The organism is Pseudomonas sp. RT6P73 (assembly GCF_054897715.1).
The window spans coordinates 2,848,840-2,905,369 of record NZ_JBUBUV010000002.1 but is presented as its reverse complement, the minus strand read 5'-3'; the positions used below and the strand labels follow the sequence as shown (position 1 = coordinate 2,905,369).

49 protein-coding genes and 2 pseudogenes (2 of these 51 running past the window's edge) are annotated in these 56,530 nt (G+C 60.3%); 20 read left to right on the top strand and 31 right to left on the bottom strand.

The window, feature by feature from the left end; genetic code table 11:
• Window positions 1-533, top strand: partial view of an efflux RND transporter permease subunit gene (locus tag ACYZT6_RS13805; protein WP_131062059.1) — the 3' portion only. The gene continues 1,852 nt to the left of window position 1, outside the view; 533 of the gene's 2,385 nt are visible here — the last part of the coding sequence; its start codon lies beyond the left edge, outside the window; it ends in the stop codon at window positions 531-533.
• A gap of 178 nt (window positions 534-711) precedes the next feature.
• Here ACYZT6_RS13805 and ACYZT6_RS13800 read toward each other — a convergent pair whose 3' ends face one another.
• Together ACYZT6_RS13800 and ACYZT6_RS13795 are read right to left on the bottom strand one after the other, a co-directional pair.
• A complete protein-coding gene (locus ACYZT6_RS13800; RefSeq protein ID WP_094467649.1) occupies window positions 712-1,431 on the bottom strand; it encodes a FadR/GntR family transcriptional regulator in 720 nt (239 codons plus the stop codon).
• Between the two features lie 202 nt (window positions 1,432-1,633).
• Window positions 1,634-3,370 carry an IlvD/Edd family dehydratase gene (locus ACYZT6_RS13795; RefSeq protein ID WP_462027372.1) on the bottom strand — a complete coding sequence of 579 codons (1,737 nt, stop codon included), beginning with the start codon at window positions 3,368-3,370 and terminating at the stop codon, window positions 1,634-1,636.
• A gap of 192 nt (window positions 3,371-3,562) precedes the next feature.
• Between ACYZT6_RS13795 and ACYZT6_RS13790 the strand changes: the two genes are divergently transcribed.
• The 9 genes and pseudogenes from ACYZT6_RS13790 to ACYZT6_RS13750 all read left to right on the top strand — a co-directional run bounded on the left by ACYZT6_RS13790 (window position 3,563) and on the right by ACYZT6_RS13750 (window position 10,536).
• Window positions 3,563-4,885 (top strand): MFS transporter, encoded by a 1,323-nt coding sequence (locus tag ACYZT6_RS13790; protein ID WP_462027371.1) that lies wholly within the window; start codon window positions 3,563-3,565, stop codon window positions 4,883-4,885.
• A 153-nt stretch (window positions 4,886-5,038) separates the two neighbouring features.
• Window positions 5,039-6,031 (top strand): AraD1 family protein, encoded by a 993-nt coding sequence (gene araD1, locus ACYZT6_RS13785; protein ID WP_462027370.1) that lies wholly within the window; start codon window positions 5,039-5,041, stop codon window positions 6,029-6,031.
• Window positions 6,032-6,041: 10 nt separating this feature from the next.
• A pseudogene (locus ACYZT6_RS13780) lies at window positions 6,042-7,621 on the top strand (aldehyde dehydrogenase (NADP(+))).
• A gap of 200 nt (window positions 7,622-7,821) precedes the next feature.
• Window positions 7,822-8,121, top strand: a complete 300-nt coding sequence (locus ACYZT6_RS13775) for a DUF5629 family protein (RefSeq protein WP_462027369.1) — start codon at window positions 7,822-7,824, stop codon at window positions 8,119-8,121.
• Window positions 8,114-9,283, top strand: coding sequence for a lactonase family protein (locus ACYZT6_RS13770; protein WP_462027368.1), 1,170 nt, complete (start codon window positions 8,114-8,116; stop codon window positions 9,281-9,283). The genes ACYZT6_RS13775 and ACYZT6_RS13770 overlap by 8 nt, the downstream gene beginning before the upstream one ends.
• Window positions 9,284-9,438: 155 nt before the next feature.
• A complete protein-coding gene (locus ACYZT6_RS13765) occupies window positions 9,439-9,618 on the top strand; it encodes a hypothetical protein (protein ID WP_010459844.1) in 180 nt (59 codons plus the stop codon).
• 210 nt (window positions 9,619-9,828) lie between these two features.
• Window positions 9,829-9,954: a hypothetical protein gene (locus ACYZT6_RS13760; protein ID WP_462027367.1), complete on the top strand. Its 126-nt coding sequence runs from the start codon at window positions 9,829-9,831 to the stop codon at window positions 9,952-9,954.
• A 115-nt stretch (window positions 9,955-10,069) separates the two neighbouring features.
• A complete protein-coding gene (locus ACYZT6_RS13755) occupies window positions 10,070-10,282 on the top strand; it encodes a hypothetical protein (protein WP_462027366.1) in 213 nt (70 codons plus the stop codon).
• Complete coding sequence (locus tag ACYZT6_RS13750; RefSeq protein ID WP_461959129.1) at window positions 10,279-10,536, top strand: hypothetical protein; 258 nt, start codon at window positions 10,279-10,281, stop codon at window positions 10,534-10,536. The genes ACYZT6_RS13755 and ACYZT6_RS13750 overlap by 4 nt, the downstream gene beginning before the upstream one ends.
• Window positions 10,537-10,703: 167 nt before the next feature.
• On the opposite strand, the gene ACYZT6_RS13745 is transcribed toward ACYZT6_RS13750, so the two are convergent.
• From ACYZT6_RS13745 to ACYZT6_RS13700, 10 genes are all read right to left on the bottom strand, one after another.
• Window positions 10,704-11,300: a glutathione S-transferase gene (locus ACYZT6_RS13745; RefSeq protein ID WP_462027365.1), complete on the bottom strand. Its 597-nt coding sequence runs from the start codon at window positions 11,298-11,300 to the stop codon at window positions 10,704-10,706.
• A complete protein-coding gene (locus ACYZT6_RS13740; RefSeq protein ID WP_462027364.1) occupies window positions 11,297-14,938 on the bottom strand; it encodes an AAA family ATPase in 3,642 nt (1,213 codons plus the stop codon). Before ACYZT6_RS13740 ends, ACYZT6_RS13745 begins: the two co-directional genes overlap by 4 nt.
• Entirely contained in the window at window positions 14,935-16,179 is a 1,245-nt protein-coding gene (locus tag ACYZT6_RS13735) for an exonuclease SbcCD subunit D C-terminal domain-containing protein (RefSeq protein WP_462027363.1), read from the bottom strand. The genes ACYZT6_RS13740 and ACYZT6_RS13735 overlap by 4 nt, the downstream gene beginning before the upstream one ends.
• A 257-nt stretch (window positions 16,180-16,436) precedes the next feature.
• The gene (locus ACYZT6_RS13730; RefSeq protein WP_462027362.1) at window positions 16,437-18,077 is read right to left on the bottom strand and encodes a BatD family protein; all 1,641 of its coding nucleotides are present in this window, start codon (window positions 18,075-18,077) and stop codon (window positions 16,437-16,439) included.
• Window positions 18,074-19,810, bottom strand: a complete 1,737-nt coding sequence (locus tag ACYZT6_RS13725; protein ID WP_462027361.1) for a tetratricopeptide repeat protein — start codon at window positions 19,808-19,810, stop codon at window positions 18,074-18,076. The genes ACYZT6_RS13730 and ACYZT6_RS13725 overlap by 4 nt, the downstream gene beginning before the upstream one ends.
• Window positions 19,807-20,886 (bottom strand): vWA domain-containing protein, encoded by a 1,080-nt coding sequence (locus ACYZT6_RS13720; RefSeq protein WP_462027360.1) that lies wholly within the window; start codon window positions 20,884-20,886, stop codon window positions 19,807-19,809. Before ACYZT6_RS13720 ends, ACYZT6_RS13725 begins: the two co-directional genes overlap by 4 nt.
• Window positions 20,879-21,373: a DUF4381 domain-containing protein gene (locus ACYZT6_RS13715; protein ID WP_462027359.1), complete on the bottom strand. Its 495-nt coding sequence runs from the start codon at window positions 21,371-21,373 to the stop codon at window positions 20,879-20,881. The genes ACYZT6_RS13720 and ACYZT6_RS13715 overlap by 8 nt, the downstream gene beginning before the upstream one ends.
• Window positions 21,370-22,314, bottom strand: coding sequence for a DUF58 domain-containing protein (locus ACYZT6_RS13710; protein WP_462027358.1), 945 nt, complete (start codon window positions 22,312-22,314; stop codon window positions 21,370-21,372). The genes ACYZT6_RS13715 and ACYZT6_RS13710 overlap by 4 nt, the downstream gene beginning before the upstream one ends.
• A gap of 5 nt (window positions 22,315-22,319) precedes the next feature.
• Window positions 22,320-23,279 carry an AAA family ATPase gene (locus tag ACYZT6_RS13705; protein WP_008150800.1) on the bottom strand — a complete coding sequence of 320 codons (960 nt, stop codon included), beginning with the start codon at window positions 23,277-23,279 and terminating at the stop codon, window positions 22,320-22,322.
• A gap of 290 nt (window positions 23,280-23,569) precedes the next feature.
• On the bottom strand, window positions 23,570-23,923 hold the full coding sequence (locus ACYZT6_RS13700; protein WP_462027357.1) for a hypothetical protein: 354 nt from the start codon (window positions 23,921-23,923) through the stop codon (window positions 23,570-23,572).
• A 503-nt stretch (window positions 23,924-24,426) separates the two neighbouring features.
• Between ACYZT6_RS13700 and ACYZT6_RS13695 the strand changes: the two genes are divergently transcribed.
• A complete protein-coding gene (locus ACYZT6_RS13695) occupies window positions 24,427-29,328 on the top strand; it encodes an NAD-glutamate dehydrogenase (RefSeq protein WP_462027356.1) in 4,902 nt (1,633 codons plus the stop codon).
• Window positions 29,329-29,496: 168 nt separating this feature from the next.
• Here the strand turns inward: ACYZT6_RS13695 and ACYZT6_RS13690 are convergent, their stop codons facing one another.
• From ACYZT6_RS13690 to pdxR, 4 genes are all read right to left on the bottom strand, one after another.
• On the bottom strand, window positions 29,497-30,207 hold the full coding sequence (locus tag ACYZT6_RS13690; RefSeq protein ID WP_462027355.1) for an ATPase: 711 nt from the start codon (window positions 30,205-30,207) through the stop codon (window positions 29,497-29,499).
• A gap of 226 nt (window positions 30,208-30,433) precedes the next feature.
• Window positions 30,434-30,847 (bottom strand): cupin domain-containing protein, encoded by a 414-nt coding sequence (locus ACYZT6_RS13685; RefSeq protein ID WP_462027354.1) that lies wholly within the window; start codon window positions 30,845-30,847, stop codon window positions 30,434-30,436.
• A 409-nt stretch (window positions 30,848-31,256) separates the two neighbouring features.
• On the bottom strand, window positions 31,257-31,550 hold the full coding sequence (locus ACYZT6_RS13680; protein ID WP_462027353.1) for an antibiotic biosynthesis monooxygenase family protein: 294 nt from the start codon (window positions 31,548-31,550) through the stop codon (window positions 31,257-31,259).
• 123 nt (window positions 31,551-31,673) lie between these two features.
• Entirely contained in the window at window positions 31,674-33,107 is a 1,434-nt protein-coding gene (gene pdxR / locus ACYZT6_RS13675; protein WP_462027352.1) for a MocR-like pyridoxine biosynthesis transcription factor PdxR, read from the bottom strand.
• Between the two features lie 206 nt (window positions 33,108-33,313).
• Here pdxR and ACYZT6_RS13670 point away from each other — a divergent pair, with 206 nt between their 5' ends.
• The 3 genes from ACYZT6_RS13670 to ACYZT6_RS13660 all read left to right on the top strand — a co-directional run bounded on the left by ACYZT6_RS13670 (window position 33,314) and on the right by ACYZT6_RS13660 (window position 35,473).
• On the top strand, window positions 33,314-33,754 hold the full coding sequence (locus ACYZT6_RS13670) for a carboxymuconolactone decarboxylase family protein (RefSeq protein WP_462027351.1): 441 nt from the start codon (window positions 33,314-33,316) through the stop codon (window positions 33,752-33,754).
• An 87-nt stretch (window positions 33,755-33,841) separates the two neighbouring features.
• Entirely contained in the window at window positions 33,842-34,762 is a 921-nt protein-coding gene (locus tag ACYZT6_RS13665) for a LysR family transcriptional regulator (protein WP_462027350.1), read from the top strand.
• A gap of 189 nt (window positions 34,763-34,951) precedes the next feature.
• Complete coding sequence (locus tag ACYZT6_RS13660; RefSeq protein WP_462027349.1) at window positions 34,952-35,473, top strand: GNAT family N-acetyltransferase; 522 nt, start codon at window positions 34,952-34,954, stop codon at window positions 35,471-35,473.
• A 1-nt stretch (window position 35,474) separates the two neighbouring features.
• On the opposite strand, the pseudogene ACYZT6_RS13655 reads toward ACYZT6_RS13660, so the two are convergent.
• Window positions 35,475-35,659, bottom strand: a pseudogene (locus tag ACYZT6_RS13655) (aspartate/glutamate racemase); the annotation flags it as partial.
• 269 nt (window positions 35,660-35,928) lie between these two features.
• Between ACYZT6_RS13655 and ACYZT6_RS13650 the strand changes: the two are divergent.
• Window positions 35,929-36,360 carry a hypothetical protein gene (locus ACYZT6_RS13650; protein ID WP_462027348.1) on the top strand — a complete coding sequence of 144 codons (432 nt, stop codon included), beginning with the start codon at window positions 35,929-35,931 and terminating at the stop codon, window positions 36,358-36,360.
• A 195-nt stretch (window positions 36,361-36,555) separates the two neighbouring features.
• Here the strand turns inward: ACYZT6_RS13650 and ACYZT6_RS13645 are convergent, their stop codons facing one another.
• Together ACYZT6_RS13645 and ACYZT6_RS13640 are read right to left on the bottom strand one after the other, a co-directional pair.
• The gene (locus tag ACYZT6_RS13645; RefSeq protein WP_462027347.1) at window positions 36,556-37,248 is read right to left on the bottom strand and encodes an aspartate/glutamate racemase family protein; all 693 of its coding nucleotides are present in this window, start codon (window positions 37,246-37,248) and stop codon (window positions 36,556-36,558) included.
• Window positions 37,249-37,282: 34 nt separating this feature from the next.
• A complete protein-coding gene (locus ACYZT6_RS13640; protein ID WP_462027346.1) occupies window positions 37,283-37,486 on the bottom strand; it encodes a hypothetical protein in 204 nt (67 codons plus the stop codon).
• A gap of 42 nt (window positions 37,487-37,528) precedes the next feature.
• Between ACYZT6_RS13640 and ACYZT6_RS13635 the strand changes: the two genes are divergently transcribed.
• The gene (locus ACYZT6_RS13635) at window positions 37,529-38,023 is read left to right on the top strand and encodes a hypothetical protein (protein WP_462027345.1); all 495 of its coding nucleotides are present in this window, start codon (window positions 37,529-37,531) and stop codon (window positions 38,021-38,023) included.
• A gap of 129 nt (window positions 38,024-38,152) precedes the next feature.
• Here ACYZT6_RS13635 and ACYZT6_RS13630 read toward each other — a convergent pair whose 3' ends face one another.
• Window positions 38,153-38,374, bottom strand: a complete 222-nt coding sequence (locus ACYZT6_RS13630) for a cbb3-type cytochrome c oxidase subunit 3 (protein WP_462027344.1) — start codon at window positions 38,372-38,374, stop codon at window positions 38,153-38,155.
• Between the two features lie 8 nt (window positions 38,375-38,382).
• Window positions 38,383-39,810, bottom strand: a complete 1,428-nt coding sequence (ccoN, locus tag ACYZT6_RS13625; RefSeq protein ID WP_462027343.1) for a cytochrome-c oxidase, cbb3-type subunit I — start codon at window positions 39,808-39,810, stop codon at window positions 38,383-38,385.
• 423 nt (window positions 39,811-40,233) lie between these two features.
• Here ccoN and ACYZT6_RS13620 point away from each other — a divergent pair, with 423 nt between their 5' ends.
• The 3 genes from ACYZT6_RS13620 to ACYZT6_RS13610 all read left to right on the top strand — a co-directional run bounded on the left by ACYZT6_RS13620 (window position 40,234) and on the right by ACYZT6_RS13610 (window position 43,608).
• The gene (locus ACYZT6_RS13620; protein ID WP_462027342.1) at window positions 40,234-41,907 is read left to right on the top strand and encodes a nitrite/sulfite reductase; all 1,674 of its coding nucleotides are present in this window, start codon (window positions 40,234-40,236) and stop codon (window positions 41,905-41,907) included.
• A complete protein-coding gene (locus ACYZT6_RS13615; RefSeq protein ID WP_462027341.1) occupies window positions 41,904-42,383 on the top strand; it encodes a DUF934 domain-containing protein in 480 nt (159 codons plus the stop codon). The genes ACYZT6_RS13620 and ACYZT6_RS13615 overlap by 4 nt, the downstream gene beginning before the upstream one ends.
• A gap of 256 nt (window positions 42,384-42,639) precedes the next feature.
• Window positions 42,640-43,608, top strand: coding sequence for a hypothetical protein (locus ACYZT6_RS13610; RefSeq protein ID WP_462027340.1), 969 nt, complete (start codon window positions 42,640-42,642; stop codon window positions 43,606-43,608).
• Here ACYZT6_RS13610 and ACYZT6_RS13605 read toward each other — a convergent pair.
• Complete coding sequence (locus ACYZT6_RS13605) at window positions 43,586-43,720, bottom strand: hypothetical protein (protein ID WP_462027339.1); 135 nt, start codon at window positions 43,718-43,720, stop codon at window positions 43,586-43,588. The genes ACYZT6_RS13610 and ACYZT6_RS13605 overlap by 23 nt on opposite strands.
• Window positions 43,721-43,774: 54 nt before the next feature.
• Entirely contained in the window at window positions 43,775-46,129 is a 2,355-nt protein-coding gene (locus ACYZT6_RS13600; RefSeq protein ID WP_462027338.1) for a tetratricopeptide repeat protein, read from the bottom strand.
• A gap of 214 nt (window positions 46,130-46,343) precedes the next feature.
• Between ACYZT6_RS13600 and ACYZT6_RS13595 the strand changes: the two genes are divergently transcribed.
• Entirely contained in the window at window positions 46,344-47,015 is a 672-nt protein-coding gene (locus ACYZT6_RS13595; RefSeq protein WP_462027337.1) for a DUF3313 domain-containing protein, read from the top strand.
• A gap of 135 nt (window positions 47,016-47,150) precedes the next feature.
• Here the strand turns inward: ACYZT6_RS13595 and ACYZT6_RS13590 are convergent, their stop codons facing one another.
• The 8 genes from ACYZT6_RS13590 to ACYZT6_RS13555 form a co-directional block, all read right to left on the bottom strand.
• On the bottom strand, window positions 47,151-47,780 hold the full coding sequence (locus ACYZT6_RS13590; protein ID WP_462027336.1) for a DUF3829 domain-containing protein: 630 nt from the start codon (window positions 47,778-47,780) through the stop codon (window positions 47,151-47,153).
• Window positions 47,781-47,797: 17 nt separating this feature from the next.
• Window positions 47,798-48,145, bottom strand: coding sequence for a hypothetical protein (locus ACYZT6_RS13585; protein ID WP_462027335.1), 348 nt, complete (start codon window positions 48,143-48,145; stop codon window positions 47,798-47,800).
• The gene (locus tag ACYZT6_RS13580; protein ID WP_462027334.1) at window positions 48,142-49,515 is read right to left on the bottom strand and encodes a J domain-containing protein; all 1,374 of its coding nucleotides are present in this window, start codon (window positions 49,513-49,515) and stop codon (window positions 48,142-48,144) included. Before ACYZT6_RS13580 ends, ACYZT6_RS13585 begins: the two co-directional genes overlap by 4 nt.
• Window positions 49,516-49,630: 115 nt before the next feature.
• Entirely contained in the window at window positions 49,631-52,153 is a 2,523-nt protein-coding gene (locus tag ACYZT6_RS13575) for a spermidine synthase (protein WP_462027333.1), read from the bottom strand.
• 251 nt (window positions 52,154-52,404) lie between these two features.
• The gene (locus ACYZT6_RS13570) at window positions 52,405-53,991 is read right to left on the bottom strand and encodes an arylsulfatase (RefSeq protein WP_461959073.1); all 1,587 of its coding nucleotides are present in this window, start codon (window positions 53,989-53,991) and stop codon (window positions 52,405-52,407) included.
• A 74-nt stretch (window positions 53,992-54,065) separates the two neighbouring features.
• Window positions 54,066-55,094, bottom strand: a complete 1,029-nt coding sequence (locus tag ACYZT6_RS13565) for an HAD family hydrolase (RefSeq protein WP_462027332.1) — start codon at window positions 55,092-55,094, stop codon at window positions 54,066-54,068.
• Complete coding sequence (locus tag ACYZT6_RS13560; protein ID WP_462027331.1) at window positions 55,091-56,506, bottom strand: hypothetical protein; 1,416 nt, start codon at window positions 56,504-56,506, stop codon at window positions 55,091-55,093. Before ACYZT6_RS13560 ends, ACYZT6_RS13565 begins: the two co-directional genes overlap by 4 nt.
• On the bottom strand, window positions 56,503-56,530 hold the final stretch of the coding sequence (locus ACYZT6_RS13555; RefSeq protein WP_462027330.1) for a VWA domain-containing protein. 1,553 nt of this gene lie beyond the right edge of the window; the window shows 28 of its 1,581 coding nt (coding positions 1,554-1,581); its start codon lies off the right edge, out of view; the stop codon is at window positions 56,503-56,505. Before ACYZT6_RS13555 ends, ACYZT6_RS13560 begins: the two co-directional genes overlap by 4 nt.

Sequence of the window (56,530 nt, the reverse complement as noted above, 5' to 3'; positions counted from 1 at the left end):
ACGAGGTGATCAAGGAGTCCGAGCTGACCATCCTGATCCTCGTCTACATCTGTGTTGCGACCATGTGCATGATCACCTTCCGTTCCTGGGCGGCGACCTTGTGCATCGTGCTGCCGCTGGTGCTGACCTCGGTACTCGGCAACGCCCTGATGGCCTTCATGGGCATCGGCGTGAAAGTAGCGACCCTGCCGGTGGTGGCGCTCGGGGTGGGGATTGGCGTGGACTACGGCATCTACATCTATAGCCGCCTGGAAAGCTTCCTGCGTGCAGGCCTGCCGTTGCAAGAGGCGTACTACCAGACGCTGAAGTCCACCGGTAAAGCCGTGCTGTTCACCGGCCTGTGCCTGGCGATCGGCGTGTGCACCTGGATCTTCTCGGCCATCAAGTTCCAGGCCGACATGGGCTTGATGCTGACCTTCATGCTGCTCTGGAACATGTTCGGCGCATTGTGGCTGTTGCCAGCGCTGGCACGGTTCCTGATCAAGCCGGAGAAACTGGCGGGGCAGAAGGGCAACTCGTTGTTCGCTCACTGATCCCTGGCTGAAACAGAAAAGCCGCAACCCAGGTTGCGGCTTTTTTACATCCCGAATTTCACACCAAACCCCCTGTAGGAGCGAGGCTTGCCCGCGAAGGGGGTATGTCAGCCAATACAGGTGTCGACTGGCCCATCGCCTTCGCGGGCAAGCCTCGCTCCTACAGGGATTTGTGGTGTTAAGAGGGATCGGTGCCAAGCACTACGTTCAACGCACTACGCGCATCGTCGAGCTGTACGAGGGTGGCATGCCGCGCACCCAGCGCATCACGATTCTCGATCGCCGTTAGAATCGCCTTGTGCCGAGGCAACGCCAGCTCATGCAGGTTCGGCCGCTGGTTGGAATGCTTCAGCGCTTCAGCAATCGCCACCGACAGCATGTTGCACAGGTTGGCCAGCAGATCATTGTGGGTCGCATCAGCGATCCGGCTGTGGAAGTCCAGGTCCGGCTGCAACAAGGCTTCAGGCGTCGGTGCGGCTTCCATGCGCTGGTAGGCTTCACCGATGGAGGCGATGTCGGCGTCGGTGGCGAATTGTGCGGCGAGGGCGGCGGCAGCGGGTTCGATGATGCTGCGTACGCTGGTCAGCAAATCGAAGAATTCATTCTGCGGGCTGCTTTGCATCAGCCAGTGCAGCACATCCGGATCGAGCATGTGCCATTCCTTGCGCTGCTTGACCACGGTGCCGACCCGCGGACGGGAATACACCAGGCCTTTGGCAACCAGCACGCGGGTGGCTTCGCGCAGAACCGGGCGGCTGACCGCGTACTCCTCGCACAGCAAGGCTTCGGCGGGCAGTTTGTCACACGGTTTGAAGCGCCCGGAAACGATCTGCATGCCCAATTCCTGGACGATGCGCGAGTGCATGCTTTTGCGGTCGGAGGGTTTGCGGTAATCCATGGGGAACGGCGCGATCCTGTGCGATGGAGATGCCGCGCATGATAGCAGGCGCGGCGCGGACGGTCGCCAGAGCAAGCACGGTCCTGAATAAGATGAAGATCAAAATTGTAGGAGCTGGCTTGCTAGCGATGGTGTGTCAGTCGACACAACAGTGCCTGACCCACCATCGCTAGCAAGCCAGCTCCTACAAGAGGTAGTTGGGTTAGTGGGAGTGGCGGGGCACTTCGGAGCCGCGGCATCCGACCAGGAAGTCGAAATCGCAACCCTGATCCGCTTGCAGTACATGGTCGATGTACAGCTGACGATAACCGCCCACGATCAGATTTTGCGGCGGTTGCAGATCCGCCATGCGCGCCGCCAGTTCCGCATCTGGAATATCCAGATGCAAACGCCCATTGGCGCAATCCAGTTCAATCCAGTCGCCTTCCTTCACCGTCGCCAAAGGCCCACCGGCCGCCGCTTCCGGGGCAACGTGCAAAACCACCGTGCCGTACGCCGTGCCGCTCATGCGAGCGTCGGAAATGCGTACCATGTCCGTCACTCCCTGAGCCAACAGCTTCGCCGGCAAGCCCATGTTGCCCACTTCAGCCATGCCCGGATAACCCTTCGGGCCGCAGTTTTTCATCACCAGAATCGAGTTGGCATCGACGTCCAGTTCCGGATCGTTGATCCGCGCCTTGTACATGTCGAAGTTCTCGAACACCACTGCACGCCCACGGTGCTGCATCAATTCGGCACTGGCCGCGGACGGCTTGAGCACTGCACCCAGAGGTGCAAGGTTGCCGCGCAACACGCAAATGCCGCCGTCGGCACGGATCGGGTTGTCGAGGGTGCGGATCACTTCGTCCTGGCCGTAGATCGGCGCGTCCTTGGTGTTCTCGCCGAGGGTCTTGCCGTTGACGGTCAGAGCGTTCGGATGGGGAATCAGATTGGCTTCGCCGAGGCGGCGCAACACCGCTGGCAAGCCGCCGGCGTAGTAGAACTCTTCCATCAGGAAACGTCCGGACGGTTGCAGGTCGACGATGGTTGGCATGCCGCGACCGATGCGGGTCCAGTCATCCAGGTCCAGCTCGACGCCGATGCGACCGGCGATGGCTTTCAAGTGGATCACGGCGTTGGTCGAACCACCGATGGCGGCGTTCACACGGATGGCGTTTTCGAAGGCTTCTTTGGTGAGGATTTTCGACAGCCGCAAGTCTTCCCGGACCATCTCAACCGCGCGCATGCCGGACATGTGCGCCAACACATAACGTCGCGCATCAACCGCCGGAATCGCCGCATTGTGGGGCAGGGACGTGCCCAGTGCTTCAGCCATGCAGGCCATGGTCGACGCGGTGCCCATGGTGTTGCAGGTGCCGGCCGAGCGGGACATGCCGCCCTCGGCCGCGAGGAAATCGTCGAGGGTGATGGTGCCGGCTTTCACTTGTTCGCTGAGCTGCCAGACCACGGTGCCGGAGCCAATGTCCTGGCCTTTGTGCTTGCCGTTGAGCATCGGCCCGCCAGTGACGACGATCGCCGGTACGTCGCAACTGGCCGCGCCCATCAGCAGCGCCGGGGTGGTTTTGTCGCAACCGGTCAGCAACACCACGCCGTCAATCGGGTTGCCGCGAATCGCTTCTTCGACGTCCATGCTGGTCAGGTTGCGGGTGAACATGGCGGTCGGGCGCAGGTTCGATTCGCCGTTGGAAAACACCGGGAATTCCACCGGCCAGCCACCGGCCTCGATCACCCCACGTTTGACGTGCTCCGCGATCTGGCGGAAATGCGCGTTGCACGGGGTCAGTTCCGACCAGGTATTGCAGATGCCGATGATCGGCTTGCCGTGGAACTGGTGGTCGGCGATGCCCTGATTCTTCATCCAGCTGCGGTACATGAAGCCGTTTTTGTCGGCGGTGCCAAACCATTGGGCGGAGCGCAGGTTGGGTTTCTTATCAGACATGATCGATTCTCTTATTGTATGACTATATTATTCGAGCTACGGCGTAACATAAGCGCTATTTCGCCGCTTTGGAAGTGTTGTTGGGTAATTAGTATTACTATATAGTCGCTTTCAACGGAGGGATGGCCCTGGCAGTTTTCGGCGAGAGGCGTCCCCCGAGGTTTATAACAACAACAATTGGAGACCGATCTCATGAGCCAGGAACTGCGGCTTATTCGTCGCATCACGCTGAAATTGATTCCCTTCCTGATCCTGCTGTACCTGATCGCCTATGTGGATCGCTCCGCCGTAGGTTTCGCCAAGCTGCACATGGGCGCCGACATTGGCCTGGGCGATGCGGCCTATGGTCTCGGCGCAGGGTTGTTCTTCATTGGCTATTTCCTGCTGGAAATTCCCAGCAACCTGATGCTTGACCGCTTCGGCGCCCGGCGCTGGTTCGCGCGGATCATGGTCACCTGGGGCGCCATCACCATCGGTATGGCCTTCGTCCAGGGGCCGCACAGCTTCTATGTCATGCGCTTTCTGCTCGGCGCGGCCGAAGCCGGGTTCTTCCCGGGCGTTCTCTACTACATCACCCAATGGTTTCCGGTTCGCCATCGCGGCAAGATCCTCGGGCTGTTCATCCTTTCCCAACCCATCGCGATGATGATCACCGGCCCGGTGTCCGGCGGCTTGCTCGGCATGGACGGCATCCTCGGTCTGCATGGCTGGCAGTGGCTGTTCATCGTCATCGGCGCCCCGGCGATTCTGCTGACCTGGCCGGTACTGCGTTACCTGCCGGATGGCCCGCAACAGGTGAAATGGATGGACCAGGCCGAGAAAGACTGGCTGACCGGCGAGCTGAAAAAGGACCTTGAGGCCTACGGCCAGACCCGGCACGGCAATCCGCTGCATGCCCTGAAAGACAAGCGCGTGTTGCTGCTGGCGCTGTTTTATCTACCAGTGACCTTGAGCATTTATGGCCTGGGCCTGTGGTTGCCGACGTTGATCAAACAGTTCGGCGGCACTGATCTGGTGACCGGTTTCGTGTCATCGGTGCCGTACATCTTCGGCATCGTTGGTTTGCTGATCATTCCACGCAGTTCCGACCGCCTGAATGATCGTTACGGCCACCTGGCCGCGCTGTATGTGCTGGGTGCCATCGGCCTGTTCCTCAGCGCCTGGTTGACGGTGCCGGTGCTGCAACTCGCGGCGTTGTGTCTGGTAGCGTTTGCGCTGTTTTCCTGCACGGCGGTGTTCTGGACCTTGCCCGGTCGTTTCTTCGCAGGCGCCAGTGCGGCGGCGGGGATCGCGTTGATCAACTCGGTGGGCAACCTGGGTGGCTACATCGGGCCGTTCGTGATCGGTGCGCTGAAGGAATACACCGGCAACCTGGCGTCGGGGCTGTATTTCCTGTCGGGTGTGATGGTGTTCGGGCTGGTGTTGACCGGCGTGGTTTATCGGTTGCTGGAGCGCAAGCATGTGCTGGCAGCGGACCAGTTTGCCGCCAGTGCGCGTGGCGCAACCCGTACCTGATACAAAACAGACAATCACCATCCATCCTGTGGGAGCGGGCTTGCCCGCGATGACGGCGGCACATTCACAATTGATGTGTCAGACAGTTCGCTATCGCGGGCAAGCCCGCTCCCACAGGGGGTGGTGGTGTTCCGAAAACACAGGAGAAAATCCATGCGTTTAGTGCAGTTCGAACTGAGTAATGGCGAACGCCGCGTGGGCGTGGTCGAGGAGGGGCTGATCCGCGAAGTGCAGGATGCGCGCACCGTCCGGGACCTGGCCCTGGCGGCGATCGAGGCGGGCGTCAATCTGGAGCAGCAGGTAAAAACCCTGGGCCTGGGCATCAGCCATGGTTACGCAGAATTGCTGGCCCAACTGCGGATCCTGCCGCCGCTGGATCACCCGGACCCGGCGCACATGCTGGTCAGCGGCACCGGCCTGACCCATCTCGGCAGCGCCTCAGCCCGGGACAAGATGCATCAGCAGGTCGGCGACGACGCCGCGATGACCGACACCATGCGCATTTTCAAATGGGGCGTGGAGGGCGGTAAACCGGTGGCCGGGCAGGCCGGCGTGCAACCGGAATGGTTCTACAAGGGCGACGGCAGCATCGTCGTGCGTCCGGGTCAACCGTTCCCGCTGCCGCCCTTTGCCGAGGACGCGGGTGAGGAGCCTGAACTCAGCGGCCTCTACGTCATCGGCCACGACGGCAAACCGTATCGCCTCGGTTTCGCCGTGGGCAACGAGTTCTCTGACCATGTGATGGAACGCAAGAACTACCTCTACCTGGCGCATTCGAAACTGCGCAGTTGCAGCTATGGCCCGGAACTTCGCGTCGGCCCGTTGCCGGAGCATCTGGCCGGCACCAGCCGCATCCTGCGTGACGGCGAGGTGCTGTGGCAGAACGAGTTCCTCAGCGGCGAGGCCAACATGTGCCACAGCCTGGAAAACCTCGAGTACCACCATTTCAAGTACAGCCAGTTCCTGCGCCCGGGGGACGTGCACATTCATTTCTTCGGCACCGCGACCCTGTCCTTTGCCGACGGCATTCGCACCCGACCGGGTGATGTGTTCGAGATCAGTCAGGCCGAGTTCGGCGCGCCGTTGATCAACGGGATCGCACCGGTTGAAGCAGCGTTCGAGCCCGGCACCGTCGGCACCCTTTAAGGAGACATGCATGACCCAGATTCTTGGTCACAACTACATCGGCGGCCAGCGTAGCGCTGCCGGCACCGTCAAACTGCAAAGTGTCGATGCCAGTACCGGCGAAGCCTTGCCTCATGAATTCTTCCAGGCCACGCCTGAAGAAGTCGATGCCGCGGCCAAGGCAGCCGCAGCCGCTTACCCGGCCTATCGCAGCCTGAGCGCCGAACGTCGCGCGCAATTTCTCGATGCGATTGCCGATGAACTCGACGCCTTGGGCGATGATTTCGTCGCTGTGGTCTGCCGCGAAACGGCATTGCCTGCCGGACGTATTCAAGGCGAGCGCGGGCGCACCAGCGGCCAGATGCGGCTGTTCGCCAAAGTGCTGCGTCGTGGTGATTTCTACGGCGCGCGGATTGATCAGGCATTGCCGGATCGCCAACCGCTGCCCCGTCCGGACCTGCGCCAATATCGTATCGGTCTAGGGCCAGTCGCCGTGTTTGGTGCGAGCAACTTTCCGTTGGCATTTTCCACGGCGGGCGGTGACACCGCGTCGGCGTTGGCCGCCGGTTGCCCGGTGGTGTTCAAGGCCCACAGCGGCCACATGGCCACCGCTGAACAGGTGGCTGACGCGCTGATTCGCGCGGCGGAAAAAACCGGCATGCCGGCCGGTGTGTTCAACATGATCTACGGCGGCGGGGTCGGCGAAGCGCTGGTCAAGCACCCGGCGATTCAGGCGGTCGGTTTTACCGGATCGCTAAAGGGTGGCCGTGCGTTGTGTGACATGGCCGCAGCACGTGCGCAGCCCATCCCGGTGTTCGCCGAGATGTCGAGCATCAACCCGGTGATCGTCTTGCCGCAGGCACTGAACGTTCGGGCAGACACAGTCGCCCGTGACCTGACCGCTTCGGTGGTGCAGGGTTGCGGTCAGTTCTGCACCAATCCGGGTCTGGTCATCGGCATTCGCTCGCCGCAATTCACCGCGTTCGTGCAACAGGTGGCGGGGCTCATCGGAGATCAGCCGGCGCAAACGATGCTCAATGCCGGGACCTTGAGCAGCTATGGCAAAGGCTTGCAAAAACTCCTCGCTCATTCGGGTATCGAGCATCTGGCTGGCAGCCCGCAGCAGGGCAATCAGGCGCAACCGCAGTTGTTCAAAGCCGACGTCAGCCTGTTGATCAATGGCGATGAAGTGCTCAGGAAGAAGTGTTCGGCCCGACCACGGTGTTCGTCGAAGTCGCGGATCAGGCGCAACTCAGTGCCGCGTTGAACGGTCTGCACGGGCAGCTGACCGCGACGATCATTGGCGAACCGGCGGACTTCGAACAGTTCAGCGAGCTGACGGCGCTGCTGGAGCAAAAGGTCGGACGGATCCTGCTCAATGGCTATCCGACGGGCGTTGAAGTCTGTGATTCGATGGTCCACGGCGGGCCGTATCCAGCGACTTCCGATGCGCGCGGCACGTCGGTGGGTACGTTGGCGATTGACCGTTTCCTGCGTCCGGTGTGCTTCCAGAACTATCCGGACAGCTTGCTGCCGGAGGCGTTGAAGAACGCTAATCCACTGCGAATCCAGCGCCTGGTGGACGGCAAACCCTCCCGCGACGCTCTCTAAGGACTAACTTCAATCCCTGTGGGAGCGGGCTTGCCCGCGATGGCGGCCTGACAGTCAACATTGATGTTGAATATTCAATCGCTATCGCGGGCAAGCCCGCTCCCACAGTGTTCAGTGTCGTCAGCAAGTTTTGTGACCGGCACAGGCCCACCCCCACATTGAGCTATCATTGCGTCTTTCCCATTCAAAGATTGACTGCCATGACTGCGCCAACCGACACCTTGCTCGCCACCCTCGAACACTGCGATATGGTGGAAATCGACGGGCTGCACGCCTTCGAATTCTCCCTCGATGAAGACGACAATCTGCACATCGAATGCCTCGACGGTCGCGTGTCCAAGCACTGGGAGTTCACCCCGGCCCAAGTCGAGGCCGCAACCTTCGACCCTACCCTGCAAAGCTGGCTGATCACCGGTGATTCCGGCGAGCACCGCTTGGTGTGCATGACCGCGTTCCGCGGTGATGACGACGAGGAAGAAGAAGGGAATCAGGATGCATAAGCTGTGGCCACTGTTGATGGCCGGCAGCATCGGCGCGATGGGCATTGAAGCTGCGTCCGCCGACGACTATCAATTGCTGGTCGGTTCCTACACGGCGGGGCAGAGTCAGGGGATTTATCGCCTGAACTTCGACAGCACCACCGGGCAGATCAACCCTAAGCCGCTGCAAGTGGTCACCAGTGAAAACCCGTCCTGGCTGACGGTTTCCAAGGATCAGCAGCGCCTGTTCGTCGTCAACGAAAATGGCCCGGGACAGAAAGATCCGGTAGGGCGCGTCAGCAGTTATGCGATCGACCCCAAGACCCACGAGCTGAGCCTGATCAATCAGGTGCAGAGCCTGGGCAACGAGCCGACACATTCGAGCCTCAGCGGTGATGCCAGTCACTTGTTCGTCAGTAATTATTCGGTGGTTGAAGACCCGGGTGGCACGTTGGCGGTGTTGGCGGTTGGCGCTGATGGCAAGCTCAAAAACGTAGTGCAGATGAGCAGTCACCCGTCGAGCCGGGTCAATCCCGAGCGGCAGATGTCGGCGCATGTGCATTCGACGGTGTCGTCGCCGGACGGCCAGTTTGTGTTCTCCAATGACCTGGGCGCCGACAAGGTCTTTGTCTACCGCTTCGATCCCAAGGCAAATCCGGAGCTGCCGCTGGTTGCCGCTACCCCGGCATCCGTTCAGTTGCCAGCCGGCAGTGGGCCGCGTCATTTGCTGTTCAGCGCCGATGGCAAACACGCCTGGCTGACTATGGAAATGAGCGCGCAGGTCGCGGTGTTCGATTACCTGAACGGCAAGCTTGAGCAAACCCAGAGGGTTGATCTGGCGGCGGGCCAGCCCACCTCCGACAAGGCCGCCGCTGCGCTGCATACGTCGGCCGACGGCAAGTTCCTCTATGTCAGCAACCGTGGCACCGCCAATCAGTTGCTGGTGTTTGCCATCGATCCCGCGACCGGGCACCTCAAGGAGCTGCAGCGTCGTTCGGTGGAAGGTGATCACCCGCGCGAGTTCAGCCTCGACCCGAGTGGCAAGTTCTTGCTGATTGCCAATCAGAAGAGCAACCAGATTGTCGTCGTCGAACGCGATGCCAAGAGCGGCCTGCTGGGTAAAACCGTGCAAAAGTTGCCGATGGATGCCCCGAGCGACCTCAAGTTTCTGGTGCGTCAATAGGCCGCAGGCCCCGGTTGATGGGGCCTGCATCCTTGTATTAATGAGACTGATATCTGCTAATGCTACAAAAGATTTCAAGGCGCCAACCTCGAAGGTTAAGTTTGCTTCACGGCCCGACCGGGCAAGCAAGCCAACTGAATCAGAGGAATACCGCCATGAACTTCAATCTCTTCTCCATCATCGCCGCATCCGCCATCTCTGCCACCGTTGCTCTGCCAGCCAGCGCCAACGTTGAAATCAGCGACAAAAAATCCCACGCCCAGAGCTACACCCAAAAATACCTGCAACAGAGCGCCAACTTCTACGCGGCGCTGGATCACAAGACTCAAGCCTGAAATTCCAGCCCTGCACCTTTTATGCAGGAGCGAAGTCACTTGCGCCGATCAAGCTGAAAAGCTTCGAGAAACCTGAGTGATGTCGCTCCTGCATAACGCGTTTACGACAGCATCACATTGCCATCAAACAAGCGCTTGATATCACATAGCCACGCGTTTAGATTTGACGCTGAGTTTTTGACTCCTTATCCAATAACAAGGATCGACAGCATGGCGATGCGTCTGGCAGTGGTTCTTCTTTTTCTCTATTCCACCCCCATTCTTTCGGCTGCACAGCCCGTTCCAGACGAGCTGGATGCGGCCCGCGAGCGTCTGATGAGTTTTATTGAAGACTGAAATAGACTGGCTTAATGATTAACGAAGCTGATGGCTACTATGGATAACCCTGAGTGGTTATCACAGCTTTTTTGATCGAATCTGTGGGCTCTGAAACATGCCCACGGAGAACACCATGGCCAGCTCAATCCTCACTTCTGCCAAATACGGCGCCTACCTGGCCATAGGTCTTTACGTGGCCCTGGTACTGGTCGTCAGCCTGTCGGCTCAATTGCAACATACCGTTGAAGCACCGATTCAGGTCGCTCATCCCGCCATTCAGTTCGAACACCGCGCTCAAAGCGTGATGGTTGAACACGCAGACTTGGCGGGAGTGGCAGGGGCATGAAAGGGGGCAAACTCTGGGTCATCGCCTTCCTGGCGTTCATGACCAATGGCTCTTCCCTGTTAGGGATAGGGCAGGGCTCGGCAGGTTCCGTCGCACGGTCCATCGAAGCCAATCACAACCTTGCGCGAGACATTGAAACGGCGAAGGCCTTGGGATTGCTGGCAGGCAATCCGCCTATCAAACGCCAAGACGATTTCTTCGGGCCGTTTCAGGTTGATTGCTCGGTGTTGGAGATGTGTGAAGTATTTGCCTGAGTCGTTCAGGCAATGCAATTTTGTAGCAGCTGGCGAAGCCTGCGTTCGGCTGCGAAGCAGTCGTGAATCCGAAATGTCAGATGTATCTGGAAGACCGCATGCTCTGGTTTCACGACTGCTGCGCAGCCGAACGCAGGCTTCGCCAGCTGCTACAGGGGGCGGTGCGGCTACTTTTGCATCACTGCATTGAACAGTTCTGACTCCAAAAACCGCTGCAACCACGCCTGCAACCGCACATATGGCGTCTGCCCGAACCACTCGCGATCGACATGGGCGAATTGCCGTATGAACGGCATCAACGCCACATCCGCCAGACTCGGATGCCCGGCCAGCAAGTAGTCGCGTCCCTCCAGCAACTCATCCAGCTTGCGCAAGAACACTTCACCCGCAGCGCGATAGGTTTCCATCGGCTGCTCGGGGTAACGCTCGGCGTACTTGTAGCGATTCAGATGCACCTTGAACGCTTGATCGTTCTCTTCAATCAGCGCGGCGATTTGTGCCTGTCCGGCTGGATCCTCCTTGAGCAACCAATCCTGCGGATCGTTCTGCGTCAGGGCCCAGTGCATGATCGCAAGGCTTTCATCGATCACCTGACCGTCGACACTCAACACAGGGACCGTGCCCTTGGCCGATAGCGCGAGCATCTCGGCAGGCTTGGCCTTCAGGCTGACCTCGACAATCTGCACCGCAACGCCCGAATACCGCAGGGCCATGCGCGCTCGCATGGCGTAAGGGCAGCGGCGGAACGAGTACAGCGTGTTCATTTCACCTCCAGAGTGCTCAGGCCATTGCCCTGGCGGAAGACCTGAATCTGTACCGGAATCCGCTCATGCATTTCCTGCACGTGGGAAATCACCGCGACCTTGCGGCCTTGGGCTTGCAAACCATCGAGCGCATCCATGGCCAGTTGCAGGGATTCCGGATCGAGGCTGCCGAAGCCTTCGTCGATGAACAGCGATTCGATTTTCAGTGTGCTGGAGGCCATCGACGCCAAGCCGAGCGCCAAGGCCAGCGACACCAGGAACGTCTCGCCGCCCGACAACGAGTGCACCGAACGCAGCTCATCGCCCATCTCGGTGTCCATCACCAACAACCCGAGCATGCTGCCACCGCGTTTCAGGCGATAGCGCCGCACCAATTGCCGCAACTGCACGTTGGCGTGATGCACCAGCAAGTCGAGGTTGTAGGCCTGAGCGATCTTGCGGAAGGTGTCGCCGGTGGCCGAGCCGATCAGCGCGTTCAAACGGGCCCAGCGCTGGTATTCGCTGTAGGCGTCGGCAATCTGCTGCGCCAGGGCCTGATTGGCGTTCTGCCGACGCTGATCCTCGGCCTGTTCGGCACGCAGTTCGGCGCAACGGTGTTCGCTGGCGGCGAACAGGTTTTGCAGGTCTGTCAGGGCCGTGGCGAGTTGCTCGGCGTCGAGGTTGCCGTTGTGTTGCGCCTGGTGGTTGAGCAGACGCTGATCGCGTTCCTGCAATCGCACGTTGGCCTGTTCGATGGCTTTTTCGCTGTGCTGCAATTGCTGGCGCAGCTCGCTGACCTGTTGATCGTCGATGCTCAGCAGTGCTTCCAGGCCGCCATCGTCCAGTTCCGGATGCAAGGCGCGCCAGTCGGCGATCTTCGCGCTCAGCTCGCGGTCTTCCGTTTCCAGAGCCAGCAGACGCTCTTTTTTGGCTTTGAGTTCGGCGGCCAGTTCGACTAACCGCGTGCGCACGGTTTGCAGTTCCTGATTGGCCGTTACCTGGGCATTGCGCGCCTGTTCGACGGCTTGATCCAGTTGCTGCTGCCACTGTTCGGCGCTGCTGTGTTCGCCGAGCAGTTCGGTCAGTTGTTGCTGACAAGCCTGTTGTTGCTCGGCGAGGACGGTGAACTGTTGCTGAGCCGCTTCCAGCGTCTGGACGCGGGCCAGTTGGCGGTCCTGTTCTTTTTCCAGGGTCTGCTGCCGCTGTTGTTGTTCGCCGAGCTCATCGCGTTGCTGGTCGAGTTGCTCCAGACGCTGAGCGATCTGGCGGTCGAGCTGCATAAAGGTTGCGGCAGGTTCGTTGCGCAGGGCCTCAAGCGTCTCGGCCGGGAGCAGGGTGCTGAAGGCGCCCAACTCTTCGTCCAGACGCTGGCGATCACTGCTCAGCTCTCGCTGCTGATTGCTCAGGTGCTGAGTCGCTTGCTGGCTCGCCGCTTCGGCACTGCGCAGTTGCTGCTGAAGGCGAGCAGCGTCGTGTTGCAGGGTGAGCAGGGCGGTTTGCCGTTGTTCATCCTGGGCGATGCTCTGGTTCAACTGGCTATTTTGCTGCACCAGCCAGTTGTCGCGTTTGCTCGCATCCTGGGCCAGCAACTGCGTGGACAACGGATGCGCTTCGAGGCTCGGCGTCAGGCCTTGTTGCTGGGTGGCGAGTTGGTCCTGTTGCTGCAACAGCTCTTTTTGCTGAGCGATCAAGCCGCCGACTTCGCCGCGCAAATCGGTCAGTTTTTCTTTCAGCAGATCAACCGCTTTCTGCGCGCTGGCCTGCTCGCTTTCATCATGGCGACCGAGGCTTTGCAGCAACGCTTCGGGTTGATGGTAAGGATGGTCGGGGCTGCCGCAGACCGGACACGGCTGATCGTCCTGCAGCTGTTCGCGCAGTTCTTCGACGCTGGCGCTGCGGGCCAGACGCTGACGCTCCAGCAGTTCGCGAGTGACGGTCAGGGTCTGTTCGGCGACGACCAGGTCGTTCTTGGTCTTCACGCCGTCCTGGGTCAGGCGATCACGTTCCAGCTGAGCGCTGAGCTGGCGTTGCGAAAGCTCTGCGCCGCGCTTGTCAATCTCCTGCTGGCTGGCCCACAACCGTGTCAGTTCTTCAAACGCTCGCAGGTGTTTGCGATTGTCTTGCAACAGATTGCCCAGCAGCTGGATCTGTTCGGCCACGGCCTCAGGCTCGGCACCGGCCTCCTTGTAGAGCACTTCCAGATTCTGCTTTTGCGCAGCCAGTTCTTCGCCCGCGCGGGCGGCGCTTTGTTCCAACGCGGCCAGTTCAGCCTGGCCCTTGTTCAAGCGATTACCGATCAGCATCAGCTGTTGCAGGCGATCACGGTAGGCGTTCCACGCTTCGCTCAACGGCGCCAGTGGCGTGCTTTGCTCAAGCTCCCCGGCAATCCGCTCCAGGCGTGCAGCCACCTGCTTTTGTTGCTCAAGCAGACCTTGAATCGTGTTCTGCCCTTGAGTACTGGCCAGTTCCGCTTGTTGCTTGAGGTCTGCGCTCGCACTGGCGTCTTTGACCAGCCGGGCGAGGGTGCTTTGCGCTTCAAAGGCCTGTCGCAGCAGCGGCGCCTTTGCGGTGTGTTGGCTTTGGGCTTCGACCAGCGCGGTCTGCGCGGCGCTCAAACTCTGTTCGAGTTGCGCCTGACGCTCGTTCAACTCGGCTTGCTGTTGTGTGTGCTGCTGAATCTGCGCTGCCAGCGGAGTGAGCTGGGTGGTGAGTTCGGTCTTGCGGGCGAACTGGTGTCGCTGCGGGGCCAGTTGTTCCAGGCGAGTCAGTTTCAACCGTTCGCCAGCCAGGCTTTCCCAGTGCTGGCGGGCGCTGGTCAGTTGCTCGGTGGCGCTCTGTTGCTCGTCCTGCAATTGACGCAGGTCCTTGAGCCAGGTGTGCTGCAATTCAAGCTGTTTGAGCTGCGCTTGCTGGGTCTTGAGTTGCTGCTGCGCCTCATTGAAGCGTTCATCAAGCTCGGCCCGGGCTTCGGGTGACAGCGGCGTCACGCCCGTGGCCTGATCCTGCAGCAGTTTGTGCGCTTCACGGGCATCTTTGGCTTTGTCGAAAGCGCGGCGACCGAGGCGCGTGTACAGCGCGGTGTCGGTGAGCTTTTCCAGCAGTTCGCTGCGTTCGTTGTCGTTGGCCTTGAGGAAGGCACTGAACTCGCTCTGGGCCAGCAGCACGGCGCGGGTGAACTGTTCGAAGTTCAGGCCCAGCACGGCTTCGAGCTGGGTTTTGAACTCGACTTTCTGACTGGCCAGCAGCTGATCCTGATCGATGTCGCGCAGACTCTGACGGCTGGCTTGCAGCTTGCCGCCAGCTTTTTCGCGAGCACGATTGGCCTCCCAGCGTGCGCGGTAACGACGGCCGTCGATGCCGACGAAATCCACTTCGGCATAGCCTTCGCCGGTGCCACGACGCAGCAAGGTGCGCGGGTCGCCGGTGCTGATTTCGCCGTCGGCATCCGGCGCTTTGGCCGACACCTGGGCGTTGCTCAACCGCGGTACGGCGCCAAACAGTGCAAGGCACAAGGCGTCGAGCAAGGTGCTTTTACCGGCGCCGGTCGGCCCGGTGATCGCGAACAGGCCGGCGCTCGCCAGCGGTTCAGCGGTGAAGTCGATTTCAAACGGCCCGGCCAGCGAGGCGAGGTTTTTCAGGCGGATCGCGAGGATCTTCATGGTTGTTCGCTCTCCATCTGCACATCCTGCAACAGCTCGGCAAAGTCCTTCAGCGTCTGCTCATCGACCTCGCTGCCGTAGCTGTCTTGCCAGGCGCGACTGAACAATTCCTGAGGCGTGAGCTGGTCCAGCTCAATCAGCGTGGTGCCGTCATCAACGCCTTCGCGACTGCCGTTGCCGGCGTATTCGGCGGCGATGCGCACCAGGCGCACGGCTTTGCCTTGCAGGGCGGTTTCTACTTGATGACGCAAGTCGGGTTGCGGTTCGTCGAGCCGCACGCGAACTTCCAGCCACGGCTGGCGCTGGATATCGGCGAGCAAGTCGATGTTCGGCAGCTCGGCCAGCTGCAGCAGGATCTCGGCCAGGGGTGCCGGACCGATACGTTGCAGGTTGACTGCGCGGGGGATCAGTTTCGGTTCGACGCTGACCAGGGTTTCGCCGTCGAGCGTGACGTCGAGAATCTGATGCTGATACCCGATTTCGGAGAAAGACAACGGAATCGGCGAGCCGCTGTAGCGGATGCGTTCTTCACCGTTGACCTTTTGTGGCTTGTGCAAATGCCCCAGCGCGACATAGCTGATGCTTGGCCCGAACAGGCTGGCGGGCAGGGCTTCGGCATTGCCGATGATCAGGCTGCGCTCGGAGTCTTCCGAGACGGAACCACCGGCCATGTGCGCATGGCTGATGGCAATCAGCGCCTGGCCCGGCTTGCGTTTGGCATTGGCGGCTTCGATCAGCCATTCGTGAACCTGACCGATGCCGCGCAAGTAGTTGTCGCCCAACTGCGCGCCGGTGACTTCGGCGGGCCGCAAAAACGGCAGCGCCAGGCACCAGCCGGCAATTTCTCCGCTGGCATCCGGCAATGGCAGCAACAGCCGCTCGGCATCCAGTTGGCCGTCATCCAGCCACAGCACTCGGCCCAGCGCGTGGGTGCGCAATCGGCGCATCAATGGCGCGGGCAGTTCGATCCGCGAGCCGGAGTCGTGGTTGCCGGCGATGATCACGATGGTCAGCAACGGTTGCTGCTCGTGGGCGCTGACGATGAATTCGTAAAGGCGTTCCTGGGCTTTGACCGGCGGGTTGACCGTGTCGAAGATATCGCCGGCGATCAACAGCACATCGGGCTGGTCCAGCTTCAGCTGGCTCAGCAGCCAGTCGAGAAAGCAGGCGTGCTCGAAATCGCGTTCCTGGCCGTGCAGGTTCTGCCCAAGGTGCCAGTCGGAGGTATGAAACAGACGCAAGGCGAACTCCGTAGGAAATAAGGTAATGGCCGCGAGGAAAATGAGGGCGGCGAAAGGGGAGAGAGTTTACGGGCAAACGCGTTGGATGTGGCCAACACACAACCGTGTAGCAGCTGGCGAAGCCTGCGTCCGGCTGCGAAGCAGTCGTAAAATCAGCGCATGCGGTGTATCAGACAAACCGCGCAAGCCGCATTTACGACTGCTGCGCAGCCGGACGCAGGCTTCGCCAGCTGCTACAGGGAGTGCAGTGACGGTGATTATTTGGGGTAAAGCGGCGGGAGTCCGCTGTCACCCACCGGATCCTGAACCCGCTCGGCAATCGGGATCGCCTTGATCGCTCGCCACAATTCTTCGCCTTGCCAGTGCTGGCCGGTTTCGCTGTAGAGCGCGCCGTTCAAGCCGTCCAGCGCGTCGGACAGTGGCACGAAGCGGGCGGCCATGTCGGCGAGGGTTTCCGGTTGTTGCCGGGCCCAGGCGTCGAGGGCCTGGCGGGTGGCGTGGGAATCGTTGGCCTGGCAGGCTCGCTTGAGTTCGTCGAGGACGGTACGCGGGCTCGGGCCGGTCTGCGCGGCACGCAGCACGGCCGGTTGCCAGCGACCGCGCCACCAGAGACCGAAGCCGAGCAGGGTGGTGCAGGCCAGGATCAAGGTGCTGAGTTTCCAGCGCCAAAGGATTTCGCTGTCGACGCCAGCATTCACTTGCGCGGTGTTCGTCGGCGTATCGACCACCATGCTTGGATTACTCGCCACTTGCAGGCTTCGGGCCGGCAGGCTGCTGTGTTCCAGGTGATCTTCGAAGGTGTTCCACCAGACCACTTCCACCGCGGGCAGCTCGACTGCGCCACTGCGGCCCGGTACCAGCGCTTCGCGATCTTCACGACTGCCGATCAAGCCGCGCTCGGTGGTTTGGTTGCTCAGCACCGGTTGGTCCGGATAGCGCCGCAGACCGTTGACGTCGGTGGCGGGCAGCGGCGGCAGTTGTGAGCTGGCCAGGCCTTCGGCTTTCAAGGTCAGGCTGCGGGTCAGAGAATCACCCACCTGCGCGTGGTCCGGCTCCGGGTTCCAGCTTTCGCTCAGGCTCAGGCTGCGGGCCGGCAGCCATGGCAGGTCGGCAGGGTAAGTGATGGGTTTGGCTTTGACCGTCAGCAGAATCGGGGAGGAGCTGACGCGCATCAGTTTTCCGGATTTCGGCACCTGGGTGGCGGCGTCCTGAACGGGCTGCGCGTCGACGAGCGTGGCACTGAACATCTGCGCCGGAATGGTCAGTTCGCCGCTGTGTTGCGGGTAGATCGCATAGCGCATTTCGATGACGCCATGCCGCAGATTGTTGATGACTTTCTCGTACGTGCGCGACTCGCCGAGTTGTTCGATACGCGCATCGGGAATCTGCAACGGGGTCAAGCTGCTGTCGTCGTACAGCGACACCGAATGGTAGATGCGCAACGTCAGGATGGCCTGGGCCTGCACGTACACGCTGGTCTGGTCGAGGCTGGCATCGATGAACACCGGGGCCAGTTTGTTCGTGGTGTCCTGGGTTTCGCTCTCGACCACTTGCACGGTGATCGGCTGACTCTGCACCTCGCCCAGTTGCAGCGGTGGAATCGTCACGCTGCCGTTTGCCTTCGGCAGCAAGGTGATGATCCAGCGCGTGGTGGCGCGATTGTCGCCGTTGAGGGTCGTCAGTTGGTTGACCTGGCGGGTGCCACGCACTTCGAACAGCGGTTCCAGCGGTGCCAGGTCAGGCTTGCCGAACTGCGTCACGTCGTTGGATTCCAGGGTCAGTTCGACCGTCTCGCCGGAACTCAGGCGACTGCGATCCACACTGGCGACCAGCGCCGCTGCCTGGGCCTGAACGGTGCAGAACAGCAGGGCGAGCATGAAAAGGGTGAAGCGGGTCATCGAGTTTTTTCCTGATCCTGATGTTGTTGCTGTTCGTACCAGAATTTGCGCCTGAGCAATTCACCTGGGTCATCCGGGATCTTGCGCAGCCATTGCTCCAGCGCCTGACGCTGTTCGCCATCGATATTGTCGCTGGCCGGACGCAGCGGTGGCGTGGTGGTTTGCTCATCGCCCAGTTCACTGCCCGGAACTTCATTGGCGCCCGGTTTCGGCGGCGTTGAGGCCTGCTGCCCGGCGTCCGGCGTGGTCTGTCCGGCGTCGGATTTCGGGTGGTCAATGTCCGCCGGTTGCGTGGCGGCACCCGGTGGCGGTTCCTGCGCACTGGTCTCGGCGTCGTCATCCGCGGATTTCTGCGGCTCAACCGGCGGTGCGTTTTTCTGCTTCAGCAGATTTTCCACCAGTGCCTTATTGGTTTGTGCCGGGCGCAAATCCGGTTGCCGCTCCAGTGCCTGATCGTAAGCATCGAGCGCCGCTTCCAGCTCACCGCTTTTGGCCAGGGCGTTGCCTCGATTGTAGTGGGCGTGGGCGTCGTTGCCCTCGGCGAACCGCTGGGCGGCGCCGCTGTAGTCGCCGGCCTCATACAGCGCCACGCCTTGCCACTGCGCATCTTCGAAATGCTGCGAAGCCTTGGCCGGATGGCCTTGCCTGAGTAAGTGCAGGCCCCGTTGATCGGGGCGCAGCCACAAGTCTTCGAAGTCGAAGGCATAGCTCGGTTGCGGCAGCAGGAACAGTAAAGGCAGGCAGAACAACCAGCCACGGCGACCGGCGCACGCCGCCAGTAACAACAGCGGCAGCAGCAACCAGTAACCCTGATCGGCCCAGGTGTCCAGGCGCAAGGTCTGGCCGTCGTTGCGCAGCGAGCGTGGACCGTCGAGCAGGCCGAGCCCACGCAGGTCGGTATCGCCCAGGCGCGCCGGGCGATAGCGTCCGCCGAGTTCGTTGGCAAAGGCTTTGAGACTCGGACTGTCCAGGTGTGGCACCAGAATCGCGCCCTGATCGTCCTTGAGGAAACTGCCATCCTCTTGGGCGACCGGTGCGCCTTCGGCGGTGCCGATTCCGAGCATCAGAAACTGTGTCGATTTTCTGTCCAGCGCCTGGTGAATGCCTTCACGTTCCAGCTCCGTCAGGGTTGAACCGATCAACAGGATCCGGCCTTCACCCAAAGCGCCTTGATTCAGCAGGGCCAGGGCCTTGGTCACCCCAAGATCGGCGCGATGGCCGGCCGCGGGCATCAGCGAAGGCTTGAGTGCGTCCAGCAGATTGCGGCTGGTCGAAAGGTCATCCGACAGGGGCACCAAGGTGTGGGCGCTGCCGGCGTAGACGACGATGGCGGTTTGGGCGTCGCTGCGGATTTGCAGCAGGTCCAACAGTTTGCGTCGGGCCTGTTCGAGTCGGTTCGGCGCAACGTCGGTGGCGAGCATTTCCGGGGTCAACTCAAGCACGACGACCAGCGGGTCGGCAGGTTTCTGACTGATTTGTTCGACGCGCTCCCAACTCGGCCCCAGCAAGGCCAGGATGGTCAGCACCCACGCCACGCCGAGGACGACCCACGGCAGCTTGCTGTCGCGACCGTTTCCACCGCTCAACAAGGCAGCGTGAAAGGCCGGCGGCAGGATCATCTGCCAGCGCCCGGCGCGTTTTTGCCGATGCCAGAGTTGCCAGAGCAACAAGCCCAGCAACGGCAACAACAGCAGCCACCAGGGGCGGAACCAGTACGGCCACAGCGCACTCATCGGCGCCTCCGCAGACGCAGGCGTTTCAGCCGCTGGCGCCAGTCAGGCAGTTGCGTTTGCAAAAACAGATCCTTGGTAAACAGTCGCTGCAGCGGGTTGTCCGGCCAACGCTCGCGCACCACCAGCAACATGCTCAGCAGCAGCGCCATCGCCAAAGGCCAGTGATACAACGCCTGCGCCGGGCGGGCCTGGGTCGGTTGCTGAGTCACCGGCTCCAGTTTGTCGAGGGTGTCCTTGATCGTCTGCAATTCTTTGCCATCGTGGGCGCGAAAGTACTGGCCGCCGGTGGCTTGGGCGATGGCCTTCAACGCCGGTTCGTCCAGGTCCAGGCTCGGATTGATCCCGAGGAAACCCAAGGTGCCACTTTGCTCCGGGTCGGCGCCGATGCCGATCGGGTAGATTTTCACGCCTTCTTTTGCCGCCAGCCGCGCCGCCGTCAGCGGATCGATTTCACCGCCGTTGTTGGCACCGTCGGTGACCAGAATCAGCACACGGCTCTGGGCCGGTCGCATGCGCAGCCGTTTGAGGGCCAAGCCGATGGCATCGCCAATGGCGGTGTTCTTGCCGGCGATGCCGATGCGCGCTTCGTCGAGCCACACCCGCACGGTGTGCCGGTCGAAGGTCAGCGGCGCTTGAAGGTAAGCCTGGCTGCCGAAGAGGATCAGGCCGACGCGATCGCCGTCACGACGTTCAAGGAAGTCGCCGAGCAAATGCTGAACCAGCGACAGTCGGCTGACGTCCTCGTCCTGCCACTGCATGTCGGGGAAATCCATGGAGCCGGACACGTCCACCGCCACCAGAAGATCGCGACCACTGGCGGCAATCGGCAGTGGCTCGCCCAGCCATTGCGGGCGCGCCGCGGCTATCAGCAACAACAGCCATAACAGAATGAACGGCGCTTGCTGGCGCCAGGCTGGCAGGTTGGCCCGGGCACGGCGGCGGGCCAGGCCTTCAAGGTCATTGAGGAAGCTGACTTTGAGCGCCGGTTCGCCACTGTCGGCCACCGGCAGCAGGACGCGCATCAACCAGGGCAGCGGCAGCAGGGCAAAGATCCACGGCCAGGCGAACTCAAACATGTTTGCGAATCCAGGTGTCGACGGCCTGGGTGAGGCCGGCGATGGCCTTGTCGTCAAGTTTGCATTCGGGTTTGTAGGCGCCTTCGACCAGCACCATCCAGCGGGTCAGGCCGGCGGCCGGGCAGCGGTTGTCGAGGAACGCCAGCCATTTGCGCCCGTTGAGGGTATGGCTCTGGCTGTAGGGGTAATGGTTGCGGCACAGGCGTTTGAGCAGGCCATTGAGTTGCTGCAACCAGGCGCCGGCGGGTGCGCCGTCGTAGGGTTTTGGCATCCGCGCCAGTTCGGCGAGTGCGGCGATGCGCACCGGGTCCAGCGGTTGTTCGGCGCGTACGATCGGACGTTTGTCCGGAATGAATCGCCGCGCCTTCCATAGCCCGAAACCGATCAGCGGCAACAACAACAGCAACAGCCACCAGCCGGGCGCGGGCGGCCAGAACTCGATGGGAGGCGGGGAGATCAGCGGTTGCAGTTGATCGAGGCTGCTCATCGACCTTTCCCCGGCTTCTGTGGGTTCAGGTACTCGCGCAGTTGCTCGACCATCGAGCTCTGGGTGCTCAGCGGCATCAGCAATACGCGCAGCTTTTGCGCGAGCAATTCCCAGCGGGCGATGCGCGCTTCGGCCTGGGCGCGGTAAGTCTGGCGCAGGTCGAAATTCAGCGTGTCGAGTTCCAATTGCGCGCCGCGCTCGGCGAAGCGCAGAAGCCCGGCAGCAGGCAGGGCGTGGTCCAGCGGGTCGGACAGCGGCAGCAGCAACAGGTCGCAATGGCGCGACAACAGGCTCAGTTGCTGTTCAGAACCTTCGGTCAATGCGCGTTCATCACAGATCACGATCACCAGACTTCCGGGGCGCAGCACTTCCCGCGCACGACGCAATGCCAGGTTGAGGGAATCGCGATTCTGTTCGTTTTCGGTGTGCAGCGACTGATTGACCCGCACCAGACGGTTGAGCAGTTGCAGCAGGCTTTGTTTGCTGCGCCGGGGCTTGATCTCGTAGTGCTCGTTGTCGCCGAACACCAGCCCGCCCACCCGGTCGTTATGGCCAAGGGCTGCCCAGCCAATCAGACTCGCAGCCTGGGCGGCGAGCACCGATTTGAACATCAGCCCGGAGCCGAAAAACAGCCGACGGCTTTGCTCGACCATGATGAAAATCGGCCGCTCGCGTTCTTCGTGAAACAGCTTGGTGTGGGGTTCCTGGGTGCGGGCGGTGACGCGCCAGTCGATGCTTCGCACATCATCGCCGGCCTGATAGACCCGCACCTGATCGAAGTCCACGCCGCGGCCGCGCAGCTTGGAGTGGTGCAGGCCGATCAGCGGGCTGCGCTGGCTCGGCGTGGAAAACAGCTGCACTTCGCGCACGCGATGGCGCATCTCGATCAGCTCGGCGAGGCTGACGCGGATGCCCGGCTCGGGCGGCAGGAGGGCGTTCATCGGGGTCAAGCGACGGCTACGACGTCGAGAATCCGCTGGACCACCCGGTCCTGATCGATGCCAGCGGCTTCGGCTTCAAAGGAAAGGATGATGCGGTGGCGCAACACGTCGAACAACACCGCCTGAATGTCTTCCGGGCTGACGAAGTCGCGACCGGCCAGCCAAGCGTGGGCCCGGGCGCAGCGATCGAGGGCAATCGAGCCGCGGGGACTGGCGCCGTAGGCAATCCATTCGGCCATCTCCGGGTCGAACTTGGCCGGGGTGCGCGTGGCCATGACCAGTTGCACGAGGTATTCCTCCACGGCGTCGGCCATGTACAGACCGAGGATTTCCTTGCGTGCGGCAAAAATCGCCTGCTGGCTGACCCGGCGCTCGGGCTTGGTTTCGCCGTTAAGGGCTTCGCCACGGGCCTGTTGCAGGATTCGGCGCTCGACGGCGGCGTCCGGGAAACCGATTTTCACGTGCATCAGGAAACGGTCGAGCTGGGCTTCAGGCAGCGGGTAGGTGCCTTCCTGTTCGATCGGGTTTTGCGTGGCCATCACCAGAAACAGCGGCGACAGCTCGTACGTGCTGCGCCCGACGCTGACCTGGCGTTCGCCCATGGCTTCGAGCAGGGCGGACTGAACCTTGGCCGGGGCGCGGTTGATTTCATCCGCCAGCACCAGGTTATGGAAGATCGGGCCTTGCTGGAACACGAAACTGCCAGTTTCCGGGCGATAGATTTCCGTGCCGGTAATGTCGGCCGGCAGCAGGTCGGGGGTGAACTGAATGCGATGGAACTGGGCTTCGATGCCTTCGGCGAGTTCTTTGATGGCTTTGGTCTTGGCCAGCCCCGGGGCGCCCTCGACCAGCATGTGGCCGTCGGCGAGCAAGGCGATGAGCAAGCGCTCGATGAGTTTTTCCTGGCCGAGAATCTGCGTTGAAAGAAAGGTTCGCAGCGCTAGCAGCGCTTCACGATGTTCCATCGATGACTGTTCCTGGAAAGGGTGACCGAAGGCGTTCGAATAACGCCAGGGCTGGGGGCGTTACTTTAATCCATCGCAGGGGGCGGCGACTAACGGCATTTTGAGCAAAGTGTGGGAATAGGTGGGTGAAATTGTTGGAGATTTGTAGGGGTGGGGTATTACGGTGTGCTTTCGGACGCCTTCGCGGGCAAGCCTCGCTCCTACAAGGTCAGTAGCGCCCGCAGATAATGCGTCTGACTCAATACCTGTAGGAGCGAGGCTTGCCCGCGAAGGCGCCCGCTCAGACGCCATCAAATCTCGCTTATATAGGTGCCGGTGCCTTTAAGGATGTTCTGCAAGGTCAATTCAACTTCCGCCAGATCGCCCGCATCCGTGCTGTGAATGATCTCCAGCGAATCATCCCCATTCAACGCATCGGCATCCGCCGCTGCGATTTCAATCAGCAGCCGGGTAGCGCTTAGCGTCACTTTCATGCCGTCCAGTGTCGAAGGCTCGCCGTCGAGGGTGATTTCCAGCTCGTCTTCGTCCGGGTAGCGGGTCATCAGGAACATGTCGCCCTGTTCGCTGTGGCAGCAGAGCATGGCCATGTTGTCTTCTTCGTCATCGCACGGGTTGACGATCAAGAGTGAGGTGGTCATTTGCATGGGAAAATCCTGGCTCGGCGAGCGGTGTGAACGCAATAAAAGGCGATTCTGCCAGCCCTCGGGAATTTCTGCTTGTCTGAGTGTCAGAAGATGTGTCGAGAACACTTGGCGTGCTGCTGGTCATTTCTGGTACGGATGTGCCGTAAAACCGGGGATAAAACGCCCGTTTTGCTGCACGACTGCTAGTGTTGTTCGAGGCATATGACGCGAGCTGCGTACCGATGACCGAATATGTCGCAGCGCCGCAAGCACAGGCCTTGCCGCACTCGTTAAGCTGCGCATCGAATGGATATCCGTAAAGGCATTGTGCAATTCATCGCACAGGCGTTTTTGCCGATAACCCTTCATGGAAGGTGAATGTGACCTGAGTGTCTCGTCCAGCTTCACCCACCTGTCATCCTGTTTCCTCTGCCCGAGAATCAGGAACAGGGTGACGGATCGCCCCGAAAGGGGTTTTGCACGCGACGCTTCCATCAATAACAAGCCCAAGCGGAGTACCACAGATGGCGTTCTTCACCGCAGCCAGCAAAGCCGACTTCCAGCACCAACTGCAAGCGGCACTGGCCCAGCACATCAGTGAACAGGCACTGCCACAAGTGGCGCTGTTCGCTGAACAATTCTTCGGCATCATTTCCCTGGACGAGCTGACCCAGCGTCGGTTGTCCGACCTCGCCGGCTGCACCCTTTCTGCGTGGCGCCTGCTTGAGCGCTTCGATCACGCGCAACCGCAGGTTCGCGTCTACAACCCGGATTACGAGCGTCACGGCTGGCAGTCGACCCACACTGCGGTCGAAGTGCTGCACCACGACCTGCCATTTCTGGTGGATTCGGTGCGTACCGAGCTGAACCGTCGCGGCTACAGCATTCATACCCTGCAAACCACTGTGCTGAGCGTGCGTCGCGGCAGCAAGGGCGAGCTGCTGGAAATCCTGCCGAAAGGCACCCAGGGCGAAGGCATTCTGCAAGAATCGCTGATGTACCTGGAAATCGACCGTTGCGCCAACGCGGCCGAGCTCAATGTCCTGACCAAAGAGCTGGAGCAGGTTCTCGGTGAAGTCCGCGTCGCGGTCACCGATTTTGAACCGATGAAAGCCAAGGTCCAGGAAATCCTGAGCCAAATGGACAGCAGCCAGTTCGCGGTCGATCCTGAAGAAAAAGCCGAAATCAAAAGCTTCCTGGAATGGCTGGTGGGCAACCACTTCACGTTCCTGGGCTATGAAGAGTTCGTGGTTCGCGATGAAGTCGACGGTGGCCACATCGTCTACGACCAGGATTCCTTCCTCGGTCTGACCAAACTGCTGCGCACCGGCCTGACCTACGATGACCTGCGCATCGAAGACTACGCCGTGAACTACCTGCGTGAACCGACCCTGTTGTCGTTCGCCAAGGCTGCACACCCAAGCCGTGTACACCGTCCGGCCTACCCGGATTACGTGTCGATCCGTGAAATCGATGCCGACGGCAAAGTCATCAAGGAATGCCGTTTCATGGGCTTGTACACCTCTTCGGTGTATGGCGAGAGCGTGCGGGTCATTCCGTACATCCGCCGCAAGGTCGAAGAAATCGAACGCCGTTCCGGCTTCCAGCCCAAGGCTCACTTGGGCAAGGAATTGGCGCAAGTGGTCGAAGTGCTGCCGCGCGACGATCTGTTCCAGACCCCGGTGGACGAGCTGTTCAGCACCGTGATGTCGATCGTGCAGATCCAGGAACGCAACAAGATTCGCGTGTTCCTGCGCAAAGACCCGTACGGCCGTTTCTGCTACTGCCTGGCCTACGTGCCACGTGACATCTACTCCACCGAAGTGCGCCAGAAGATCCAGCAAGTGCTGATGGATCGCCTGAAAGCCTCGGATTGCGAGTTCTGGACTTTCTTCTCCGAGTCCGTGCTGGCCCGCGTGCAGCTGATTCTGCGCGTCGATCCGAAGAACCGTCTCGACATCGATCCGGTTCTGCTGGAAAAAGAAGTGGTTCAAGCCTGCCGCAGTTGGCAGGACGATTACGCGAGCCTGACGGTTGAAAGCTTCGGTGAGGCGAGCGGCACCAACGTGCTGGCCGATTTCCCGAAAGGCTTCCCGGCCGGGTACCGCGAGCGCTTCGCCGCGCATTCGGCGGTGGTCGACATGCAGCACCTGCTGAGCCTGACCGAAAAAAATCCACTGGTGATGAGCTTCTATCAGCCACTGGGTCAGGTGTCCGGTCAACGCGAACTGCACTGCAAGCTTTATCACGCTGATACGCCGCTGGCACTGTCCGATGTGTTGCCGATCCTGGAAAACCTCGGTCTGCGCGTGTTGGGTGAATTCCCGTATCGCCTGCGTCACAACAACGGCCGCGAGTTCTGGATTCACGATTTCGCGTTCACTGCTGCCGAAGGCCTGGAACTCGACATCCAGCAACTCAACGACACCTTGCAGGACGCGTTTGTCCACATCGTGCGTGGCGATGCCGAGAACGATGCGTTCAACCGTCTGGTGCTGACCGCCGGCCTGCCATGGCGCGATGTTGCGCTGCTGCGCGCCTACGCCCGTTACATGAAGCAGATTCGTCTGGGCTTCGACCTGGGTTACATCGCCAGCACCCTGAACAACCACACCGACATCGCTCGCGAGTTGACCCGGTTGTTCAAGACCCGCTTCTACCTGGCGCGCAAGCTGACCAGCGACGATCTGGAAGACAAGCAGCAACGCCTGGAACACGCGATCATTGCCGCTCTGGACGAAGTCCAGGTGCTGAACGAAGACCGCATCCTGCGTCGCTACCTGGACCTGATCAAGGCCACGTTGCGGACCAACTTCTACCAGACCGATGCGAACGGCAAGAACAAGTCCTACTTCAGCTTCAAGTTCAACCCGCACCAGATTCCCGAGCTGCCGAAGCCGGTACCGAAGTTCGAAATCTTCGTTTACTCGCCACGCGTCGAAGGCGTGCACCTGCGCTTTGGCAACGTTGCTCGCGGTGGTCTGCGCTGGTCTGACCGTGAAGAAGACTTCCGTACAGAAGTCCTGGGCCTGGTAAAAGCCCAGCAGGTGAAGAACTCGGTCATCGTGCCGGTCGGCGCCAAGGGCGGCTTCCTGCCGCGTCGCCTGCCACTGGGCGGCAGCCGTGACGAGATCGCGGCCGAGGGCATCGCCTGCTACCGCATCTTCATTTCGGGCCTGTTGGACATCACCGACAACCTGAAGGACGGCGCGCTGGTTCCTCCGGCCAACGTCGTGCGTCATGACGACGATGACCCGTACCTGGTGGTCGCTGCGGACAAGGGCACTGCAACCTTCTCCGACATCGCCAACGGTATCGCCATCGACTACGGCTTCTGGCTCGGCGATGCCTTCGCATCGGGCGGCTCGGCCGGTTACGACCACAAGAAGATGGGCATTACCGCCAAGGGCGCGTGGGTTGGCGTGCAACGTCACTTCCGCGAGCGCGGCATCAATGTCCAGAAAGACAGCATCACCGTGGTCGGTGTCGGCGACATGGCCGGTGACGTGTTCGGTAACGGCCTGTTGATGTCCGAGACGCTGCAACTGGTTGCCGCGTTCAACCACCTGCACATCTTCATCGACCCGAACCCGGAGCCTGCGAACAGCTTCGCCGAGCGTCAGCGCCTGTTCGACCTACCGCGTTCGGCGTGGTCGGATTACGACACCAGCATCATGTCCGAAGGCGGCGGGATCTTCTCCCGTAGCGCGAAAAGCATCGCGATTTCCCCGCAGATGAAAGAGCGTTTCGACATCCAGGCTGACAAGCTGACCCCGACCGAACTGCTGAATGCCTTGCTCAAGGCGCCGGTAGACCTGTTGTGGAACGGCGGTATCGGTACTTACGTCAAAGCCAGCAGCGAAAGCCACGCCGATGTCGGCGACAAGGCCAACGATGCACTTCGCGTGAACGGCAACGAACTGCGCTGCAAAGTTGTGGGCGAGGGCGGTAACCTCGGTATGACCCAACTGGGCCGTGTCGAATTCGGTCTCAATGGCGGCGGTTCCAACACCGACTTCATCGACAACGCCGGTGGCGTGGACTGCTCCGACCACGAAGTGAACATCAAGATCCTGCTGAACGAAGTGGTTCAGGCCGGTGACATGACCGACAAGCAACGTAACCAGTTGCTGGCGAGCATGACCGACGAAGTCGGCAACCTGGTACTGGGCAACAACTACAAGCAGACTCAGGCGCTGTCCCTGGCGGCCCGTCGTGCTTTCGTGCGGATTGCCGAATACAAGCGTCTGATGAACGATCTGGAAGGCCGCGGCAAGCTGGATCGTGCCATCGAGTTCCTGCCGGCTGAAGAAGCGATCAACGAACGCCTCGCGGAAGGCCACGGCCTGACCCGTGCCGAGCTGTCGGTGCTGATCTCCTACAGCAAGATCGACCTCAAGGAAGCGCTGCTCAACTCCCAGGTGCCGGACGACGACTACTTGACGCGCGACATGGAAACCGCTTTCCCGCCGAGCCTGGTGAGCAAGTTCTCCGAAGCCATGCGCCGTCACCGTCTGAAGCGCGAAATCGTCAGCACCCAGATCGCCAACGATCTGGTGAACCACATGGGCATCACCTTCGTTCAACGACTCAAAGAGTCGACCGGCATGAGCCCGGCGAATGTGGCGGGTGCCTATGTAATAGTTCGGGATATCTTCCACCTCCCGCACTGGTTCCGGCAGATAGAAGCCCTGGACTACCAGGTCGCCGCCGACGTGCAACTGGAGCTGATGGACGAGCTGATGCGTCTGGGCCGTCGCGCTACGCGCTGGTTCCTGCGTGCCCGTCGCAACGAGCAGAACGCTGCCCGTGACGTCGCTCATTTCGGCCCGCATCTGAAGGAGTTGGGTCTCAAGCTCGACGAACTGCTGAGTGGCGAGATCCACGAGAACTGGCAGGCCCGTTATCAGGCGTACGTCGAAGCCGGTGTGCCGGAGTTGCTCGCGCGCATGGTGGCTGGCACTTCGCACCTGTACACGCTGCTGCCGATCATCGAGGCCTCCGACGTGACTGGCCAGAACCCTGCGGACGTGGCGAAAGCCTACTTCGCTGTGGGCAGCGCGCTGGACATCACCTGGTACCTGCAACAGATCAGCGCTCTGCCGGTTGAAAACAACTGGCAGGCCCTGGCCCGTGAAGCGTTCCGTGATGACGTCGACTGGCAACAGCGTGCGATCACCATCTCGGTCCTGCAGCAGGGCGACGGCACCCAGGACGTGGAAACACGCCTGGCGCTGTGGATGAAAGAGCACAACGGCATGATCGAACGCTGGCGCGCGATGCTGGTTGAGATCCGTGCGGCGAGCGGCACTGACTACGCGATGTATGCGGTGGCCAACCGTGAGTTGCTGGATCTGGCGTTGAGTGGGCAAGCGGTAGTGCCTGCACCTGTCACTGCAGCTGCCGAGCTGGAACCGGCTGCCTGATCAGGCGATGAATGAAAAAGCCCCGCATTGAGAGATGCGGGGTTTTTTTTGTCTGAAGGTTTTGTGTTGTTGGGGCGGGCCTCTTCGCGGGCAAGTCGGGTCGCCGCACCGCTCGCTCCTACAGGAGATGCGTAGGAGCGAGGCTTGCCCGCGAAGAGGCCATTCGCCTTAATACAACTTATGCCCCGAACTATTGTCGATCATCGACACTCTATCTGTCGGTCTGGTCAATAAATTACTGAGCGACTGGTCAAACTTTTGCAATGCCCTAACTTGAACATTCTGTTGTTCATTAATATCCGCCACGATCTCTTCGCTACGTTTGTAATCTGCCCACAACGGACTCAGCACTTTGGCATCATGCCCTTGCGCAGTACCCATGTAATTGAAGTTCGAGTCATAGAACTCCGCACTCACATGTGCCTCGATATCCGAACTGCGTGACGTCATCAATTGGCTGCGGGCGTCGACAATGGCAACCACGTCCGGCTTCGCCGCTTTGAGGCTTTGCATGTCCGGGTACACCGTCACCGAGCCGAACTGACGTTGCAAGGATGCCTTTACCCAGTCCACCGCATGGTCCGGCCTGGAGGTGGCCACGTAGGCGTCGTGGATCGGCTGCACCAGCAGGCTCCGGCCGAAACCGGTGCCGGCGTTGGCCTGGTATTGCTGCAGGTAGGCGCGGTTGGCCTGGGTGTTGCGGCTGTAGACGATGCCCAACGACACCTGGCTGCCGTTGGGAACGTGCGTGGCGCTGCTGCGGCCAACCGGTTCGGTGAAGAGGCCGTCCAGTGACGACACGGCTTTTGGCGCTGTGGGAACGGAGCAACCCGTCAACAGAACGGTCATTGTTAATGTACTGACAAGCGCAAGTTTCATGGTGTTTCTCCAGTGAAACAACTTGAGTCGCAAAGTTGTAGTGCCGGATTGTCCGGCGTGTTTCCAGACTAAACCTGTCGCCACTGAATGAAAAAGCCAATAACAGCACTTCTTGGGTGACCAATAGTTTAATTGGGTTTAAACGAGGCCCGGTCATTACGCCGGGAAATAAAAAGACCCGGAAAGTTAATTCGGGCCTTTTTGTTTATGGCTATTCCTTCAGCTATCAGTTTTCCAAGGGGATCAATACTTTTTCGTCCGGGGACAACACCATGAACACCAGCAGTTTGGCAGGCTTGGTCGCACTGGCGTTTTTCGAGACCAAGTGTTCTGAACCGGCCGGTTCGTACCAATACTGCCCGGTCTTGTAGGTGATCGCTTTCTCACCCTTCACTTGAGAAATGATCGAGCCGGAAAGGACGTACGCCATGGCAGTGCCTTCATGCTTATGGGCAATCGAGGATTGGCCAGGCTTGTAGTCGACCTCGATCATCATGGCTTTTTTGCCGGGCACGTTTTTCAGCGCTTCATCCTGCAAAACCGTGACCTTCTCTGAAGGGCCTTCGTGAGCAATGGCGGCCGCGGATACGGTCAGGGCAAGGGCGGCTAGCGGAGCAGCAAGGAAACGCAAAGCTTTCATGGTTCTGTACCTGCGGTGGTTAGTTGTCAGAAACAACGATAATCCGCAGTCCGGGCCAATCAAACAGCCAATATTCGCGAAGGTGAAGGGACCAATCCCACACATGATTGATGTAGCAGCTGCCGAGCAGCGCGAGGCTGCGTTCGGCGCTGTAGCAGCTGTCGAGCCTGCGAGGCTGCGTTCGGCTGCGGAGCAGTCGTAAAATCAGCTTGCGTGGTGTGTCATGAGTACCGCGTGTGCCGGGTTTACGACTGCTCCGCAGCCGAACGCAGCCTCGCAGGCTCGACAGCTGCTACAAGCGCCGAACGCAGCCTCGCAGGCTCGACAGCTGCTACAAGCGCCGGACGCAGCCTCGCGGGCTCGACAGCTGCTACAGCGCCGGACGCAGCCTCGCGCGGTTACAAAGGGTTTAGCGGATGGGGAAGCTGTTGAAGTCGACGGAATTAGCCAATTGGTTGTCGATCAGGCCAATAAAGCCTTGTACTTCAGGGCAGTTGAAATGCATCTGCATGGCCGCTTCCGACTGCCAGCGGGCGCTGACGGTCCAGCGGTTGCTGTCCTCTGGGCAGCGGTCGACCATATAGGAATCACAGCCCGGTTGTTGACGCAGGGTGTCGACAATCTTTTGCAGTTGCTTACCCAGTTCTTCCGAGCGGCCGGCGGCGGCCTGCACCTTTACGGTATTGATCACTTCGTTGGACATTGCTCACACTCCTGAATCAGGCCGGACGAATCCTGCTCACTGAGGGATAACGCTTATGCAGGATAGGCCTGCACCTGTGGGCCGCCAATAGCCAATCGCCGGATAAAACCGCAGTCCAATCGATCAGGCCACCTGTTGCAGAATGTCGCGCAAGCGGTCCAGGGCGATGTCGATGTCCAGGGTTTCGATGGCACCAAAACCCAGGTAGAGCCCGGCCCGCGGCGTTTGCTGGTAGAAAAAGCTGTCGATCGCGTAGAGCCCGACTTCGACTTTTTTGGCCAGTTCGATCACCAATGGAATATTGATAGGCACTTTGCACATAACCACCATGTGGAAGCCGGCCGTGGTGGGCACAGGTTCGAGCCAGGGTGCAAGGTCGCCCGCCATGCGCGTCAGGATCCGCTCGCGGCGACCGGCATAGATCGTATGGCAGCGCCGGATGTGCTTGAGCAGGCAGCCTTCGGCGATGAATTTGGCCAGGGCCCATTGGGGCAGGGTGGAGGTGTGCAGGTCGGTGAGCTGCTTGGCGCGGATCACGGCTTCAAGAATCGCCGGCGGCAACACCGCATAACCGAGCCGTAGCTCCGGCAACATGGTTTTCGAAAAGGTCCCGACGTAGGCGACGATGCCGCGCTCATCCATGCTTTGCAGTGAATCGGTCGGGCGGCCCTCGTAGCGGAATTCGCTGTCGTAATCGTCCTCGATGATGATCGCGCCCAACTCGTAAGCTCGTTCCAGCAGCGCCACCCGGCGCGCCTGACTCATCGGCATGCCCAGCGGGAACTGGTGGGACGGCGTGACGTAAATCAGTCGAGTGCCCAAGGGGATTTTGTCCACCTCTATCCCTTCGGCATCGACCGGCACCCCGATCACCGTGGCTCCGTGGCTGCCAAACAACAGGCGGGCCGGCGGATAGCCGGGGTCTTCCATGGCGACAATGCTGCCGGGACGCGTCAGCACCCGAGAGATCAGGTCCAGCGCCTGTTGCGCACCGTTGCACACCACCACGTCTTCGTCCTGGCAAATGACTCCGCGAGAAAAAGCGATGTGCCGGGCGATCGCGTTGCGCAATGCCGGCAAGCCTTCGGGCAGGCTGTAGAAGCCCTTCGACGCGGAGATCTGGCGCAACGCGTGGGAGGTGCAGCGCCGCCAATCGTCCTGCGGAAACTGGCCTTTGCTGGTCGCGCCACCGATGAAGTCGTAGCGTAACGAGCCTTCCAGTGTCGGGTGACGCAGGAACACCGGCAGGTTGCGCCAGGACTCGATCACCTCGAAGCTCGCCAACTGCGAATGGCTTTGCTTGGGGGCGGTTTTGGCTGTCCGGGTATTGACGAACGTGCCTTTGCCGATGACTCCGGTGAGAAAGTTTTCATAGGTCAGTTGCGCATAGGTGTCGGAAATGGTCTTGCGCGAGATGCCCAGCTGTTCGGCCAGCAAGCGGCTGGGCGGCAACTGCGTCCCGGCTGCCAGGCGGCCGGATTCAATGGCGCTGCGCAGTTGGTTGTACAACTGGCCTGCCAGGTCCTTGCGGCCGTTGATGACAACATGAAGTTCCATACCGGCGAGGCTCCTGGGGCGATTGAGGCGCGTATGCGTCGCGCCAGATTACCCGCATGAGCCGTCGTGCAGAAGTTGCGTGGGCGAAAAACCGCGGATTGGTCTGCCGTCGAGTGGTCCACGGTTTTTTCGCTGAATTGGATCTGTAACGTCCGTGCGTCAGCGCCTACCTTGGAGGTCTCTATTCGATCCCAGAGACCGCCCCCATGAGTTCCCGCCTGGATTACTACAGCGCGTCGCCCAAAGCGATGAAAGCGATGATTGCTATGGAGGCCTTGACCAGCAACCTCAGTATCGAGCCGGCCTTGCTGCATTTGATCAAGATCCGCGCCTCGCAACTCAATGGCTGCGCCTTCTGCACCGACATGCATTCCGTGGATGCACGGCGCCTCGGCGAGACCGATCGGCGCTTGTATTCGATCGTGGTGTGGCGCGACAGCGGCTTCTTCAACCCTCGCGAGCGTGCGGCGCTGGCCTGGGCCGAAGCGGTGACCTTGCTCTCTGAAAATCATGTGCCAGACGACGTCTACGCCTTGGCCCGGGAGCAATTCAACGAAAACGAAATGGTCGACTTGACCATCGCTGTCACCACCATCAACAGCTGGAATCGCCTGGCGGTGAGTTTTCGGCAAACCCCCTGCAACTGAATCGATTTTCCGTGCCGGGTGTCACGTCAGGTTCATAAACGCTGCGCAGGATGAGGTTTTCAAGGATAGAGCGACAGGGAGTCATTGATGTCATTCATGGAGTCCACCCGCGCCGCCGGAATCGATCCGGTGCTCGCGCAGTCTTTCCGGGTCAGCGCCCGTTGCGGTTGTTTCATGCAAGCGGCCCGCAGCCTCAATATCAAATCAACCCAGTTGCGCAAACACCTCGCGCAGCTTGAAACGCAATTGCAGTGTTCGCTGTTCAATCATCAGGACAATGGCCTGGCCTTGAGTCATGAAGGGTTGCAGCTTCAGGCGCAATTGATCGCCCTGGCCCATGAGCACGACGTGCCGGTGATCGAACAGCCGTTGATTCGACTGGCCGTGGCCGAGACTGTTCTGCACGACATCCTGGGCCGCGATCTGGTCTCGCTGTTGCGACGCAACGCCAGCGTACGCCTGGACATCATCACGCTGGACAGCGAACTGTCGCTGCAAGCGATCAGTGCCGACGTGGTGCTGTGGCTGGCCGGTACCGATTCACCGCTACCGGGCCCGAGTTTCGCCATCGCCGAACCTCAGCGTCTGGCGCGACTGGACTATCTGCCGCACATCGCCAAACGTTATTCGCGAGTGACGGCCCGCCCTGACAGTCTCGATGACCTGGCCGACTTCATGCTGGTGCAATGGCAGCATGACCGTCAGGTCGAGAGTTTTCGGCCGTGGAACGGTGTGGTCGATCAGCGCCTGGCCGGCGTGGTGCAGTTGCATTCTTATGAGCTGATGCTGGAGATGATCCGTTGCAGTGCTTGCATCGGTTTACTGCCGAACTACATAAGCCGGTTTGACCGAAGCCTGGTCGCGTTGTCGGGGTTGTTCGACCAACCGATGCAGCGCCAGGTGTGGATGGCGGTCAACGCCGAGTCTGCGGGGCAGGCCGAAGTGCAGATGATCGTCCAACTGATCCACAACACCTTCAACGAGCGCCGAGACTGGTTCGAAGGCTAACCCCGATCCAAACTGTGGGAGCGAGCCTGCTCGCGATGGCGTCGTAACATCCAATATCCAAGGTGACTGACCCACCGCTATCGTCGGAACGCCGTCCGGAGCAGGCTCGCTCCCACATGGGATTCTCGCCATTCCAGGAGATGGCGTTGTAGAGTAAGCGGCCATGTCTGCATCAAGGATGAGTCACCCATGCCTGCCACCGAACATGCCATCACCCTCGAACGCTTCAGCGAATCCCACATCGACGGCGTCACCGCGCTCTACAACGACCCGGCCATTACCCGTCAGGTGCTGCAAATGCCGTTTCAATCCACCGAGGTCTGGCGCCAACGCCTGGCATCGGATAACGAGCGGCTGGTGAAACTGGTGGCGCTGCATCAGGGCGTGGTCATCGGCAACATTGGTCTGGAGCAATTCTCGCGAATCCGCCGTAGCCATGCCGGCAGCCTCGGCATGGCTGTTGCGGTGGCGTGGCAGGGCAAAGGTTTGGGGTCAAAACTGCTGGCGGCGGCGCTGGACGTCGCCGACAACTGGATGAACCTGCAACGGGTCGAGCTTTCGGTGTACGCCGACAACGAAGCGGCCATCGGGCTCTACCGCAAGTTCGGCTTCGAGACCGAAGGCCTGTTCCGCGACTACGCCGTGCGGGACGGCCGGCTGGTCGATACCTTGAGCATGGCGCGTCTGCGCCGCACGCCCAGGTCCGACTGACTCAGTCGCCCAACGCGAACGCCACCGCAGCCCGCGCATGCAGTTCGGTGGTGTCGAGCAAGGGCAGGGCGCTGTGCTGGGGTTTGATCAGTTGACCGATTTCGATGCAGCCGTCAGTGACTCGCGGATCACCCTGACGAACAATTCGTCATCGATAATCCGGCGCACGGTCTGGCGCTCTTCAGCGCTCTTGAAATCAGATCAAAAGATGTAAACGTTACTCATGGCGAGTCATCGTAGATAAATAAATTTATCCTTCTTTTTATATTTCATTCTCGAAAATAAGTTTTTGTCAACTGTCAGGTCTGACAGTTGTCGGGAGAAGTGCGCAGGCGTATTAAAGGAGGCGACAGCGGCATTATTGAAAGCGCTGGTACTGGCTTCGAAAAATGATTGTGTTAATGCCTTGTGCATAGTGTGTGGAAGGAATATTAATTATTTCGGGTGGATTGAACATGAGCGATGAACTTAAGAGTAATAAAGGCACGACTGGTACTTTTGATGTGCGTGTAGATGGGGAAGAACCGCTAAAGCAAGACTTAAAATCGTTTGATGTTAAAGAAGGAAGTGTTGAGGTTTCGGTCCTGGAGGGGATCGGCGGTCCTATGGCGCCTAGACGTCATCTGTTGCTTAGTTTTGAGGGAGGCTGTCCCAACGGACGTTTTGAGGCTGCTAGTCTGTTGAAAGTTGATTATGCTGATTGGTCGGACATGCATTCGTATCGGTATAAAGCTAAGTCGGGCTGGGTCGAGGTCGAGTCGAGAGGATCGCCGCGACGTATCGTTGGGAACTTTGAAATGGTGGTGGAGATATATGAAAATTCGCCACCTGGAGGGGCGCCTTTGGTACGACAAATCTCGGGTGCTTTTGATTTGATCAACAACTAGTGTGTTTTTTTTGTGAAGGCAAGTGCAATATTTGTGTGTGCAGTTTTTAAGTTGGTTGGTTTGATCGTGCAGGTTTAACTTTTGGTTGGGCTTGTATCAGGCACTTGCCTTGGTGCCTGATACAACACTTTAAGAAAAATGAATCGCAGTACCTGAGCATGGAGCGCCTGCGTCGCACACTTAGGTCTGACTGACTCAGTCGCCCAATGCGAACGCCACCGCCGCCCGCGCATGCAGTTCGGTGGTGTCGAGCAAGGGCAGGGCGCTGTGCTCCGGTTTGATCAACATGCCGATTTCGGTGCAGCCGAGAATGATCGCTTGGGCGCCTCGCTGCGTCAGCGATTCGATGACTTGCTGATACACCTTGCGCGACGCCTCGCTGATCACCCCGACGCACAACTCGTCATAGATGATCCGGTGCACAGCGTTGCGTTCTTCGGCGTCCGGCACCAGCACCGTCAAACCCATCGCGCTCAGGCGATCCTTGAGAAAATCCTGTTCCATGGTGAAGGCAGTCCCGAGCAATCCGACCTTGAGCGCACCGGCATCCACGGCGGCTTGACCAGTCGGGTCGGCGATGTGCAAAAACGGAATGCTGATCGCGGCCTGAATCTGCCCGGCCACCTTGTGCATGGTGTTGGTACACAGCACCACGCACTCAGCGCCGCCGGCCTCCAGACGCCGCGCCGCATCCACCAGAATCGCCGCCGCGTCGTCCCAGCGACCGGCATGCTGAGCCTGTTCGACAGGGCCGAAGTCGACGCTGTACATGAGCAATTTCGCCGAACGCAACGGCCCGAGCCGGTCGCGAACCTGTTGGTTGATGAGGCGGTAGTACTCGGCGCTGGACTCCCAGCTCATGCCGCCGATAAGGCCGATGGTACGCATTGGATTTCCTCAGGCTATGGCCTGTGCTGACAGATCAGGCCTGAGAGGGAGTTTCCATTTGTTCGAGGGGGGGCACCAGCGACAAATCAACTGTAGTGCTCATATTCTTTTCAAGTGTCATGGTGCTTTTTTCAGTCAAGGGGCAATTCCTTGAAAGTAACCGCTCGTCGTTACCCTCCACCGTTAAAAGATGCTCACACGTCAGCTTTGTCGTACGCCGGCGGCTGGCATCTGCCATGATTGATTTCCGCAACACCGCTTCAACCAAAGGAACACCGCAATGGACGACGTACAGCAACTGGGCGAAATGCTTCGCCACTACGCAGAAAGCGAAGCGCACAAGAAGCAAGTGTTTGAGTCGCAATCGGCCGTGTGGGCGACGCGCATCGGTGAACTGTTCGATCAGATCCAGCAGTGGCTGGAGCCGGTCCAGGCGCCGAATCTGTTGGAGGTGAGTCGCGAGGTGTATGTCGCTTCAGGGCCGAGCGTTCCGGTCGAGACGTCGACGTTCAAGACCGAAAAACTGGGCATTGTCATCGCCGGTAAACCGGTGGAGTTCGTGCCGGATGTGATGGGTGTCGGTGGTCAGATTTCGTTGGCGGTGATGGGGTTGACGGCAGCGCGCTATGGCAGCATTTCGCTGGTGTGCCTGCCACCGTCGACCAACTGGCAATGGCGCAAGACCAATGGGTTGAAGGACCCGGATACGTTTGCGTTCGATGCGAACTTCCTGGCGCAGCAGTTGCAGAGCCTTATTCCCCGCGAACGCGGCTGAACCCAGCACTGACACAAAACCCTGTGGGAGCGAGCCTGCTCGCGATGACGGTGTATCAGTCAGCATTGATATCGACTGACACTCCGCCATCGCGAGCATGCTCGCTCCCACATTTGGATTTGTGGTGTGTCAGATTTCGAGGTTGCCCCAACCGGGTTTAGCTTCTTCCGGGGCCACCGCCTTCACAGTCTTCCCGGTCGCCAATTCCACCCGCCGCGCCACCTCAGGGTCATCCGCAAACGGAATCAGGCTCGCATCCTCCAGGCTCTCAGCCGTCTGGTGTTTCAAGCAATACTCGATCGCCAGCCAAAACCCCACGACCCCTAACAGATTCAGCACAATCTCGGTCATCTCAAACCTCACGCAATCTGCGCTTCACGTTCGGCCATCGCCACGTCCGAAACCCGCACCGTGCGCCAGGTGTTGTACGCCATCAGCAACATCCCGCTGAGGAAGAACACGCCGCCGGCAAAGCGCACCACGAACCCAGGATGACTGGCCTGCAACGCCTCGACGAACGAATAAGTCAGCGTGCCGTCGTCGTTGATTGCGCGCCACATCAAGCCTTGGGTGATGCCGTTGACCCACATCGAGGCGATGTACAACACCGTGCCGATGGTCGCCAGCCAGAAGTGCAGGTTGATCAGCGGCGTACTGTGCATCTGCTCGCGGCCGAAGACTTTCGGGACCATATGGTAGATGGCGCCAAAGGTGATCATCGCCACCCAACCGAGGGCGCCGGCGTGAACGTGGCCGATGGTCCAGTCGGTGTAGTGGGAGAGGGCGTTGACCGTTTTGATCGCCATCATCGGCCCTTCGAACGTCGACATCCCGTAGAAGGCCAGCGACAGCACCAGAAAGCGCAGGATCGGGTCGGTACGCAACTTATGCCAGGCGCCCGAGAGCGTCATCATGCCGTTGATCATTCCGCCCCAGCTCGGCGCCAGCAGGATCAGCGACATCGCCATACCCAGTGACTGCGCCCAGTCCGGCAATGCGGTGTAGTGCAAGTGGTGCGGGCCGGCCCAGATGTACAGGGTGATCAGCGCCCAAAAATGCACGATCGACAGACGATAGGAATACACCGGCCGACCCACCTGTTTCGGCACGAAGTAATACATCATCCCGAGGAATCCGGTGGTCAGGAAAAACCCGACTGCGTTGTGCCCGTACCACCATTGAACCATCGCATCCGTGGCCCCGGAATACACCGGGTAGGACTTGAACCAGTCCACCGGAATCGACAGGTGATTGACCACGTGCAGCATCGCGATCACCACGATGAACGCGCCGAAGAACCAGTTGCCGACGTAGATGTGTTTGGTCTTGCGCTGCACCACGGTGGTGAAGAAGACGATGGCGTAAGCAACCCACACCACGGTCATCCATACCGCGCCGGAGAATTCGATCTCAGCGTATTCCTTGGTGGTGGTGTAGCCCAGCGGCAGGGTGATCAGCATCACCACGATCACCGATTGCCAGCCCCAGAAGGTGAACGCGGCGAGTTTGTCGGAGTACAGCCGCACCTGACACGTGCGCTGCACCGCGTAGTAACTGGCGGCGAATTGCGCGCTGCCGGCGAAGCCGAAAATCACCAGGCTGGTGTGCAGCGGGCGCAATCGGCCGAAGGTCGTCCACGGCAGGTCGAGATTCATCTCGGGCCACACCAGTTGCGAGGCGATCCACACCCCCATCGCCATTCCCACGACACCCCATACGATGGTTGCCACGACGAATTGGCGGACGACCTTGTAGTTATAGGCCTGTCCGATTGTTGCTGTGCTCATGGTCAATGCTTCCACGGTTGCAAAGTCTTGCCAGGCCACCCGGACTGGCATGCCGTCAACTGTAGAAACCCTGCCTTAAACAAAACAGACTCAGAAAAGTTGAGTTTATGCGGATCAGATGCAAGGCCTGCCTGCGGTGATCTGACGCAGTCTGATACGGCTTTTTAGTATTCAGGTGAATCTGTAACGCACTGCGCTGCAGGTTCATAGTCCCCACCACAAGCACCGCCACCCCGTAGCAGCTGTCGAGCCCCGCGAGGCAGCGTTCGGCTGCGAAGCAGTCGCAAAACCAGTCAACTCGGTCTGTCTGGTAAACCGTGTGCACAGGAATTACGACTGCTGCGCAGCCGAACGCTGCCTCGCGGTGCTCGACAGCTGCTACCGGTATGCAGAGCGTGCGATTCACCCTGATGAGGTAGCCACATGTATCAGTACGATGACTATGACCGGGCCCTGGTCTTCGAACGCGTTGCGCAGTTTCGCGATCAGGTCGAGCGTTTCATGAGCGGCGAGTTGAGCGAAGAAGAGTTCCTGCCATTGCGTTTGCAGAATGGCCTGTACATGCAAAAGCACGCCTACATGCTGCGCGTGGCGATTCCTTACGGCACCCTCAGCGCCAGCCAAATGCGCACGCTGGCCAGTATCGCCCGGGACTACGACCGCGGGTATGGCCACTTCACCACCCGGCAGAACATGCAGTTCAACTGGATCGAGCTGGCGCAGGTGCCGGACATTCTCGAACGCCTGGCCCAGGTCGAAATGCACGCGATCCAGACCTCAGGTAACTGCGTGCGCAATATCACCACCGAAGCGTTTGCCGGTGTGGCGGCGGACGAGCTGATGGACCCGCGACCGCTGGCTGAGATCCTGCGTCAGTGGTCGACCATCAACCCGGAATTCCTGTTCCTGCCGCGCAAGTTCAAGATCGCCATTTGCTCGGCGGAGCAGGACCGCGCCGCCATCATGATGCATGACATCGGGCTCTACCTTTATCGCGATGAAAGCGGGCAGATGCTGTTGCGCGTCATCGTTGGCGGCGGGCTGGGGCGTACGCCGATCCTTGGCCTGGAGATCCGCCAGGGCTTGCCGTGGCAGCATTTGCTGTCCTACGTCGAGGCGGTGCTGCGGGTCTACAACCGCCACGGTCGACGCGACAACAAGTACAAGGCGCGGATCAAGATTCTGGTCAAGGCCCTGGGCATCGAAGCGTTCGCCAGGGAAGTGGAGGAAGAATGGCAGTACCTCAAGGACGGTCCGGCGCAGTTGACCGACGTCGAATATGAGCGGGTCGCCAGTGCCTTCGTGTCCCCCGACTACCGTTCACTGTCCGACACTGACCTGGATTTCGGCACGCGCCTGGCCGAGAACCCGGCTTTCGCGCGCTGGGTCACGCGCAACGTCCAGCCGCACAAGGTCGCGGGGTACACCAGCGTGGTGCTGTCGACCAAACCGGGCTTCGACTCACCGCCAGGGGACGTGACGACCGAACAGATGACGGCCGTGGCCGAGTGGTCCGAGCAGTTCGGTTTTGGCGAGATTCGCATCGCCCATGAACAGAACATCGTGCTGCCGGACGTGCCCAAGGCTGATCTCTACACGCTGTGGTGCCTGGCCTGCGAGCAGGGCCTGGGCTGCGCCAACATCGGTTTGCTGACTGACATTATCGCGTGCCCCGGCGGCGACTTCTGCGCACTGGCCAACGCCAAATCGATCCCGATTGCCCAGGCGATTCAAGGCTGTTTCGAGGACCTGGATTACCTCCACGACCTGGGCGACATCAGCCTGAACATCTCCGGCTGCATGAACGCTTGCGGTCACCACCACATTGGCAACATCGGCATTCTGGGGGTCGACAAGAACGGCAGCGAGTGGTACCAGATCACCCTCGGCGGTAGTCAGGGCAAGAACAGCGCCCTGGGCAAGGTCATCGGCCCGTCCTTCAGCGCCGCCGAAGTGCCCGAGGTGATCGAGCGGATCATCGCCACGTTCGTTAGTTATCGGGAGAGCGAAGAACTGTTCGTCGACACCTTGCAGCGCATCGGTCTTGAGCCGTTCAAGGAGCAGGTTTATCCGAAGGTGCTGGAGGTCTCGGCATGAACAATCTGTTGCGGCTGGAGGAGGGTGTGGCGCGAATCGTGGCTGACGATCCGTGGGTGCTGGTCCGGGAACTGGAAGGTGAGTTACCGGCCGGGTCGCTGATATTGCCGTTGACTCGCTGGCTTCAAGCGCCGACACAGCATGCGATCTGGCTGGGGCCGAATGACGAGGTGGAAAGCCTCAAACCGTGGTTTGACTCATTGCCGCTGATTGCCCTGGACTTCCCGAGTTTTCGCGACGGTCGCGGTTACAGCCAGGCGTACCTGCTGCGCACTCGGTTGGGCTGGACGGGAGAATTGAGAGCGGTCGGCGACGTGCTGCGCGATCAGCTCAGCCACATGCGCCAATGCGGTTTCGACAGCTTTGCGGTGCGTGAAGACAAGTCCGCCGAGGATGCGCTGAAAGGATTGGCCGGGATGAGCGTGTTGTACGGACGTTCGGTGATTGAACCGCGGCCGTTGTTCAGACGACGCTGACACACTAACCGCAACACTGCTTTTTTGTAGCAGCTGTCGAGCCTGCGTTCGGCGACGAAGTCGTCGTGAAATCAAGCGATGCGTTTTTACAGGAAAACAGCGTTTGCAGGGTTTACGACGACTTTGTCGCCGAACGCAGCCTCGCAAGCTCGACAGCTGCTACAAGCGCTGCCCTCGGTATTTTTGCTTGGGCCGCTGATGGCATTTTGGTAGAGTCCGCGCCTCATCAGGGAGTTGGCAAAGAAAGGAGTCTGGTTTGAGTGTGGGCAAAAAGATTTTGGGGCTGATTGCGCTGTTGCTGATAGTGGCGCTGTGGGCCAGTTACTTTTATGTGTTCAAGGAAAACCGCGACGGCCAGTTGGGCGGTGCCTTCGACAGCACGGCCTGGTGTGGCACACCACCGACCAGTGATGCCGCTGCGCTGGGCAAGGATCAACTGACGTTGCGCATCACCAACACAGTGCGCGGCGAGTTCATGCTCAGCGGTGCCGTGGTGGTCTCCGAACGCACCTTCAACCGCTACGACCTGGGCCGCAACGAACTGCGCCTGCGTCTGGAACCCTTGCAGTGGTCGTTCGGTGTCACGCCAATGTTCCTTGAACAGGTGAAGATCCAGCCGCTGAGCCGTAACCTCGCGTCGGCCAGCAAAAGCGCCTACGCCGAACTCGAGCCACGACCCATCGGGGTGCAGGGCCGGGCCACGGATTTTCCCTTCGATACCTACCGCTATGGCTACAAGCCGGTGCTGTATTACCTCAAGGGCAACGAGCGCATCGACCTGAGGTTCAAAAACATCACCACCCTGATGGAGATGTCGAACACCTTCACGCCGATCCAGAAGTACAACCGCGTCGACTACATCAACGAACGCAACTCGATGATCCGCGATGAAGACTACAAGGCCTATGGCGCCCACGAGTGCGCGTTCAGCGTCGAGCGCAAAGGCTCGTTCAAGGTGATCGTGCTGCTGTTGCTACTGGTGTTGTGCCTGCCGTTGCTGCACGTCTTTTACCGCGATGAACCGGGGATCGATTTTCTTGCCACGCTGGTGAGTATCGGCGCGATCCGGGTCTTGCTGGTGGGGCCGGTGAAGGACTTCCAGCTGTACACCATCGACTTCCTGTTTGCCGGGGTGATTATCCTGGTGGGCACGGTGTCGCTGATCAAGGCGATGCGGGCGAACAGTCGGCGGGAGTTGGCGCTTAAAAGCGGCTCATCTTGGTAATTCCACGGTTCGAGTAGCAGCTGCCGAGCAGCGCGAGGCTGCGTTCGGCGACGAAGTCGTCGTAAAACCTGCGCATGCGGTCATCCTGATGCACCGCGCGGTCTGATTTCACGACGACTTCGTCGCCGAACGCAGCCTCGCGCTGCTCGGCAGCTGCTACAAAGCGTCATTTCAACGCCGGATCGCCCATGTTCATTTTCTTCCAGCCTTGCAACAGCACCTGCGCCTTCGGTTCCTGGCCGTTATCCAGGTAGTACTGGATCAGCGACAGCCGCGCATTGCGATTGGCCGGCTGCGCTTTCAACAACCGCTCCAGCTCTTCGCAAGCTTCATCGACCTTGCCGCTGTCGTGCAACGCCACGGCCAGCACGTAGCCGTATTGGGCGTTTTGCGGTTCCAGCTGCGCGGCTTTGCGCAGGGCTTTCATGGCTTGGGGTGATTGCCCCGCACGCACCAGCGACAAGCCTTGGGTGTGTTGCAACAGGGCGGCGTCCGGGTGGTCTTTCAGGCCCTGCGCCAACAGTGTCTGCGCCTCTTGACCGCGTCCATTGGCTTCCAGCCATTGCACCAGCATCACCAGCGCCGGGTAGAAATCCGGATCACGCTTGAGGGCAGTGCGCAGCAGCGGTTCTACTTCGCCGTTGCGACCGCTGGCCTGATAGAGCATCGCGAGATTGAGGTTGGCCTCGGCGCGCTCGGCCAGGCTGAGCTGCACCGCTTCGTACTCGGCAATCGCCGCATTCCAGTTCGCCTGGGCGTTGCCCAGTCCGTTGCGAGCAACGCTCAGCAGGTCCCGGGCCGCGACGATCCGTACAGCCTTCACCGGATCGCCCAGCAACGGTGTCAGCAGCGGCGCGCGCTCCTGTGGCGGCAAGAACGCGCTGATCGCCCGCACCGCGCTTTCACGCACTTGCGGTGCCGGGTGGCTCAGGTCTTTGGTCGCAAGTTTTAACGCTTGCTCGCTCGGGTACAGCGGCAATTCTGCCAGCAAGGTTGCACGCTGGATCGCCGGCAAGTTGCTGCGCTGCAGCTGCTCGTACAAGGCTTGCGCGGCACCGGGCTGGCCGTTGCGAATCAGCCACAGGCTTTCGTCATAACGTGGCGCCTGCACAGTGGTGGCGGTGTTCCATAATTTGAATTGCTCGGTGACCTTGTCGCCGGCCTTGCCCTGGTGGCAGGTCAGGCAGGCGTCCGGTGTGCCGAGTTTCTTCGCCCGTTCCGGGTTGGGAATGCTGAAGCTGTGGTCATGCCGGAAGTCGTTGCCCATGTAGAACTTGCCGGGCATGTGGCAATCCACGCATTGGGAGCCGGGTTGGCCCAGGGTGTGGCGGGTGTGTTCGATGGAATCGTAGTTCTTCGCTTGCAAACCCTTGCCGTCGACACCCGCCACCGAGGTCTTGCCGGCGGTGTTGTGACATTGCAGGCAAACGCCGTTGCCCGGGGCCTTGAGTTCGGTGCTGTGGGGGTTATGGCAATTGCTGCAACGCACGCCCTTGTCGAACATTTTGCTTTGGGCGAAGGAACCGTGCTCGAACACTTCATCCTTGATCTTGCCGTCCAGCGCATACAGCTCGCGGGTCAGGGGGCTCGGCAGGTAATCGTCCATCAAACGCTTGCCGACGGTGTAGCCGTCGTCCAGCGGTGCGCGGCGTGAATGGCAGCGGGCACAGGTTTCGATTTCGACGGTGGCGTCCTTGTCCTTGAGATCTACCGCAAAACCGGCATGGATCAGATCGCCTTTTTTCGCCGTCCATTCCAGGTGACTGGACGCTGGACCGTGGCAGGCCTGACAACCGACACCGAGGCTGTTCCATTGACTGTCGAAGGTGTTTTTTGCCGCGTCGAAATTGCGCTTGTAGCCGGTGGTGTGGCACTCGACGCACATGAAGTTGGCGTTCTGGCTCGGCTTGCTCCAGTGCAGCGGGTTCTTGAAGTTCACGCCCTGGCCCGGATAGAGGTAGAACCAGCGGTTTTTCTCGGTATCCCAGGCCACGCCCAGCGCTTGCAAGCGACCTTCACCGACCTCGATCAGGTATTGCTGCAACGGCGCGATGCCAAAGGTGTAGGCCACTTTGAAGTCGGCATTCTTGCCGTCAATGCCGGGCGTGTTGACCCAGAACCCGTCGTCCTTGCGCGAAAAACGCGTGGTTTCGTTTTGCGCTTTGAACGTGACGTTATTGAAGTCGCCCAGCATCGTCTCGGCATTGGCCTCCTGCATCGCCAATTGGTGATGGGAGCCTTGCCAGTCCTTCATCTGTTCGCTGTGACAGCCCTGGCATTGTTGCTCGTCGACCATCTTCGCCGGTGCCACGGCGACGGGTTGCGGTTTGGCCGGCTGAACGGCCGGAGTACTGACGGGCACGGTGTTGAGCGGCGCTGGAGTACTGCTGAACAGAAACCAGCCGATCGCCGCGACGGCCAACAGTAATACGCCGATGGTGACGGGAAACAGGTAACGGTGAATCAGGGATGGCGGCGAATCAGGGTTTGGGCTTGCTGCTTTATTTTTAGGGTTCGGCATTGCGACTTCCGTAGTCCAGGTGCGTTTGCCGTCAGGCGCGCGTTCAAGCTCGGTGCAGCTTTGCCGGATGATCTGCGTCTGTCAAATGACGGTTGTGAGCGAGCCCGCTCGATAGATGAATATTGTGCTTTTTGATTACGAAACGCTGTGCATTGGCTATACCTGTAATTCCCCTATGCAATACCGTTGTCGGCCTTCTGACAGGAGTTACAGCATGAAGCTAGCGTTAATGATGGGCACGTTGTGCATCGCCTCGATCGGGGTGGTGGGTTGCGCCAGCAAAGTCGTTGAGCCGGACCAGTATTCAGGTTTCCTCAAGGACTACAGCCAGCTCAAGGAAGCCAAGTCGCCATCGGGCGCGACGGTGATGCGCTGGGTCGATCCCAAGCTCGACATCAGTAAATACACCAGTGTCTACATCGAGCCGACCCAGCTCTATCCCCAGCCGCAACCGACTGTGAAAATCCCTCAGGCCACCCTCAACGGCATCACCGGTTACTACGACCAGGCGCTCAAGCGTGAAATCGGTAAATCCTTGCCTCTGGCCGCTGGTCCCGGCCCGGGCGTGATTGTGGTGCGTGCCGCGATTACGGCGGTGAGCAGCAAGACAGAAGGGCTGAAGCCTTATGAAGTGATCCCGATTGCGCTGGTGGCTGCAGCGGTCAGCACGGCCAGCGGTATTCGTGATCAGGAGACCGATCTGGCCACCGAAGCGGTGTTCCTCGATGGCGGCGACAATCACGTTTTAGCCCAGGTCGTGCGCAAGGGTACCGGCAAGCCGCTGGAAAACGATTCGCAGGTGATGAAGGCCGATGACGTGAAAGGCGTGATCGATGGTTGGGCGTCGGATTTGCATCAGTCGTATCTGAAGCTTAAATCCAAGTGATGCAGTGAGGCTGATGGCCTCTTCGCGGGCAAGCCTCGCTCCTACGGTATTGAGTCGTTCGTCAGTTTTATGAACGACCTGATCCTGTAGGAGCGAGGCTTGCCCGCGAAGGCGGCCTCAAAAACAACACATCTCTCAATACTCAGCCCGCGCCAACCGGTTGTAATGACTGATCAGCGAATCATACCCACGCGTCACCGCATAAAAATCATCGCTCAATCGCTGCGGTTCGGCTTTGTTCTGCCAATCCTTGTGCAAGGTGTTCAACGCGGTCAGATACCTCTTCGTCGGCCTGGCAATGTGCGACCAGAGATAACCGGGTACTTCGTTGCGTTTTTGCGTTTCCGGCAATTGATGTTGGATAAACTGCTGCCGGTAATCCCAGGCCAATTGCAGTTCAGCGGTGGTTTTAGCCAGTGCCTGCGGCGTCAGAGTTCGATTTTTCACGCCCTCGGTGACAAGGTTCAGCGTGTCTCTGGCCTGGATCATGTAAGCCAGCAAATACCAGTGAATGTCCTTGCCCAGACGTGCTTCGATCAGATTGAGTTGCTCGCGCCGTTGTTCAAGGTCCAGCGATTCAACCTGCTGTCTCAGTAACGTTGACGCCGTGAGGTAGTCCTCGGCCCTGGATCTGAATTGATCGGCAAAGGCGGGCTGCACCTCACTGATGGCGGTCGAAAAACGCGCCTGTCGGTAAAAGGTGATTTGCTGCGTAAGGGGCGTCACTTGCTGTAATGCCTGGGCGTAGGCATCGGCTTTCAACACCAGCGCTGGGTCGTATTTCAGCAGTTTGAGTTTTCGCTGATTGTCGGCGAACAGATATCCCGTTGGATGCCGGGCGCGTCACTGGCACCGTTGTCGTCGAAATCATGCTGGTTGGTGATCCAGTCCAGCACCGGTTCCGCGGGTTGTTTTGGCGATTTGTACAGTTCGTAGGCCACCCGCCAATGCACATCGACCCGGTTGATGCAGTCGATCACCGGGCTCAGGGCATTGGCCTGCGCGGTGAGCGGTGCGTCGTGTTGATCCAGCCACAAGTCGATGCGGGTGACGAATTTCGAAGAGCCGGCCAGCCCCATCAGGATCAGCATCACAATGGTCGCCACCGGGAACAGCCATTTCGGGTTCATGGCTGTTTCTCCTGGCCGTACCACTGCTCAACGGTGGCCGGTGCGTTGCATTCGCTGGCGGTGACGGGCATGCGGCTGCACAAGCGTTCGGCCCACTGTTGCAGGCCTTGGTTGCGGTTGACCGTACCTTGGCTTGAGATCACTTTGAACACGCCGAGTATTAACACCAGCACCAAAATGCCCGCACCCATCAGGCAGCGTTTGAGCAAGAGGCTGGCGTGTTGCCAGGAAACGTGCGGGTTGACCTCCCACCGGCGTATAAGTCCGACACTCGCCAGTGTGGTGACGTAAACGATGCTGCCGACCAAGCCATACACGTTGCCAATGCCCACCGCCATTGCAATGCAGGGAATCAAGTCGCGTAGTACTCCAAACGGCAGGGGCATGAGCGAGGGCGAAAGGCGCACACTCAATCGATCGTCCAGCAACCAAAAACGATGGGCGATGTGCCCCGACAGCCAGTTGAGTACCCAACCGGCGATCGCGAATATCACCGACCAGAACACAGCGACGCCGATCAATCCGCCCAGACGCGTGCCCAACGGCGCGAATTGAACAAAGGAGCCGACCAGACAGGCGAGGACGATACCCAGGTACATCGGCCAACTGTCGTGGATGTATTCCCAGTCACGCCAAAAGAACGGTGTGCCGCCCGGCAGATTGGCGCAGATGTCCGGGTGGTTGGCGTACAACGCAGAACTCAGATTGCGGCATTGCACCCAGTCTTCGTCGCGCAAGCGACGGGCCAGGGCGCGGCGCTGACTGAATGTGCTCGGCGCCAACAGCAAGTGGGCGGCGCGATGCTCCGGGGTGGCGGCAGGTTGCGTGGCCAGCAGCTGTTGCCGGGCCAGAAATATCGGTGCTTCACGAAGCTCGGCCAAGCGCTTGCGCTGATGCGACAGCTCTACGATTAGCTCTTCGTCCAGTTCCAGTCGCTGCCAGAGACTGAACCAGTGAAAGGTTTCCATCGCCCATTCGAGCAATGTTTCAGACGTCTCGAAGTGTTCGACGCAATGCCTCAGCACCGCATCTTCCATGACATCGACCGCGCCATGTTCTACGGCGGTGGCATGACGTCGTTCGAGCTCGACACGACTGAGACCCTCCAGCGAACGGGTGACCAATTGCAGCGTGTCGACTTCCACGACCGACAGCCCGGTCAGGTCCCACGAGGCGTCGTCGCCCGAGTTCTCCTCGCGCAATTGCTCCCACTCTTTGATGCTCAACGCTTGTTCATACGCTTCACGCAGACGCTGAAAGCCCTCGGGGTCTTCATCCGGGCGCGTCTGTTTGAGCAGTGCTGCGTATTGGCGTTTGATACTGCGCGTATCAGCATCGGCCGGGAGGCCAAGGATGGTCCAGCAACTCATTGCGTGTGCAACTCCATGAAAACCCGCGACGCGACAACTCCATGAAACCCGGGGGGGATGGTGGCAGTTTGATTGTGCGCACCCTACCTGTTCCGCGTCGAAAAGTCCCCTGGTCTTACTTTAAGTCGCCGACAAACCAGCGGTAATACGGATTGCCGCTATCACCGCGCATCACTTCGCGGATGTCCCTGGCCCAGGCGTCCCGGTCACCGTCATAGGCGTGCAGGCTTGCCCGATAGAACTGCATCAGCCGCTGCTGATGGGTGTTCATGCGCTCGATGAACGCTGTGTCGGCATTCAACAGCAACGGTGGCTGACGCAAGTCGAGCAGGGCTGGCAACACGCGACTGATTTCCTTGGCGCGCACCCACGGCGCGTATTCGATGCGCGGTTGGTCGTCGGTCACAGGCAGTGCATCCGCAGCGAAACGCTCCAGCCCGGCGCTATCGGTCACCCAGGTCGCCAACAAGGCGGCGGCCGAACCGATGCCGACGTCCTGCAGGGTGCTGCGCACGGTGTCCTGCTGGAAGCGCTGGCTGATTTTCCCGGCATCCAGCTCGATCGGCTCCATCGAGCCCACCAGCAGCATTTCGTGAAATTCGCTGGTCCACAGCGTCGCGTAGGGGAACACATCGAGGAAGCTGCGCACCAGCGAGCGCGAATCGTCGATGTTCTGGGTCGGCAACGGCAGCCATTGGGCGACCAGGCCTTTTTTCTCTAGACGGCCAGCGGCCAACTGGTAAAAGTCGCGCGAATACAGATTCACCACGCCGGCAGCGGAGGGCGGTGGCGGTTCGAGGGTGATCAGGTCATAAAGCTGCGGACTGCGCAGCAACTCCTGACGACCATCGCGCAAACGGACATTGACCGCCGGATCGGCAGCGGCATTGAAGTTGCCCTTGAACAGCGGCGCGGCTTTCACCACCGAAGGCAGCAATTCTGCGACGACGCGATGTTCAAGCCCCGGATAGCGGGTCAGGGCGCCCGCGGTGATGCCGGTGCCAAAACCGATGACCAGCGCCGAGCGTGGTTCGCCGTTATGGATCAACAGCGGCAACAGCGCCTGGATGCGCATGTAGCGCAGCGATGGCATGGCGTCACCGGTGTTGGAAACGCCTTGGATGTACAGGCGCTGGAACATCTTTTGTCCCTTGCCCTGAGTGACCACGGCCACGGTCCCGCCGCGTCCTTCTTCGTAGAATGCTAGCGTACCGTTGCGTGCGCCGGGCAGCAGGTTGGCGAGTTTGCTTACCGGGGTAAAAACCGCCACCACAATCGACAACACGCCGATGGCAACCACGGCCTGACGCCGGCCTTTCTTGACGTGATGACCCTTGCGCACCGCGAGATAGCCTATCCCCGCAGCAACAATCGCCAACAGCCCCAATGTGCGCACCAGCCCCAGCAACGGGATCAGCAGGAAGCCGCAGAGCATCACGCCGATGATTCCGCCCAAGGTGTTGAACGCAACCACGGCGCCGACATCCCGGCCGACCCGGTCACGGCCGACGCTCAGGCGCAAGGCCAGTGGAAAGGCGGCGCCCAGCAGCAGTGTCGGCACGAACACGATGCTCAGCGCAGCCACCGCAAACCGGGCGCTCATGCCCAGCAGTTCGCTGCCGCCCATGGCCAGCGCAAGGGTTTCGGCCTGGGATTGCAAAAACACCAGCCAGCGCCCGAGAAAGGCGACCTCCAGCAGTGCTATCAGGCCGGCACCGGCAATCAATAATCCGAACACGCCCCAGGGATCGCGAATGCGATCAACCCGGCGAGCCAACAATGCGCTGCCGAGGAACAGCCCGGTGAGGTACGTCGCCAGCACCACGGCAAAGGCATAGGTGCGGGTGCTCATGAATTGCACGATGGACTGCGACCAGACCACTTCGTAACCCAGCGCCACACCGCCGGCGATGGAATACAGCCACAGCGCCAGGCAATCAGGGGCTTTCTCTGCCGGATGTTTCACCGGGGCATCGATCAGTGCCACGCGCTGGCGTTGAAACCACAGCGCTCCCGCGGCGGCCAGCAAGTTCAGCATCGCCGCCGCCAGAGCGCTGCCGCGCACGCCGAGGGTGGCGATCAGCACGAACGCGGCGAGCAGGGTGCCGGCAATAGCCCCCGCAGTGTTCGCCGCATAGAGTTGGCCGCCAGCCTTGCCCGATTGCTGCGGGCCAGCCGCCAATGAGCGAACCAGCACCGGCAGGGTGCCGCCCATCAAAAGCGCCGGAACACCGACCAGCGCAAACGGCAACACCCAGACTGCCAGGCCAACGTGCTGTTCCAGCCAGGCGAACGGGCTGGCGGCGCGGCTCATGGCGAAGGTCGCACCAACACCCAGCACGGCCACCAACACTTCCAGCCCGGCATACAGCAACACCGGCCGCTGCAAGCGATCCGCCCAACGCCCGAACAGCAAGCCGCCCAAAGCCAGACCGGCAAAAAAAGCGCTGATCCCGGTGGTGATCGCATACACCTCGACGCCGACCACCAGCGACAGCTGCTTGATCCACAGCACCTGGTACACCAGCGCGGCGGCGCCGGAGACGAACAGCAACAGGGCGGGAATCAGCAGCGCCGGGGACGCGGCAGTTTGGGGAGCGGGTAGGGCCGACGACTTGCTGGCGACACGTGAGGACATTGCGGATTGCCTTGTGCTGAATCTGAAATGGATATGTTTCGTCGGTGAACACAAACCCTGTAGCAGCTGCCGAAGGCTGCGTTCGAGGACGAAGTCCTCGTCAATCATGCGCCGCAATATGTCTGGCACAACCAGTCGCTCGGGTTCACGACTGCTGCGCAGCCGGACGCAGCCTTCGGCAGCTGCTACAGGGATTGTGTTCACCGAAATAGGGCCGCTCACCGGTCAAGGCGAGCGGCGGTCAAACGGTCTTACTGTGCAGGCTGGTTTTTCATTTTTTCCGCGATCTTCGCATCCACCGCAGCACGGATCTGGTCAATGCTGAAGCTGGCCGGTTTCTGGCTTGGCGGATACTCGATGAACGTCTGCAGGAACGCCGCTGATTTGCCGACCGCAACGCTTGCCAGGTAGACGTTTTTGGTTGCCCAATCGTAATACTGATCGGAGACCACGTCGGCGCGTTCATACGGGTCCATCCTCAGGTTGAGGATCTTCGGCACTCGCAGGCAGACGAACGGTTCGCTCCAGACCTTGAAGCCGCCTGGTGCCCGCTGTTCGCAGAACACGGCTTTCCAGTTGTCGAAACGCATCGACACCAGCACGCCGTCATCGTTGAAGTAGTAGAACTCCTTGCGCTCGCCTTTAGGCTGTTGGCCGGTCAGGTAAGGCAGTTGGTTGTAGCCGTCCAGGTGCACTTTGAAGTTGTTGCCGCCAGAAGTCGGCGCCCAGCCTTTGAGCAGCTTGTCTTTGACTTGCGCATCGCCAGCCGCCGCGAGCAGGGTCGGGAACCAGTCCATGCCCGAGAACATCTCGTTGGAGACTTCGCCGGCCTTGACCTTGCCCGGCCAGCGAATCATCGCCGGAACCCGATAAGCGCCTTCCCAGTTGGAGTTCTTCTCGTTGCGGAACGGCGTGGTCGCCGCGTCCGGCCAGGAGAACTGGTTCGGCCCGTTGTCGGTGGTGTAGACGACGATGGTGTTGTCGGTGATTTTCAGGTCATCGAGGGTTTTCAGCAGTTTGCCGACGTCGCCGTCGTGTTCCAGCATGCCGTCCGCGTACTCGTTGCCGGGCATGCCGCTCTGGCCCTTCATCGATTCGCGCACGTGGGTGAACAGGTGCATGCGGGTGGTGTTCATCCAGACGAAGAACGGTTTGTCCGCCTTCGCCTGTTTCTCGATGAAGGCTTGCGCAGCGGCCGTGGTTTCGTCGTCGATGGTTTCCATGCGCTTGGCAGTCAGCGCGCCGGTGTCTTCGATCTTGCCGTCGGCAAAGCTGTGGATTACGCCGCGCGGAGAGTTGGCTTTGACGAACTCGGCATCATCCTTCGGCCAGTACGGCCGTTCAGGTTCTTCCTCAGCGTTGAGGTGATAGAGGTTGCCGAAGAACTCGTCGAAACCGTGGTTGGTCGGCAGGTACTCGTCTCGGTCGCCCAGGTGGTTTTTGCCGAACTGACCCGTTGCGTAGCCCTGAGACTTGAGCGCCTGGGCGATAGTGATGTCACGTTTTTGCAGGCCGACCGGCGCACCCGGAATGCCGACTTTCGACAGGCCCGTACGCAGCGGCGTCTGACCGGTAATGAACGAGGAGCGTCCGGCCGTGCAGCTGTTCTCCGCGTAATAGTCGGTGAACATCATGCCTTCCTTGGCAATCCGGTCGATGTTCGGCGTCTTGTAGCCGACCACGCCCATCGAATAGGCGCTGATGTTGGTTTGGCCGATGTCATCGCCGAAGATCACCAGAATATTGGGTTTTTCAGCGGCCCCGGCTGTTGCCGAAATCGCCATGACCGAGGCTGCCACCAGGGCGAGTTTCGGTAGCCACTTGCGTATGCGAGTCATCTGACTTGCTCCTTTTGCTCACTTGCGTCGCTCAAGCGCGACAAACGTTTTTTGCAGTCCTGCGTTACGCTTTTTTATTGCACTTGCTCGGGAGTCGCGGCATCGAACGGATAGACCCGGCGCCATTCGGACGCCATGTCCACGATAGTCCAGCCACGGGTTTTTGCTTCGTCCAGGGCCTTGTCCAGGCGACCGATCTGGGATTGACGGTCATAGGCCCATTCGCGTTTGGCGTCGGTGTGATGCACCAGCCCCATGAATCGTTTGCCGGGTCCAGCGGCGGTCCATTGCAGCATCTGCAGATCGCCATCGGAATTGCCGAACGCGAGGATCGGCCGGCGCCCGATCACTGCGTCGATGCTTTCCGGTTTGCCCGGGCCGTCGTCGTTGTGCGCGAGTTTCGGCGTGCGCACGATCGAGGCTTTGCCGTCCTTGAACTCGAAGGCGGTGACAAAGGTGGTGCCGATCACTTGTTCGGGCGGGATGCCGTAGACCTTCTCGGCAAAGGCGCGCATGAACCCGGTGTCGCCTCCGGAGACGATGTAGGTCTTGAAGTCCTGACTGCGCAGGTAGTCGAGCATTTCCAGCATCGGCTGGAAGATCATCTCGGTGTACGGCTTACCGGTTTTGGGGTGTTTGGCCTGGCTCAGCCAGGTCTTGGCGTAGTCATCGAAGGCTTCGGTGGTCATGCCGGTGTGGGTGGCCCCGAAGATTTTCAGGAGGCCGTCCATGCCCGTGGCGGCCAGGGCCTGGTGATCGTTTTCCAGCACGGCTTTGAAGGGCTGGGTGGTTTTCCATTCCGGGTGCTGCGGTGCAGTGCGCTTGACCTCGTTCAGGGCAAACAGCAACTCGAAGTACATCGGCTGTTCGCTCCACAAGGTGCCGTCATTGTCGAAGACGGCGATGCGATCCTCGGGCTTGACGAAGTCCTTGCTGGACTGGTCGGTGACGGCCTGGACGAACTCGATGATGGTTTTCTTCGATGGCCCGTCGTTCCACGAGGGCAAGGGTTCGGCTGCCAGGGCCAGCAGCGGCATACTCAAGGCCAGCGCTATCAACAGCTTCAGCCCGTGGCGTTGGCGGATCGATATCGGGTTCGTCATGGGAAGTCCTTCTCGTGAACGGGATTGAGTGGGCGTAAGGCGTGAGCAGCAGGGGACGGCTTGTGTTCGGCCTGACTATGCAGCGTAGACAAGGATGTCTTCAGTTGGCGCAGCGCCTGATCTTCGGTGGGTTGCTGGCTGTAACACGCGCACAACAGGTCTTGCAGGCGCGGGCCAAGATTGCTCAGTTCCAGGCCCAGGCGGCTGCGTCTGGCCCAGAGGTAAAGGGCGCTCAGTTGGGCGGGATTGCCATCGATCTGCGTCGGGATTTGCCGCCAGGCGTAGTCAGCGGATTGCAGCCAGGCCGCGTGGCGTGCGCGGCGTCGGGCTTGTCCGGCAAGGTAGGCACGCTGGACGAGCGGGCGGCCGAACCAGCCGAACAACGCCACGATCAACAGCAGCGCAGACAGCACCAGCCAGTGCCCGGCGACATGCACGCGACTTTGCTGGCCGAGTTTTTTCAGGTCTTCGGTGATCGAGAACACAGTCTTGTAAGCACTGTTCGCCGCGGCGTCGAAGCTCACGGGTGGGACTTGGGCCGTGCGGGTTTGTTGGCTGCTGGCGTCCCACCATTTCAGCTCGATGGCCGGCAGGCTGTAACGGCCTTCGGTGTCGATGCGGTAAGTGACGGTGTCGATGCGCTGGCCGCCGTTGAAGTTGCCACGGCCGTCGTCCAGGTTGCTGATTTGCGGGCTCTTGGGATAACGGCTCAGACCGTTCACATCGCCCATCGACGGCGCCGGCAGTGACATGGCCATGGCATCGTCGGCCTGCAAGGTCAGTTGCCGGGTGATGCTGTCGCCGACCTTCAGCGGCGTCGCCGAGGTGACGACTTTTTGCGTGAAGCGCAGCCCTTGCGCCACGAGCACCGGTTCGCCGGGCTGGAATCCCGGCGGTTGTGCGGCGGTGAAGTGCAGGGGCTGGCTTTGGGCACTCAGCGGGGTGCTGGCCTGGCCAGGCATGGCGCGAACGGTCAGCGCGGGGATGTCGAAGCCCTGGGCCAGATTCGGCGTGATTCGGTAGCTGTAACGCATGCCGTTGAAGGATTTGCCGTCCAGCGTCTGGTTGATGTGCTCGGCATGACCGTCCGGTGGCAGGACCAGTGCCCCCGGCAGCTTCAGGTCGGGCAGGGCGGGGGCGTCGGTGAACCAGCTGTCGGTGAGGACATCGAGTTGCAGCTCGAGCATGCCGCCGACCATGACTGAGTGGGTGGGTTGCAGGCGGGTCTGGACGCGTAGGTCGGGTTCGGCGGCGAGGGTTGCGGAGGTGAATAGGCAGAGGAGTAGGGCTGTGAGAGTTGTGGTGAATGGTCTGGCGCCATCGCCAGCAGGCTGGCTCCCACAGTTGATCTGTGTGCGCCGCAAATCCCCTGTGGGAGCCAGCCTGCTGGCGATGGCCACGACGCGGTTCATGGCTTGCCCCCCACCTGATCCTGA

What these genes read in the sequence shown, in the direction of transcription:
- ACYZT6_RS13755 (WP_462027366.1), top strand. Translation starts at nt 10,070, where the DNA reads ATGGCCAGCTCAATCCTCACTTCTGCCAAATACGGCGCCTACCTGGCC.
- ACYZT6_RS13665 (WP_462027350.1), top strand. Translation starts at nt 33,842, where the DNA reads ATGTCATTCATGGAGTCCACCCGCGCCGCCGGAATCGATCCGGTGCTC.
- ACYZT6_RS13725 (WP_462027361.1), bottom strand. Translation starts at nt 19,810, where the DNA reads ATGAGTGCGCTGTGGCCGTACTGGTTCCGCCCCTGGTGGCTGCTGTTG.
- ACYZT6_RS13705 (WP_008150800.1), bottom strand. Translation starts at nt 23,279, where the DNA reads ATGGAACATCGTGAAGCGCTGCTAGCGCTGCGAACCTTTCTTTCAACG.
- ACYZT6_RS13750 (WP_461959129.1), top strand. Translation starts at nt 10,279, where the DNA reads ATGAAAGGGGGCAAACTCTGGGTCATCGCCTTCCTGGCGTTCATGACC.
- ACYZT6_RS13700 (WP_462027357.1), bottom strand. Translation starts at nt 23,923, where the DNA reads ATGCAAATGACCACCTCACTCTTGATCGTCAACCCGTGCGATGACGAA.
- ccoN (WP_462027343.1), bottom strand. Translation starts at nt 39,810, where the DNA reads ATGAGCACAGCAACAATCGGACAGGCCTATAACTACAAGGTCGTCCGC.
- ACYZT6_RS13670 (WP_462027351.1), top strand. Translation starts at nt 33,314, where the DNA reads ATGAGTTCCCGCCTGGATTACTACAGCGCGTCGCCCAAAGCGATGAAA.
- ACYZT6_RS13795 (WP_462027372.1), bottom strand. Translation starts at nt 3,370, where the DNA reads ATGTCTGATAAGAAACCCAACCTGCGCTCCGCCCAATGGTTTGGCACC.
- ACYZT6_RS13695 (WP_462027356.1), top strand. Translation starts at nt 24,427, where the DNA reads ATGGCGTTCTTCACCGCAGCCAGCAAAGCCGACTTCCAGCACCAACTG.
- ACYZT6_RS13630 (WP_462027344.1), bottom strand. Translation starts at nt 38,374, where the DNA reads ATGACCGAGATTGTGCTGAATCTGTTAGGGGTCGTGGGGTTTTGGCTG.
- ACYZT6_RS13660 (WP_462027349.1), top strand. Translation starts at nt 34,952, where the DNA reads ATGCCTGCCACCGAACATGCCATCACCCTCGAACGCTTCAGCGAATCC.
- ACYZT6_RS13690 (WP_462027355.1), bottom strand. Translation starts at nt 30,207, where the DNA reads ATGAAACTTGCGCTTGTCAGTACATTAACAATGACCGTTCTGTTGACG.
- ACYZT6_RS13640 (WP_462027346.1), bottom strand. Translation starts at nt 37,486, where the DNA reads ATGGCAGATGCCAGCCGCCGGCGTACGACAAAGCTGACGTGTGAGCAT.
- ACYZT6_RS13565 (WP_462027332.1), bottom strand. Translation starts at nt 55,094, where the DNA reads ATGACGAACCCGATATCGATCCGCCAACGCCACGGGCTGAAGCTGTTG.
- ACYZT6_RS13580 (WP_462027334.1), bottom strand. Translation starts at nt 49,515, where the DNA reads ATGAGTTGCTGGACCATCCTTGGCCTCCCGGCCGATGCTGATACGCGC.
- ACYZT6_RS13575 (WP_462027333.1), bottom strand. Translation starts at nt 52,153, where the DNA reads ATGTCCTCACGTGTCGCCAGCAAGTCGTCGGCCCTACCCGCTCCCCAA.
- ACYZT6_RS13570 (WP_461959073.1), bottom strand. Translation starts at nt 53,991, where the DNA reads ATGACTCGCATACGCAAGTGGCTACCGAAACTCGCCCTGGTGGCAGCC.
- ACYZT6_RS13585 (WP_462027335.1), bottom strand. Translation starts at nt 48,145, where the DNA reads ATGAACCCGAAATGGCTGTTCCCGGTGGCGACCATTGTGATGCTGATC.
- pdxR (WP_462027352.1), bottom strand. Translation starts at nt 33,107, where the DNA reads ATGGAACTTCATGTTGTCATCAACGGCCGCAAGGACCTGGCAGGCCAG.
- ACYZT6_RS13765 (WP_010459844.1), top strand. Translation starts at nt 9,439, where the DNA reads ATGAACTTCAATCTCTTCTCCATCATCGCCGCATCCGCCATCTCTGCC.
- ACYZT6_RS13740 (WP_462027364.1), bottom strand. Translation starts at nt 14,938, where the DNA reads ATGAAGATCCTCGCGATCCGCCTGAAAAACCTCGCCTCGCTGGCCGGG.
- ACYZT6_RS13635 (WP_462027345.1), top strand. Translation starts at nt 37,529, where the DNA reads ATGGACGACGTACAGCAACTGGGCGAAATGCTTCGCCACTACGCAGAA.
- ACYZT6_RS13595 (WP_462027337.1), top strand. Translation starts at nt 46,344, where the DNA reads ATGAAGCTAGCGTTAATGATGGGCACGTTGTGCATCGCCTCGATCGGG.
- ACYZT6_RS13775 (WP_462027369.1), top strand. Translation starts at nt 7,822, where the DNA reads ATGACTGCGCCAACCGACACCTTGCTCGCCACCCTCGAACACTGCGAT.
- ACYZT6_RS13615 (WP_462027341.1), top strand. Translation starts at nt 41,904, where the DNA reads ATGAACAATCTGTTGCGGCTGGAGGAGGGTGTGGCGCGAATCGTGGCT.
- ACYZT6_RS13800 (WP_094467649.1), bottom strand. Translation starts at nt 1,431, where the DNA reads ATGGATTACCGCAAACCCTCCGACCGCAAAAGCATGCACTCGCGCATC.
- ACYZT6_RS13720 (WP_462027360.1), bottom strand. Translation starts at nt 20,886, where the DNA reads ATGTTTGAGTTCGCCTGGCCGTGGATCTTTGCCCTGCTGCCGCTGCCC.
- ACYZT6_RS13560 (WP_462027331.1), bottom strand. Translation starts at nt 56,506, where the DNA reads ATGAACCGCGTCGTGGCCATCGCCAGCAGGCTGGCTCCCACAGGGGAT.
- ACYZT6_RS13650 (WP_462027348.1), top strand. Translation starts at nt 35,929, where the DNA reads ATGAGCGATGAACTTAAGAGTAATAAAGGCACGACTGGTACTTTTGAT.
- ACYZT6_RS13680 (WP_462027353.1), bottom strand. Translation starts at nt 31,550, where the DNA reads ATGTCCAACGAAGTGATCAATACCGTAAAGGTGCAGGCCGCCGCCGGC.
- ACYZT6_RS13760 (WP_462027367.1), top strand. Translation starts at nt 9,829, where the DNA reads ATGGCGATGCGTCTGGCAGTGGTTCTTCTTTTTCTCTATTCCACCCCC.
- ACYZT6_RS13730 (WP_462027362.1), bottom strand. Translation starts at nt 18,077, where the DNA reads ATGACCCGCTTCACCCTTTTCATGCTCGCCCTGCTGTTCTGCACCGTT.
- ACYZT6_RS13645 (WP_462027347.1), bottom strand. Translation starts at nt 37,248, where the DNA reads ATGCGTACCATCGGCCTTATCGGCGGCATGAGCTGGGAGTCCAGCGCC.
- araD1 (WP_462027370.1), top strand. Translation starts at nt 5,039, where the DNA reads ATGCGTTTAGTGCAGTTCGAACTGAGTAATGGCGAACGCCGCGTGGGC.
- ACYZT6_RS13790 (WP_462027371.1), top strand. Translation starts at nt 3,563, where the DNA reads ATGAGCCAGGAACTGCGGCTTATTCGTCGCATCACGCTGAAATTGATT.
- ACYZT6_RS13600 (WP_462027338.1), bottom strand. Translation starts at nt 46,129, where the DNA reads ATGCCGAACCCTAAAAATAAAGCAGCAAGCCCAAACCCTGATTCGCCG.
- ACYZT6_RS13685 (WP_462027354.1), bottom strand. Translation starts at nt 30,847, where the DNA reads ATGAAAGCTTTGCGTTTCCTTGCTGCTCCGCTAGCCGCCCTTGCCCTG.
- ACYZT6_RS13770 (WP_462027368.1), top strand. Translation starts at nt 8,114, where the DNA reads ATGCATAAGCTGTGGCCACTGTTGATGGCCGGCAGCATCGGCGCGATG.
- ACYZT6_RS13745 (WP_462027365.1), bottom strand. Translation starts at nt 11,300, where the DNA reads ATGAACACGCTGTACTCGTTCCGCCGCTGCCCTTACGCCATGCGAGCG.
- ACYZT6_RS13715 (WP_462027359.1), bottom strand. Translation starts at nt 21,373, where the DNA reads ATGAGCAGCCTCGATCAACTGCAACCGCTGATCTCCCCGCCTCCCATC.
- ACYZT6_RS13710 (WP_462027358.1), bottom strand. Translation starts at nt 22,314, where the DNA reads ATGAACGCCCTCCTGCCGCCCGAGCCGGGCATCCGCGTCAGCCTCGCC.
- ACYZT6_RS13620 (WP_462027342.1), top strand. Translation starts at nt 40,234, where the DNA reads ATGTATCAGTACGATGACTATGACCGGGCCCTGGTCTTCGAACGCGTT.